The sequence below is a fragment of the Pseudomonas sp. B21-021 genome (genome assembly GCF_024749205.1).
In the GTDB taxonomy this organism is placed as follows: domain Bacteria; phylum Pseudomonadota; class Gammaproteobacteria; order Pseudomonadales; family Pseudomonadaceae; genus Aquipseudomonas; species Aquipseudomonas paraglycinae.
Genome location: NZ_CP087192.1, coordinates 1 through 56507 on the forward strand (window position 1 = coordinate 1; position 56507 = coordinate 56507).

At 60.8% G+C, this 56507-nt stretch carries 53 protein-coding genes (1 of these 53 running past the window's edge); 32 read left to right on the forward strand and 21 right to left on the reverse strand.

Annotation, left to right across the window (positions count from 1 at the left end):
- From dnaA to LOY31_RS00030, 6 genes are all read left to right on the forward strand, one after another.
- A complete protein-coding gene (gene dnaA / locus LOY31_RS00005) occupies positions 1–1524 on the forward strand; it encodes a chromosomal replication initiator protein DnaA (protein WP_007954132.1) in 1524 nt (507 codons plus the stop codon).
- A gap of 39 nt (positions 1525–1563) precedes the next feature.
- Positions 1564–2667: a DNA polymerase III subunit beta gene (dnaN, locus tag LOY31_RS00010; protein WP_007954131.1), complete on the forward strand. Its 1104-nt coding sequence runs from the start codon at positions 1564–1566 to the stop codon at positions 2665–2667.
- A gap of 14 nt (positions 2668–2681) precedes the next feature.
- Complete coding sequence (gene recF / locus LOY31_RS00015) at positions 2682–3785, forward strand: DNA replication/repair protein RecF (RefSeq protein ID WP_003220208.1); 1104 nt, start codon at positions 2682–2684, stop codon at positions 3783–3785.
- Between the two features lie 5 nt (positions 3786–3790).
- Complete coding sequence (gyrB, locus tag LOY31_RS00020; protein WP_011331734.1) at positions 3791–6208, forward strand: DNA topoisomerase (ATP-hydrolyzing) subunit B; 2418 nt, start codon at positions 3791–3793, stop codon at positions 6206–6208.
- A 191-nt stretch (positions 6209–6399) separates the two neighbouring features.
- Positions 6400–6801, forward strand: a complete 402-nt coding sequence (locus tag LOY31_RS00025; protein ID WP_258712677.1) for a BRO family protein — start codon at positions 6400–6402, stop codon at positions 6799–6801.
- Between the two features lie 3 nt (positions 6802–6804).
- A complete protein-coding gene (locus LOY31_RS00030) occupies positions 6805–7200 on the forward strand; it encodes a hypothetical protein (protein WP_258712678.1) in 396 nt (131 codons plus the stop codon).
- A 39-nt stretch (positions 7201–7239) separates the two neighbouring features.
- Here LOY31_RS00030 and LOY31_RS00035 read toward each other — a convergent pair whose 3' ends face one another.
- Positions 7240–7959: a response regulator transcription factor gene (locus tag LOY31_RS00035; protein WP_258712679.1), complete on the reverse strand. Its 720-nt coding sequence runs from the start codon at positions 7957–7959 to the stop codon at positions 7240–7242.
- Positions 7960–8125: 166 nt separating this feature from the next.
- Here LOY31_RS00035 and LOY31_RS00040 point away from each other — a divergent pair, with 166 nt between their 5' ends.
- The gene (locus LOY31_RS00040; RefSeq protein WP_258712681.1) at positions 8126–9667 is read left to right on the forward strand and encodes an ATP-binding protein; all 1542 of its coding nucleotides are present in this window, start codon (positions 8126–8128) and stop codon (positions 9665–9667) included.
- 157 nt (positions 9668–9824) lie between these two features.
- Here the strand turns inward: LOY31_RS00040 and LOY31_RS00045 are convergent, their stop codons facing one another.
- The 4 genes from LOY31_RS00045 to glyQ all read right to left on the reverse strand — a co-directional run bounded on the left by LOY31_RS00045 (position 9825) and on the right by glyQ (position 14235).
- Positions 9825–10604 (reverse strand): 1-acyl-sn-glycerol-3-phosphate acyltransferase, encoded by a 780-nt coding sequence (locus LOY31_RS00045; protein ID WP_258712682.1) that lies wholly within the window; start codon positions 10602–10604, stop codon positions 9825–9827.
- 82 nt (positions 10605–10686) lie between these two features.
- Complete coding sequence (gene gmhB / locus LOY31_RS00050) at positions 10687–11226, reverse strand: D-glycero-beta-D-manno-heptose 1,7-bisphosphate 7-phosphatase (RefSeq protein ID WP_164872121.1); 540 nt, start codon at positions 11224–11226, stop codon at positions 10687–10689.
- Between the two features lie 4 nt (positions 11227–11230).
- Positions 11231–13285 (reverse strand): glycine--tRNA ligase subunit beta, encoded by a 2055-nt coding sequence (gene glyS, locus LOY31_RS00055; protein ID WP_007954113.1) that lies wholly within the window; start codon positions 13283–13285, stop codon positions 11231–11233.
- A complete protein-coding gene (gene glyQ / locus LOY31_RS00060; RefSeq protein WP_003187265.1) occupies positions 13282–14235 on the reverse strand; it encodes a glycine--tRNA ligase subunit alpha in 954 nt (317 codons plus the stop codon). Before glyQ ends, glyS begins: the two co-directional genes overlap by 4 nt.
- 81 nt (positions 14236–14316) lie before the next feature.
- Between glyQ and tag the strand changes: the two genes are divergently transcribed.
- The gene (tag, locus tag LOY31_RS00065; protein WP_085606328.1) at positions 14317–14874 is read left to right on the forward strand and encodes a DNA-3-methyladenine glycosylase I; all 558 of its coding nucleotides are present in this window, start codon (positions 14317–14319) and stop codon (positions 14872–14874) included.
- Positions 14875–14914: 40 nt separating this feature from the next.
- The gene (locus LOY31_RS00070) at positions 14915–15802 is read left to right on the forward strand and encodes a lysophospholipid acyltransferase (protein WP_085606330.1); all 888 of its coding nucleotides are present in this window, start codon (positions 14915–14917) and stop codon (positions 15800–15802) included.
- 51 nt (positions 15803–15853) lie between these two features.
- On the opposite strand, the gene LOY31_RS00075 is transcribed toward LOY31_RS00070, so the two are convergent.
- Genes LOY31_RS00075 through def form a run of 5 tightly spaced genes read right to left on the reverse strand, consistent with a single transcriptional unit; the run spans position 15854 to position 20417 of the window.
- On the reverse strand, positions 15854–16168 hold the full coding sequence (locus LOY31_RS00075) for a tetratricopeptide repeat protein (protein ID WP_085606332.1): 315 nt from the start codon (positions 16166–16168) through the stop codon (positions 15854–15856).
- 20 nt (positions 16169–16188) lie between these two features.
- On the reverse strand, positions 16189–17565 hold the full coding sequence (gene trkA / locus LOY31_RS00080; protein ID WP_085606334.1) for a Trk system potassium transporter TrkA: 1377 nt from the start codon (positions 17563–17565) through the stop codon (positions 16189–16191).
- A 22-nt stretch (positions 17566–17587) separates the two neighbouring features.
- The gene (rsmB, locus tag LOY31_RS00085) at positions 17588–18898 is read right to left on the reverse strand and encodes a 16S rRNA (cytosine(967)-C(5))-methyltransferase RsmB (RefSeq protein WP_085606336.1); all 1311 of its coding nucleotides are present in this window, start codon (positions 18896–18898) and stop codon (positions 17588–17590) included.
- Positions 18895–19854, reverse strand: coding sequence for a methionyl-tRNA formyltransferase (gene fmt / locus LOY31_RS00090; protein ID WP_221534989.1), 960 nt, complete (start codon positions 19852–19854; stop codon positions 18895–18897). Before fmt ends, rsmB begins: the two co-directional genes overlap by 4 nt.
- Positions 19855–19910: 56 nt before the next feature.
- On the reverse strand, positions 19911–20417 hold the full coding sequence (def, locus tag LOY31_RS00095) for a peptide deformylase (RefSeq protein ID WP_007954104.1): 507 nt from the start codon (positions 20415–20417) through the stop codon (positions 19911–19913).
- 169 nt (positions 20418–20586) lie between these two features.
- Between def and LOY31_RS00100 the strand changes: the two genes are divergently transcribed.
- The 8 genes from LOY31_RS00100 (at position 20587) to LOY31_RS00135 (ending at position 28740) form a co-directional block, all read left to right on the forward strand.
- Positions 20587–21612, forward strand: coding sequence for a LysM peptidoglycan-binding domain-containing protein (locus tag LOY31_RS00100; protein ID WP_007954103.1), 1026 nt, complete (start codon positions 20587–20589; stop codon positions 21610–21612).
- A gap of 79 nt (positions 21613–21691) precedes the next feature.
- Positions 21692–22792: a DNA-processing protein DprA gene (dprA, locus tag LOY31_RS00105; RefSeq protein ID WP_258712683.1), complete on the forward strand. Its 1101-nt coding sequence runs from the start codon at positions 21692–21694 to the stop codon at positions 22790–22792.
- Between the two features lie 54 nt (positions 22793–22846).
- Positions 22847–23404 carry an L-threonylcarbamoyladenylate synthase gene (locus LOY31_RS00110; protein ID WP_007954101.1) on the forward strand — a complete coding sequence of 186 codons (558 nt, stop codon included), beginning with the start codon at positions 22847–22849 and terminating at the stop codon, positions 23402–23404.
- Positions 23405–23675: 271 nt separating this feature from the next.
- Entirely contained in the window at positions 23676–24347 is a 672-nt protein-coding gene (locus LOY31_RS00115; RefSeq protein WP_221534986.1) for a hypothetical protein, read from the forward strand.
- The gene (locus tag LOY31_RS00120; protein ID WP_221534985.1) at positions 24325–25059 is read left to right on the forward strand and encodes an iron-containing redox enzyme family protein; all 735 of its coding nucleotides are present in this window, start codon (positions 24325–24327) and stop codon (positions 25057–25059) included. The genes LOY31_RS00115 and LOY31_RS00120 overlap by 23 nt, the downstream gene beginning before the upstream one ends.
- A 42-nt stretch (positions 25060–25101) precedes the next feature.
- Positions 25102–26196, forward strand: coding sequence for a DUF3419 family protein (locus tag LOY31_RS00125; RefSeq protein WP_258712684.1), 1095 nt, complete (start codon positions 25102–25104; stop codon positions 26194–26196).
- On the forward strand, positions 26193–27461 hold the full coding sequence (locus tag LOY31_RS00130; RefSeq protein WP_221534983.1) for an aminotransferase class I/II-fold pyridoxal phosphate-dependent enzyme: 1269 nt from the start codon (positions 26193–26195) through the stop codon (positions 27459–27461). The genes LOY31_RS00125 and LOY31_RS00130 overlap by 4 nt, the downstream gene beginning before the upstream one ends.
- A complete protein-coding gene (locus tag LOY31_RS00135) occupies positions 27451–28740 on the forward strand; it encodes a phenylacetate--CoA ligase family protein (protein WP_221534982.1) in 1290 nt (429 codons plus the stop codon). The genes LOY31_RS00130 and LOY31_RS00135 overlap by 11 nt, the downstream gene beginning before the upstream one ends.
- Positions 28741–28763: 23 nt before the next feature.
- Here LOY31_RS00135 and LOY31_RS00140 read toward each other — a convergent pair whose 3' ends face one another.
- A complete protein-coding gene (locus LOY31_RS00140) occupies positions 28764–29741 on the reverse strand; it encodes an NADPH:quinone reductase (RefSeq protein ID WP_011331749.1) in 978 nt (325 codons plus the stop codon).
- A gap of 147 nt (positions 29742–29888) precedes the next feature.
- Here LOY31_RS00140 and hemF point away from each other — a divergent pair, with 147 nt between their 5' ends.
- Positions 29889–30803, forward strand: coding sequence for an oxygen-dependent coproporphyrinogen oxidase (hemF, locus tag LOY31_RS00145; RefSeq protein WP_007954079.1), 915 nt, complete (start codon positions 29889–29891; stop codon positions 30801–30803).
- Between the two features lie 9 nt (positions 30804–30812).
- The gene (gene aroE / locus LOY31_RS00150; RefSeq protein WP_221534981.1) at positions 30813–31634 is read left to right on the forward strand and encodes a shikimate dehydrogenase; all 822 of its coding nucleotides are present in this window, start codon (positions 30813–30815) and stop codon (positions 31632–31634) included.
- A 7-nt stretch (positions 31635–31641) separates the two neighbouring features.
- Here aroE and LOY31_RS00155 read toward each other — a convergent pair whose 3' ends face one another.
- From LOY31_RS00155 to betC, 3 genes are all read right to left on the reverse strand, one after another.
- The gene (locus LOY31_RS00155) at positions 31642–33210 is read right to left on the reverse strand and encodes a SulP family inorganic anion transporter (RefSeq protein WP_221534980.1); all 1569 of its coding nucleotides are present in this window, start codon (positions 33208–33210) and stop codon (positions 31642–31644) included.
- A gap of 101 nt (positions 33211–33311) precedes the next feature.
- Positions 33312–34229 (reverse strand): choline ABC transporter substrate-binding protein, encoded by a 918-nt coding sequence (gene choX / locus LOY31_RS00160; RefSeq protein ID WP_102718827.1) that lies wholly within the window; start codon positions 34227–34229, stop codon positions 33312–33314.
- 16 nt (positions 34230–34245) lie between these two features.
- A complete protein-coding gene (betC, locus tag LOY31_RS00165) occupies positions 34246–35760 on the reverse strand; it encodes a choline-sulfatase (RefSeq protein WP_179693154.1) in 1515 nt (504 codons plus the stop codon).
- Between the two features lie 114 nt (positions 35761–35874).
- On the opposite strand from betC, the gene LOY31_RS00170 reads away from it, so the two are divergent.
- Positions 35875–36825: a choline sulfate utilization transcriptional regulator gene (locus tag LOY31_RS00170; protein WP_129973334.1), complete on the forward strand. Its 951-nt coding sequence runs from the start codon at positions 35875–35877 to the stop codon at positions 36823–36825.
- A gap of 4 nt (positions 36826–36829) precedes the next feature.
- Here LOY31_RS00170 and LOY31_RS00175 read toward each other — a convergent pair whose 3' ends face one another.
- Positions 36830–37489 carry an NAD(P)-dependent oxidoreductase gene (locus tag LOY31_RS00175; protein ID WP_085606363.1) on the reverse strand — a complete coding sequence of 220 codons (660 nt, stop codon included), beginning with the start codon at positions 37487–37489 and terminating at the stop codon, positions 36830–36832.
- An 84-nt stretch (positions 37490–37573) separates the two neighbouring features.
- Between LOY31_RS00175 and LOY31_RS00180 the strand changes: the two genes are divergently transcribed.
- Positions 37574–37900, forward strand: a complete 327-nt coding sequence (locus tag LOY31_RS00180) for a DOPA 4,5-dioxygenase family protein (protein WP_085606365.1) — start codon at positions 37574–37576, stop codon at positions 37898–37900.
- Here the strand turns inward: LOY31_RS00180 and LOY31_RS00185 are convergent, their stop codons facing one another.
- Positions 37901–38302 (reverse strand): GFA family protein, encoded by a 402-nt coding sequence (locus LOY31_RS00185; RefSeq protein WP_258712687.1) that lies wholly within the window; start codon positions 38300–38302, stop codon positions 37901–37903.
- 323 nt (positions 38303–38625) lie between these two features.
- On the opposite strand from LOY31_RS00185, the gene LOY31_RS00190 reads away from it, so the two are divergent.
- From LOY31_RS00190 to LOY31_RS00230, 9 genes are all read left to right on the forward strand, one after another.
- Positions 38626–39933: a CitMHS family transporter gene (locus tag LOY31_RS00190; protein ID WP_007954069.1), complete on the forward strand. Its 1308-nt coding sequence runs from the start codon at positions 38626–38628 to the stop codon at positions 39931–39933.
- Positions 39934–40004: 71 nt separating this feature from the next.
- On the forward strand, positions 40005–40772 hold the full coding sequence (locus LOY31_RS00195; RefSeq protein ID WP_007954068.1) for a TerC family protein: 768 nt from the start codon (positions 40005–40007) through the stop codon (positions 40770–40772).
- A gap of 214 nt (positions 40773–40986) precedes the next feature.
- The gene (locus tag LOY31_RS00200; protein WP_221534975.1) at positions 40987–42645 is read left to right on the forward strand and encodes a Na/Pi cotransporter family protein; all 1659 of its coding nucleotides are present in this window, start codon (positions 40987–40989) and stop codon (positions 42643–42645) included.
- A gap of 169 nt (positions 42646–42814) precedes the next feature.
- Entirely contained in the window at positions 42815–44206 is a 1392-nt protein-coding gene (locus tag LOY31_RS00205) for a pitrilysin family protein (RefSeq protein WP_085606377.1), read from the forward strand.
- Between the two features lie 75 nt (positions 44207–44281).
- Positions 44282–45310: a DUF5924 family protein gene (locus LOY31_RS00210; protein WP_007954065.1), complete on the forward strand. Its 1029-nt coding sequence runs from the start codon at positions 44282–44284 to the stop codon at positions 45308–45310.
- A 55-nt stretch (positions 45311–45365) separates the two neighbouring features.
- Positions 45366–46514, forward strand: coding sequence for an ABC transporter permease (locus LOY31_RS00215; RefSeq protein ID WP_258712689.1), 1149 nt, complete (start codon positions 45366–45368; stop codon positions 46512–46514).
- Complete coding sequence (locus tag LOY31_RS00220; protein WP_007954063.1) at positions 46511–47314, forward strand: ABC transporter ATP-binding protein; 804 nt, start codon at positions 46511–46513, stop codon at positions 47312–47314. The genes LOY31_RS00215 and LOY31_RS00220 overlap by 4 nt, the downstream gene beginning before the upstream one ends.
- 1 nt (position 47315) lies before the next feature.
- Positions 47316–48254, forward strand: a complete 939-nt coding sequence (locus LOY31_RS00225) for an MlaD family protein (protein ID WP_127796495.1) — start codon at positions 47316–47318, stop codon at positions 48252–48254.
- Positions 48251–48877: an ABC-type transport auxiliary lipoprotein family protein gene (locus LOY31_RS00230; protein WP_221534972.1), complete on the forward strand. Its 627-nt coding sequence runs from the start codon at positions 48251–48253 to the stop codon at positions 48875–48877. Before LOY31_RS00225 ends, LOY31_RS00230 begins: the two co-directional genes overlap by 4 nt.
- 3 nt (positions 48878–48880) lie before the next feature.
- Here LOY31_RS00230 and LOY31_RS00235 read toward each other — a convergent pair whose 3' ends face one another.
- The 5 genes from LOY31_RS00235 to LOY31_RS00255 all read right to left on the reverse strand — a co-directional run bounded on the left by LOY31_RS00235 (position 48881) and on the right by LOY31_RS00255 (position 53225).
- Positions 48881–50110 (reverse strand): nucleoside recognition domain-containing protein, encoded by a 1230-nt coding sequence (locus tag LOY31_RS00235; protein WP_007954056.1) that lies wholly within the window; start codon positions 50108–50110, stop codon positions 48881–48883.
- A gap of 102 nt (positions 50111–50212) precedes the next feature.
- Positions 50213–51544 carry a glutamate/aspartate:proton symporter GltP gene (gene gltP / locus LOY31_RS00240; protein ID WP_007954055.1) on the reverse strand — a complete coding sequence of 444 codons (1332 nt, stop codon included), beginning with the start codon at positions 51542–51544 and terminating at the stop codon, positions 50213–50215.
- Positions 51545–52241: 697 nt separating this feature from the next.
- On the reverse strand, positions 52242–52706 hold the full coding sequence (locus tag LOY31_RS00245) for an inhibitor of vertebrate lysozyme family protein (RefSeq protein ID WP_007954053.1): 465 nt from the start codon (positions 52704–52706) through the stop codon (positions 52242–52244).
- Positions 52707–52708: 2 nt separating this feature from the next.
- The gene (locus LOY31_RS00250; RefSeq protein ID WP_003177151.1) at positions 52709–52873 is read right to left on the reverse strand and encodes a DUF1328 domain-containing protein; all 165 of its coding nucleotides are present in this window, start codon (positions 52871–52873) and stop codon (positions 52709–52711) included.
- A gap of 67 nt (positions 52874–52940) precedes the next feature.
- Positions 52941–53225 carry a hypothetical protein gene (locus LOY31_RS00255; protein ID WP_007954051.1) on the reverse strand — a complete coding sequence of 95 codons (285 nt, stop codon included), beginning with the start codon at positions 53223–53225 and terminating at the stop codon, positions 52941–52943.
- A 427-nt stretch (positions 53226–53652) separates the two neighbouring features.
- Here LOY31_RS00255 and algB point away from each other — a divergent pair, with 427 nt between their 5' ends.
- Positions 53653–54999 (forward strand): sigma-54-dependent response regulator transcription factor AlgB, encoded by a 1347-nt coding sequence (gene algB / locus LOY31_RS00260; protein WP_007954049.1) that lies wholly within the window; start codon positions 53653–53655, stop codon positions 54997–54999.
- Between the two features lie 10 nt (positions 55000–55009).
- Positions 55010–56507, forward strand: partial view of a KinB sensor domain-containing domain gene (locus LOY31_RS00265; protein WP_258712691.1) — the 5' portion only. The gene runs 293 nt beyond the window's last position; only the first 1498 of its 1791 coding nucleotides appear in the window; its start codon is at positions 55010–55012; its stop codon lies beyond the right edge, outside the window.

Consider the following 56507-nt stretch of genomic DNA (forward strand, 5'->3'; position numbering starts at 1 on the left):
GTGTCAGTGGAACTTTGGCAGCAGTGCGTGGAGCTTTTGCGCGAAGAGCTGCCTGCCCAACAATTCAACACCTGGATCCGTCCACTACAGGTCGAAGCCGAAGGCGACGAGTTGCGCGTCTACGCACCGAACCGTTTTGTTCTGGACTGGGTCAACGAAAAGTACCTGGGGCGCGTCCTTGAACTGCTGGATGAGCATGGCAACGGTCTCGCACCGTCGCTCTCCTTATTAATAGGCAGCAAACGCAGTTCGGCGCCGCGTGCGGCACCGAATGCGCCGTTGGCTGCTGCGCAAGTGTCCCAGGCTCAGGCCAATACCGCGCCGGCCAGTGCGCCAGCACCAGCTCCGACGCCTGCGCCGACCAAGCGCTCGACGCAGAAAACCGAAGAAATCAGTGAAGAGCCGTCCCGCGACAGCTTCGATCCGATGGCCGGTGCCGCTTCGCAACAGGCCCCGGTGCGCGCTGAACAGCGCACCGTGCAGGTCGAAGGCGCGCTCAAGCACACCAGCTACCTCAACCGCACCTTTACCTTCGAGAACTTCGTCGAAGGTAAATCCAACCAGCTCGCCCGTGCGGCGGCCTGGCAGGTGGCAGACAACCCGAAGCACGGCTACAACCCGCTCTTCCTTTATGGTGGCGTGGGCCTGGGTAAGACGCACTTGATGCACGCGGTGGGTAACCATCTATTAAAGAAGAACCCGAATGCCAAGGTCGTGTACCTGCATTCCGAGCGTTTCGTGGCCGACATGGTCAAGGCGCTGCAACTGAACGCGATCAACGAGTTCAAGCGTTTCTACCGTTCGGTGGACGCCCTGCTGATCGACGACATTCAGTTCTTCGCCCGCAAGGAACGTTCCCAGGAAGAGTTTTTCCACACCTTCAACGCCCTGCTTGAAGGTGGCCAGCAGGTCATTCTCACCAGTGACCGCTACCCGAAAGAAATCGAAGGCCTTGAAGAGCGCCTTAAATCCCGCTTCGGCTGGGGCCTGACGGTTGCCGTCGAGCCGCCGGAGCTGGAAACCCGCGTCGCCATCTTGATGAAGAAGGCCGACCAGGCCAAAGTCGAGTTGCCACACGATGCGGCGTTCTTCATTGCCCAGCGCATTCGCTCCAACGTCCGTGAGCTGGAAGGCGCGCTGAAACGCGTGATCGCCCACTCGCACTTCATGGGCCGCGACATCACCATCGAGTTGATTCGCGAATCCCTGAAAGACCTGTTGGCGCTGCAGGACAAACTGGTCTCTGTGGATAACATTCAGCGCACCGTCGCCGAGTACTACAAGATCAAGATCTCCGACTTGCTGTCCAAGCGCCGTTCGCGTTCGGTCGCTCGTCCGCGTCAGGTGGCCATGGCATTGTCCAAGGAACTGACCAACCACAGCCTGCCGGAAATCGGCGATGTGTTTGGCGGCCGCGACCACACGACCGTGCTGCACGCCTGCCGCAAGATCAACGAACTTAAGGAATCCGACGCGGACATCCGCGAGGACTACAAGAACCTGCTGCGTACACTGACCACTTGATGAACACCAGCGCAGCTTATTAAGGCAAGGGACTAGACCATGCATTTCACCATTCAACGCGAAGCCCTGTTGAAACCCCTGCAACTGGTCGCAGGCGTCGTCGAGCGCCGACAGACCTTGCCGGTACTGTCCAACGTGCTGCTGGTTGTCGATGGCCAGCAACTGTCGCTGACCGGTACCGACCTGGAAGTCGAGCTGGTCGGTCGCGTGCAACTCGAGGAGCCGGCTGAAACAGGTTCCATCACCGTGCCGGCGCGCAAGCTGATGGACATCTGCAAGAGCCTGCCGAACGATGCGCTGATCGACATCAAGGTCGACGAGCAGAAGCTGGTGGTGAAAGCCGGCCGTAGCCGTTTCACCCTGTCGACCCTGCCGGCCAACGACTTCCCGACTGTGGAAGAAGGCCCGGGTTCGCTGACCACCAGCCTGGAACAGAGCAAGCTGCGTCGCCTGATCGAACGTACCAGTTTCGCCATGGCCCAGCAGGACGTGCGTTACTACCTCAACGGTATGTTGCTGGAAGTGTCGACCGGTGTGATCCGTGCCGTGGCCACCGACGGTCACCGTCTGGCCATGTGCTCGATGCAGGCCGACATCGGTCAGCAGGAACGCCATCAGGTGATCGTGCCGCGTAAAGGCATTCTCGAACTGGCGCGTCTGCTCACCGAGCCGGACGGTAACGTCAGCATCGTCCTGGGTCAGCACCACATCCGTGCGACCACTGGCGAATTCACCTTCACCTCGAAACTGGTCGACGGCAAGTTCCCGGACTACGAGCGCGTTCTGCCGAAGGGCGGCGACAAGCTGGTACTGGGTGATCGTCAGGCGTTGCGCGAAGCGTTCAGCCGTACCGCGATTCTGTCCAACGAGAAATACCGCGGTATCCGTCTGCAACTGGCCAGCGGTCAGTTGAAGATCCAGGCCAACAACCCGGAGCAGGAGGAAGCGGAAGAAGAAGTAGGCGTGGAATACAACGGCGGCTCCCTGGAAATCGGCTTCAACGTCAGCTATCTGCTCGACGTGCTGGGCGTGATGACTACCGAGCAGGTTCGTCTGATCCTGTCCGACTCCAACAGCAGTGCGCTGGTGCAAGAGTCCGACAATGACGATTCGGCTTACGTTGTCATGCCGATGCGTCTGTAATCAGCTGACTCTGGATGTCGCTAAGTCGCGTCTCGGTCACCGCGGTGCGCAATTTGCACCCGGTGACCTTCTCCCCCTCCCCCCGAATCAACATTCTTTACGGCGCCAACGGCAGCGGCAAAACCAGTGTTCTGGAAGCCATTCACCTGCTGGGGCTTGCCCGTTCGTTTCGTAGCACGCGGCTGTTGCCGGTCATCCAGTACGAGCAACTCGCTTGCACCGTATTCGGTCAGGTCGAGCTCGCCGAGGGTGGCCACAGCGCATTGGGGATATCTCGCGACCGTCAGGGCGAGTTCCAGATCCGCATCGACGGTCAGAACGCTCGTAGCGCTGCGCAACTGGCGGAAATCCTGCCGCTGCAGTTGATCAACCCCGACAGCTTTCGCCTGCTGGAAGGCGCGCCGAAGATTCGCCGGCAGTTCCTCGATTGGGGGGTGTTCCACGTCGAGCCGCGGTTCATGGCCACCTGGCAGCGTTTGCAGAAGGCCTTGCGCCAGAGAAACTCCTGGCTGCGGCATGGTACACTTGACGCCGTTTCGCAAGCGGTTTGGGACAGGGAACTGTGCCAGGCCAGCGCTGAAATCGATGAATACCGCCGCGCTTACATCAAAGCCTTGAAACCAGTCTTTGAACAAACCTTGAGCGAACTGGTTGAGCTCGAAGGTTTGACGCTCAGCTATTACCGAGGCTGGGACAAGGACCGGGAATTGAGCGCCGTACTTGCCGGATCCGTGCAACGGGACCAGCAGATGGGTCATACCCAGGCAGGGCCACAACGGGCTGACTTGCGTCTTAGATTGGGCGCACACAACGCCGCGGACATCCTGTCCCGGGGTCAGCAGAAGTTGGTGGTCTGTGCGTTGCGGATTGCCCAGGGGCATCTGGTGAGCCAGGCCCGACGCGGCCAGTGTATTTATCTGGTGGATGACTTGCCGTCCGAGCTGGACGAGAGCCACCGTCGCGCGCTATGCCGCTTGCTGGAAGACTTACGCTGCCAGGTTTTTATCACCTGTGTAGATCACGAATTATTGAGGGAAGGCTGGCAGACGGAAACGCCAGTCGCTCTGTTCCACGTGGAACAGGGCCGTATCACCCAGACCCACGACCATCGGGAGTGAAGGCATTGAGCGAAGAAAATACGTACGACTCATCGAGCATTAAAGTGCTGAAAGGCCTGGATGCCGTGCGCAAACGTCCCGGTATGTACATTGGTGACACCGACGATGGCAGCGGTCTGCACCACATGGTGTTCGAGGTGGTCGACAACTCGATCGACGAAGCCCTCGCCGGCCACTGCGACGACATCAGCATCATCATCCACCCGGATGAGTCCATCACCGTTAAAGACAACGGCCGTGGCATCCCGGTAGACGTGCACAAAGAGGAAGGCGTTTCCGCCGCCGAGGTCATCATGACCGTCCTCCACGCCGGCGGTAAGTTCGACGACAACTCCTACAAGGTATCCGGCGGTCTGCACGGTGTAGGTGTTTCTGTTGTGAACGCGCTGTCCGAAGAGCTGGTCCTGACCGTTCGCCGCAGCGGCAAGATCTGGGAACAGACCTACGTCCACGGCGTACCTCAGGCACCGATGGCGATCGTTGGTGACAGCGAAACCACCGGTACCCAGATTCACTTCAAGGCTTCCAGCGAAACCTTCAAGAACATTCACTTCAGCTGGGACATCCTGGCCAAGCGCATTCGTGAACTGTCCTTCCTCAACTCCGGTGTCGGCATCGTCCTCAAGGATGAGCGCAGCGGCAAGGAAGAGTTGTTCAAGTACGAAGGCGGCCTGCGTGCGTTCGTTGAATACCTGAACACCAACAAGACTGCGGTCAACCAGGTGTTCCACTTCAACATCCAGCGTGAAGACGGCATCGGCGTGGAAATCGCCCTGCAGTGGAACGACAGCTTCAACGAGAACCTGTTGTGCTTCACCAACAACATTCCGCAGCGCGACGGCGGCACCCACCTGGTGGGCTTCCGTTCCGCACTGACGCGTAACCTGAACAACTACATCGAGCAGGAAGGTCTGGCGAAGAAGCACAAAGTCGCCACCACCGGTGACGATGCCCGTGAAGGCCTGACCGCGATCATCTCGGTGAAGGTGCCGGATCCGAAGTTCAGCTCCCAGACCAAAGACAAGCTGGTGTCTTCCGAAGTGAAGACCGCGGTCGAACAGGAAATGGGCAAGTACTTCTCGGACTTCCTGCTGGAAAACCCGAACGAAGCCAAACTGGTCGTCGGCAAGATGATCGACGCTGCCCGTGCCCGTGAAGCGGCGCGCAAGGCCCGTGAGATGACCCGCCGCAAAGGCGCGCTGGACATCGCCGGCCTGCCAGGCAAGCTCGCTGACTGCCAGGAAAAAGACCCGGCGCTGTCCGAACTGTACCTCGTGGAAGGTGACTCCGCGGGCGGCTCTGCCAAGCAGGGACGAAACCGCAAGACCCAGGCCATCCTGCCGCTGAAGGGCAAGATCCTCAACGTCGAGAAAGCCCGTTTCGACAAGATGATTTCGTCCCAGGAAGTGGGCACCCTGATCACCGCGCTGGGCTGCGGTATCGGTCGCGAAGAGTACAACATCGACAAGCTGCGCTATCACAACATCATCATCATGACCGATGCTGACGTCGACGGTTCGCACATCCGTACCCTGCTGCTGACCTTCTTCTTCCGTCAGTTGCCTGAGCTGATCGAGCGCGGCTACATCTACATCGCCCAGCCGCCGCTGTACAAGGTCAAGAAAGGCAAGCAAGAGCAATACATCAAAGACGACGACGCCATGGAAGAGTACATGACGCAGTCGGCCCTGGAAGATGCGAGCCTGCACCTGAACGAAGACGCCCCGGGCATTTCCGGCGAAGCGCTGGAACGTCTGGTGAACGACTTCCGCATGGTAATGAAGACCCTCAAGCGTCTGTCCCGCCTGTACCCGCAGGAGCTGACCGAGCACTTCATCTACCTGCCGGCCGTGAGTCTGGAAATGCTCGGCGACCACGCCAAGATGCAAGACTGGCTGGCCCAGTACGAAGTCCGTCTGCGCACCGTCGAGAAGTCGGGCCTGGTCTACAAGGCCAGCCTGCGTGAAGACCGTGAACGTGGCGTGTGGCTGCCAGAGGTCGAACTGATCTCCCACGGCCTGTCGAACTACGTCACTTTCAACCGCGACTTCTTCGGCAGCAACGACTACAAGACCGTCGTCACCCTCGGCGCTCAACTGAGCACCCTGCTCGACGAAGGCGCGTACATCCAGCGTGGCGAGCGCAAGAAAGCGGTCACCGAGTTCAAGGAGGCCCTGGACTGGTTGATGGCTGAAAGCACCAAGCGCCACACCATTCAGCGATACAAAGGTCTGGGCGAAATGAACCCGGATCAGCTGTGGGAAACCACCATGGACCCAAGTGTGCGCCGCATGCTGAAAGTCACCATCGAAGACGCCATCGGCGCAGACCAGATCTTCAACACCCTGATGGGTGATGCGGTCGAACCTCGCCGTGACTTCATCGAGAGCAATGCTCTGGCGGTGTCCAACCTGGATTTCTGATCCCTTTCAGATTTCGGATGGAACTGAAGCCCCTGCTGACAGAGCGTCAACAGGGGCTTTTTGTTAGCAGATAAGTCCCTGCTGGCTGTGCAAAAGCAAAACGGTAACTATTGGAGTTGCACTCAGTACTTAAAGGCCAGCTGGGAGATTTTGAGATGAATGAGCGACACGAGTCATTTGAAGAGCTGAAAATGACTGATAACCAAGGTGCGGAATATTGGTCTGCACGACGCTTGGCCAAGCTGCTTGAGTACTCGGAATATCGGCATTTTTTACCGGTTCTGGCTCGAGCTAAAGAAGCTTGTCAAAACAGTGGTCAGGAAGCCGAAAACCATTTCGAGGATTCGCTCGGAATGGTTTCTATTGGTTCTGGTGCTCAAAGGGAGTTACAGGATGTAAAGCTTTCGCGCTATGCCTGCTATCTGGTGGTCCAGAACGGAGATCCCTCCAAACCGGTAATCGCTGCAGGGCAAGCGTACTTCGCCGTTCAAACTCGTCGCCAGGAATTAGCTAACGATGGTTCGTTCCAGCAGTTGCGGGAAGACCAGAAACGGATTTTTCTACGTAATGAGCTGAGAGAACACAATAAATAGCTCGTGGAGGTCGCGCAGCAAGCAGGTGTCGAGTCGGGTCTGGATTTCGCCATCTTCCAGAACCACGGTTATAAAGGCCTTTATGGTGGACTCGATCAGAAAGCGATCCACCAGCGCAAGGGTTTGAAGAAAACACAGAAAATTCTTGATCACATGGGATCTACGGAGCTCGCCGCCAATCTATTCCGAGCAACACAAGCTGAAGATAAATTGGTTCGTGACAACGTTCAGGGAAAAGGAAATGCCAACCAAGTTCACTTTGAGGTTGGCAGGAAAGTCAGGGAAACCATCGTTGAGCTGGGGGGCACCATGCCTGAGGACCTCCCAGTCCCAGAAAGCAGCATCAAACAAATTGAATCAGCAGCGAAGAGGCCTAGAGATCCATCTTTGGATGAATGATTTAAAAATGAGAAGGTAAGGGTCCCGGCGCCTCCCTACTTATTCGGAGACTGCCGCCACACTCTCCAACCGATACCCATACCCATAAATCGTCAGCAACTGCCAACCCCGATCCGTTGTCAGCCCGAGCTTGTTGCGCAGGCGATAGATATGGGTGTCCAGCGGTCGCGATGTCGACATCTCTTCATGGGGCCAGAATCGTTCGTACAGATAGTCCCGTGACAGCGGTCGTCCAAGGTTGCTGAACAGGCAATGGGCGAGACGATATTCACGTTCAGTCATGACGATCGGTTTGCCGTCGCGGGTGACGGTGAGTTCGGCGTCGTCGAACACCAGGTCGTTGAAACGCAGGACTTCGGCCGGGGCGCTTCGTTGCAGGCTGTGCCGGCGCAATACCGCCGCCACGCGGGCCTTCAGTTCATTGGGCCGAAACGGCTTGCTGACATAGTCGTCGGCCCCGGCATTCAGGGCCTGGACGATGTCGCTTTCACCGTCGCGGCTGGTGAGCATGATGGCCGCCGGCGGGGCTTCCATGTGTTCGCGTGTCCAGCGCAGCAGCGCCAGGCCAGTGAGGTCGGGCAGCTGCCAGTCGAGGATCAGCAGGTCGAAGGTTTCCCGGCGCAACTGTCGCAGCAGGTCTTCACCGCTTTCGAAGCTGTGCAGTGACCAGGGCTGTCCTCCGGCCTCGGCCATTTGTTGCAGGGTCTGCTCGACCCGGCGCAGTTCGGCGGGTTCATCGTCCAGTATCGCAACGCGCATACGCGGTGGTTCCTTGTCGCTCGGGCAATGGGTGCCGACCGGATCGGCTGACTCCATGCAGTGAAAGTAAGCGGCACGCCGTGGGGTGAGCCGCTATGATTCTTCGGGTCTACGTCCTCAGACCGGCCGCCTATGAAACCATTCAACCCGCCCTGCCCTGTTTCCCATGAATAACCAGCGCCGACACGAAAGCCGCGTACCCAGCCAGGTTCAGCGTTTGTTCCGGCAACTGGTGCGCGAGTGGGTGTGGATAAGTCTAGTGCTGTTGCCGCTGACTGCACTGCTTTCCTGGCGCGCGCAGATCAATTTGCATGATCCGGCGCCGTTGATGGGCGCGGGACTCTCGGTAGCCATGGTCGCGTGCGTACTTGGGTTGCTGCTGTGGCGTCCGCGTCTGGCGCTCTGGCTGACATTGGGCGGAATTGCCTGCGTGCTGTTGACCAGTGCAGGCCTGGCTGAAATGCGGCGTTGGTGGTCGCCGACGCCTGCGGCGCTCGGCATGCTGTTCGGCTATCTGATCTGGAACTGGCGGCGCCTGAGCGTGGTGCTCACCTACTTCGGCTGGGAGCTGGCGCGGCTGGACAGTGAACCGAAAGTCTTTCCCGAACGACGTCGGGCGCAGTTTCCCAGCGCCGACCGCTTGCAGGGGCAGATCATGGCGCTTGAGCAAGCCATGAGCCGTACTCGCGATACCCGCCGATTCATTGCCGATGGGCTGGAGTATCTGCCGGTCGCGACCTTGATCAGCGATCCACGGGGGCAAGTCTTGTTGGGCAACCGCAAGGCCCGAAGCCTGTTCGATCACAATCTGGTGGGCGAGGATGTGCTCGAGCAACTGGCGAGCCTGGGCTATCCGGAGTTGTCCACAGAGCCGCGCCCGTCGCTATCCGAGCTGCCTCTGTTGGAGTTTCGGGACCACAAGGAACGTAGCCTGCGCCTGGAGCGCGCCGCGCTGTTGCCAGTCGATGGCGACCTGCCGATCGGCTGGCTCCTGAGTCTCACTGACTTGAGCGCCGAACGCGCCGCCGAGGAACAGCGCGGTGTGCTGTTGCGCTTTCTGTCCCACGACCTGCGTGCCCCTCATTCGGCGATTCTTGCCCTGCTCGAGGTACACCGGCATCAAACGGGAACGGATTCGCCGCTGTTCGAACAGATTGAGCGCCAGGTACGCCGGGCGCTGGAACTCACCGACGGCTTCGTTCTGCTGGCCCGGGCCGAATCCGAGGCGTATCAGTTTCAACCGAGCCTGTTCGGGATGCTGGTCATGGACGTGCTGGATCAGGCACTGCCCATCGCCCAGCAAAAACGCATCGAGCTCTCGAGTGACATGGACGAACAATCCCAGGAGCGCTTGATCCTGGCGGATCAGGGCTTGCTGACCCGTGCACTGTTCAACCTGCTGGAAAATGCAATCAAGTACAGCCCTGCCGGATCCAGGGTCGACATGCGTGTCAGCTGCCACGATGACTGGCTGAGTTGTGAACTGACCGATCAAGGCAAAGGCATCGCTGCAGAGGAACTGCCCGATCTGTTCAGCCAGTACCGGCGCTTTTCTTCTGCACAGGGCATCGACGGTGTGGGCCTGGGATTGTCGATGGTCAAAGCCGTGGTGGATCACCATGGCGGCCGGATCGAATGCCTGAGCGTTGTCGATCAAGGCACGACGTTCCGTCTGGAGCTGCCGCTGATCGCCGAAGAGCAGGCATAAAAAAACCGGCTATATCAGCCGGTTTCCTTACTTCCGAAAAAAACTTATGCACCTTTTACGGCGTTTTATCAGTTTCGGAAATATATAAGTAAATCAGTCACTTAATTTGATAATTCGGGACTTTGCGAACAAACCGTACACAGGTTATCCACAAATCTCAGACAGCGATCTGATCGTTCGCAGCCGGTGCCTCAGGGGCTGGAGGCAGCGAGCCCATTTCCCGTTGGGTCTTCTCGTTCCACGCCTGCACCCGGTCATTCAGATCGGCGATGGCGCGGGGGCCGCTGCCCTCGGCGTACATCGGCTCCCCGATCACCACAGTGATCACGCCGGACTTTTTACCCCAACCGATTTTCGGCCAGAACTTGCCGGCATTGTGCGCAATCGGCAGCACCGGAAGCGCCGCATTCACCGCCAACGCGCTGCCACTGCGGGAGAACTTGCCGATGGTTCCGTGGGGAACGCGAGTGCCTTCGGGGAAGATCAGCACCCAGACATTGTCCTTGAGCAGCTCGTCACCCTTCGCCGCGACCTGCTTGAGGGCGGCTTTCGGGTTGTCGCGGTCAATCGCGATCGGCCGCAGCATGGCCATCGCCCAGCCGAAGAACGGCACATAAAGCAATTCGCGCTTGAGCACCTGGCTCAAGGGCGAGAAATAAGCGGAGAGAAAGAACGTCTCCCAGGTGCTCTGGTGGTTCGACTGAATCACGCAGGGCCGGTCAGGCACGTTTTCCGCGCCTTTGACTTCGTAACGGATACCGAGGAACACCTTGGTCAACCACAAGGCGCAACGGCACCAGTACACATTGATGAAGCGATAGCGCGCCTTGAACGGCAGAAAGGGCGCGATAAAAAAGCTCAGGCTGCACCACAGCAGAGCGGTGGTGCCCAGCAGCAGGTAAAAGAGGAAGATTCTGATGGCCTGCAGTATCGACATGGCGACGTTTACCGTTACGGGCAATGCCCGACTGTTCAAGCGCACTCCCGATCAATCCCTGGTCAGGAACTTCAGAAGCACTCTAGTTGTGGATAAGTTCTGCGGCAATCGCCGCGAGATCGTCAAAAATCAGGGTGCCCACCGGCAAGGTCTTGGCCTGAGTCTTTTCGCCTTTCCCGGTCTTTACCAAAACGGGCTGTGAATCGACGGCTTTGGCGGCCTCCAGGTCACCAAGGCTGTCGCCGACGAACCAGACATTCGTCAGCGCGACGTTGTAATGCTGCGCAATGGTTTTCAACATCCCCGGTTTCGGCTTGCGGCAGTCGCAACCTTCGTCCGGCCCATGCGGGCAATACACAATCAGCCCGACTTCACCGCCCTGCTCTGCCACCAGTTCGCGCAGGCGCGCATGCATGGCATCGAGGGTGGCGAGGTCGTAGTAGCCGCGAGCAATGCCCGACTGGTTGGTGGCGACCGCCACCGTCCAGCCGGCCTTGCTCAACTGCGCAATCGCTTCGATCGAGCCGGGAAGCGGGATCCACTCCTCCACCGACTTGATGTAAGCGTCGGAGTCGTAATTGATCACTCCGTCCCGATCGAGAATCAGCAGTTTCAACAGCAATCCCTCAACCCAGCAGCGAAATGTCGGCAACGCCCAGGAACAGGCCACGCAGACGCGCCAGCAGCGCGTAACGGTTGGCCCGCACATTGGCGTCTTCGGCATTGACCATCACCGCGTCGAAGAACGCGTCCACCGGCTCGCGCAGTGCAGCCAGGCGTGCCAGCGATTCGTTGTACTGACGCGCCGCGGCCATTGGCTGTACAGCCTGGTCCGCTTGCTGGATCGCCGAGTACAGCGAGAACTCGTTGGCGTTGTCGAAGTACTTGGCCTGGACTTCGGTCGGCACCGAGCCTTCCACCTTGCTCAGCAGGTTCGACACACGCTTGTTCACCGCCGCCAGCGCTGCCGCTTCCGGCAGTTTGCGGAAGGCCTGAACCGCTTGTACACGCTGGTCGAAGTCCAGCGCCGAACCCGGCTTCAGGGCACGTACCGACAGGTAGGTGGCCACATCCACGCCTTCGTCTTCGTAACGCGCACGCAGACGATCGAAGATGAACTCCAGCACCGCGTCATTCAGGCCCGCAGCCTTGACCTTGGCACCGAACGCATTCACGGCGAACGCCACGGCGTCGTTCAGGTCCAGATCCAGTTGTTTCTCGATCAGGATCCGCAGCACGCCCAGTGCCGCACGGCGCAGGGCATACGGGTCTTTGCTGCCGGTCGGCAGCATGCCGATGCCGAAGATGCCGACCAGGGTGTCGAGCTTGTCGGCGATGGCCACGGCCGCACCGGTCAGGGTGGCTGGCAGTTCAGCGCCGGCACCGCGCGGCATGTACTGCTCGTTCAGCGCCAGGGCGACGTCTTCCGGCTCGCCGTCATTGAGGGCGTAGTAGTAGCCGGCGACACCTTGCATCTCCGGGAACTCGCCGACCATTTCGGTGGCCAGGTCGCACTTGGACAGCAGGCCTGCACGGGCAGCCCACGAAGCGTTGCCGCCGATGCGAGCGGCGATGTACGCGGCCAGTTTCGACACGCGTTCGGCCTTGTCGTAGACGCTGCCGAGTTTTTCCTGGAACACCACGTTCTGCAGGCGATCGTTGAACGCTTCGAGCTTCTGCTTCTTGTCCTGCTTGAAGAAGAACTCGGCGTCGGTCAGACGTGGGCGAACCACCTTCTCGTTACCGGCGATGATCTGCTGCGGGTCTTTGGATTCGATGTTGGCCACAGTGATGAAACGCGGCAGCAACTTGCCGTCGGCATCCAGCAGGCAGAAGTACTTCTGGTTGTCCTGCATGGTGGTGATCAGCGCTTCCTGCGGCACGTCGAGGAAACGTTCCTCGAACGAGCACACCAGCGGCACCGGCCACTCGACCAGCGCGGTCACTTCGTCGAGCAGCGCCGGCGGCACGATCGCGGTGCCTTCCTGACGGGTCGCCAGCTCTTCGGTGCGCTTGCTGATGATTTCACGACGCTCGTTGGCGTCGGCCAGTACGTAAGCGGCACGCAGGTCGGCCAAGTAGCTCGACGGCGAACCGATGCGCACGCTTTCCGGGTGGTGGAAGCGGTGGCCACGGGACTCACGGCCAGCCTTCTGCGCGAGGATCGTGCAGTCGATGACCTGGTCGCCGAGCAGCATTACCAGCCACTGGGTCGGACGCACGAACTCTTCCTTGCGCGCACCCCAACGCATGCGTTTCGGGATCGGCAGGTCGTTAAGCGAGTCTTCGACGATGGTCGGCAGCAGGCTGGCGGTCGGCTTGCCGGCGATGTTCTGGCTGTAGCGCAGTTTCGGACCGCTCTGGTCGATTTCGCTCAGCTCGACGCCGCACTTCTTGGCAAAACCCAGTGCCGCTTGAGTCGGGTTGCCTTCAGCATCGAACGCGGCCTGACGTGGCGGGCCGTCGAGGTTGATGCTGCGATCCGGCTGCTGGGTGGCCAGCGCGGTGATCAGCACAGCCAGACGACGCGGCGCGGCGTAGACGGTTTTGGTCTCGTAATTCAGACCGGCAGCTTGCAGGCCCTTGTCGATACCGGCCAGGAACGCTTCGGCCAGGGTGTTCAGGGCTTTGGGTGGCAGTTCTTCGGTGCCCAGTTCAACCAGAAAATCTTGAGCACTCATTGTGCAGCCTCCAGCTTGGCCAGTACTTCGTCACGCAGGTCCGGGGTTGCCATCGGGAAGCCCAGCTTGGCGCGGGCCAGCAGGTAGGCTTGGGCGACGGAACGCGCCAGGGTGCGAACGCGCAGAATGTATTGCTGACGCGCAGTTACCGAGATCGCCCGGCGCGCATCCAGCAGGTTGAAGGTGTGCGAGGCCTTCAGGACCATTTCGTAGCTTGGCAACGGCAGCGGCTGGTCGAGTTCGATCAGGCGCTTGGCTTCGCTTTCATAGAAATCGAACAGTTCGAACAGCTTGTCGACGTTGGCGTGTTCGAAGTTGTAGGTGGACTGCTCCACTTCGTTCTGGTGGAACACGTCGCCGTAGGTCACTTTGCCGAACGGACCGTCAGCCCAGACCAGGTCGTAGACCGAGTCCACGCCCTGCAGGTACATGGCCAGACGCTCCAGACCGTAGGTGATCTCGCCGGTCACCGGGTAGCACTCGATGCCGCCCGCCTGCTGGAAGTACGTGAACTGGGTCACTTCCATGCCGTTCAGCCAGACTTCCCAGCCCAGACCCCAGGCGCCGAGGGTCGGCGATTCCCAGTTGTCTTCGACGAAGCGGATGTCGTGGACCAGCGGGTCCAGGCCGACATGCTTGAGGGAGCCCAGGTACAGCTCCTGGAAGTTGTCCGGGTTCGGCTTCAGGACAACCTGGAACTGGTAGTAGTGCTGCAGACGGTTCGGGTTTTCGCCGTAACGGCCGTCAGTCGGACGGCGGCTTGGCTGCACGTAAGCGGCGTTCCAGGTTTCCGGGCCGATGGCGCGCAGGAATGTCGCGGTGTGGAAAGTGCCGGCGCCTACTTCCATATCGTAGGGCTGAAGTACCACACAACCTTGCTCGGCCCAGTATTGCTGGAGCGCGAGGATCAAGTCTTGGAAGGTACGCACGGCTGGCGTAGGCTGGCTCACGAAATTCACCTGTTTCTTGGGCTGCGATTTAAAGAGCGGGAGTATACCCGATTCAGTCGCACCTCCACCCCCTGGAGCCTTATGCCACGCTGCTTTTGGTGCAACGAAGATCCGCTGTACATGGCTTACCACGATCAGGAGTGGGGCACGCCGCTACGCGATGCGCAGGGTTTGTTCGAGTTGCTTTTGCTCGAAGGGTTCCAGGCCGGGCTTTCGTGGATCACCGTGCTGCGCAAGCGCGAGCGGTATCGCGAGGTGTTGTTCGGCTTCGACGTACAGCGCGTGGCGCAGATGAGCGACGCTGAAATCGACGAATTGATGCTCGATCCGGGGATCATCCGCAACCGCCTCAAGCTCAATGCCGCCCGGCGCAACGCCCAGGCCTGGCTGGCGCTGGAAGATCCGGTGACCTTCCTCTGGTCGTTTGTTGATAACCGCCCGGTGATCAATCATTTCAAGGATCGCAGCGAAGTCCCGGCCATCACCCCGCAAGCCGTGGCCATGAGCAAAGGCCTGAAAAAGGCCGGTTTCACCTTCGTCGGTCCGACCATCTGCTACGCGCTGATGCAGGCCTCTGGCATGGTCATGGACCACACTCAGGACTGCGACCGCTACGCGCAGCTCGTCAACGCCGGTTAGAATGGCCGCCTCGCGCACAGCACAAGATCAGGAGTGACCTGTGGAAAAGTTTAAAGGCGCCATGCTGGTTGGCGCTCTGCGGCTGTTTGCCATGCTTCCGTGGCGGGCCGTGCAGGCCGTGGGTTCGGCGATCGGCTGGATCATGTGGAAAACCCCCAACCGTTCCCGCGATGTGGTGCGGATCAACCTGGCCAAATGTTTTCCACAGATGGACCCGGCCGAACGTGAGCGTCTGGTCGGCCAGAGCCTGAAAGACATCGGCAAGTCCCTGACCGAAAGCGCCTGCGCCTGGATCTGGCCGGCCCAGCGTTCCATCGACCTGGTGCGCGAAGTCGAAGGCCTCGAAGTGCTGAAAGAAGCGCTGGCCTCGGGCAAGGGCGTGGTCGGCATCACCAGCCACCTGGGCAACTGGGAAGTGCTTAACCACTTCTATTGCAGCCAGTGCAAACCGATCATTTTCTACCGGCCGCCGAAGCTCAAGGCTGTGGATGAATTGCTGCGCAAACAACGCGTGCAACTGGGCAACAAAGTCGCCGCGTCGACCAAGGAAGGCATCCTCAGCGTCATCAAGGAAGTGCGCAAGGGCGGTCAGGTGGGGATTCCAGCGGACCCGGAACCGGCCGAATCCGCCGGGATCTTCGTGCCCTTCTTCGCGACTCAGGCCCTGACCAGCAAGTTCGTGCCGAACATGCTCGCTGGCGGCAAAGCCGTCGGGGTGTTCCTGCATGCCCTGCGTCTGCCGGACGGTTCCGGTTACAAGGTGATCCTCGAAGCGGCGCCGGAAGCCATGTACAGCACCGACACCGAAACCTCCTGCGCAGCGATGAGTAAAGTCGTCGAGCGTTATGTGGCGGCTTACCCGAGCCAGTACATGTGGAGCATGAAACGCTTCAAGAAGCGTCCGCCGGGCGAGGCGCGCTGGTACTGATCGGCGATGGGCGTTTGTGGATAACCTGACCAAACAGGTTATCCACAGCCGTCACGGCTTCTGCCGTTCGAGCTTCTTCAGAAACACCGTCATTTCCTTCTCGGCCTGCTTGTCGCCATGGACCCGGGCCGCTTCGAGCCCCTGCTCCCATGCCTGTCGTGCCGCTGGCAGATCCCCAAGCGCCAACTGCGCCTTTCCCAACAATTTCCACGCCGCCGAGTATTTCGGATCGAAGCCGACGCAACGCTGGAAATGCTCTGCCGCCTTCGCGTTCTCCCCCAGATCCAGATAACCCTTGCCGAGGCCGAAGCGCAGCAGCGAGTTATCCACACCCTTGGCGAGCATTTTTTCCAGGGATTCGATCATCGGTCTCGCCTCTTGGTCGGTCAGAAGAAACTCAGGCCCACGTGGAACAGCTTCTCCACATCGCGAATATGCTTTTTATCCACAAGGAACAGAATCACATGGTCGCCCGCTGCAATCACCGTGTCGTCGTGGGCAATGATCACTTCTTCATCGCGGATGATCGCGCCGATGGTGGTCCCCGGCGGCAGCGCGATGTTTTCGATGGCCTTGCCGATGACCTTGCTCGACTTCGAGTCGCCATGAGCAACTGCTTCGATGGCCTCCGCCGCGCCCCGACGCAATGAGTGCACGCTGACGATATCGCCGCGCCGCACGTGGGCCAGCAAGGTGCCGATGGTCGCCAGTTGCGGGCTGATGGCGATGTCGATGTCGCCGCCCTGGATCAGGTCGACGTAGGCCGGGTTGTTGATGATCGTCATCACCTTCTTCGCGCCCAGACGCTTGGCCAGCAGCGACGACATGATGTTGGCTTCGTCATCGTTGGTCAGGGCAAGGAAGATGTCTGCGTCGGCAATGTTCTCTTCCAGCAGCAGGTCGCGATCCGACGCGCTGCCCTGCAGCACCACGGTGCTGTCGAGGGTATCGGAGAGATAACGGCAGCGCGCCGGGTTCATCTCGATGATCTTTACCTGATAACGGCTTTCGATGGCCTCGGCCAGCCGCTCGCCAATCTGCCCGCCGCCGGCGATGACGATGCGTTTGTAGCTTTCATCGAGCCGGCGCATTTCGCTCATCACGGCTCGAATGTTCGCACGGGCGGCGATGAAGAAGACTTCGTCGTCCGCCTCGATCACCGTATCGCCCTGGGGAAGAATCGGTCGGTCACGACGGAAAATCGCGGCCACTCGCGTTTCCACGTTCGGCATGTGTTCGCGCAGCTGGCGCAGTTGCTGCCCCACCAGCGGTCCGCCGTAATAAGCGCGCACCGCGACGAGTTGCGCCTGGCCTTCGGCGAAGTCGATCACCTGCAAGGCGCCGGGATGCTGGATCAGTCGCTTGATGTAGTTGGTGACGACCTGCTCGGGACTGATCAGCACGTCTACCGGAATCGCCTCGTTCTGGAACAGTTGCTCCTCGCGGGTCAGGTACGACGCTTCGCGCACCCGGGCAATCTTGGTCGGGGTGTGGAACAGGGTGTGGGCGACCTGGCAGGCGACCATGTTGGTTTCGTCGCTGTTGGTCACCGCGACCAGCATGTCGGCGTCGTCGGCACCGGCCTGACGCAGAATGTTCGGCAACGAGCCACGGCCCTGCACGGTGCGGATGTCGAGGCGATCGCCAAGATCGCGCAGACGGTCGCCGTCAGTGTCGACCACCGTGATGTCGTTGGCCTCGCTGGCCAGATGTTCAGCCAGCGAACCGCCGACCTGTCCCGCACCGAGGATGATGATTTTCATCCAGTCACTCCATTGAATCCGTTTAGCCGCGCGCGGCAGCGATCTTGATCAGCTTGGCGTAGTAGAACCCGTCATGCCCGCCCTGCCGGGCCAGCAATTGGCGACCATGGGGCTGCTTGATCCCGGCGGCGGTGGCCAGATCCAGCTCCCGTGCGCCCGGCGTACGCTCAAGGAACGCGGCGATCACTTCGGTGTTCTCGGTCGGCAAGGTCGAGCAGGTGGCGTACAGCAGGATGCCGCCCACTTCGAGGGTTTTCCACATCGCGTCGAGCAGTTCGCCTTGCAGTTGCGCGAGGGCGGCGATGTCGTCGGCCTGACGGGTCAGCTTGATGTCCGGGTGACGGCGGATCACCCCGGTGGCCGAGCACGGCGCGTCAAGCAGGATGCGCTGGAACGGCTTGCCGTCCCACCAGGCTGCCGTGTCGCGACCGTCGGCGGCGATCAGTTCAGCATTCAGACCGAGGCGTTCGAGGTTTTCTTTCACCCGCACCAGACGCTTGGCTTCCAGATCCACCGCCACCACGCCGGCCAGTGCCGGTTCGGCTTCGAGGATGTGGCACGTCTTGCCGCCAGGCGCGCAGCAGGCGTCCAGCACTCGCTGGCCCGGCGCGAGGTCGAGCAGGTCGGCGGCCAGTTGCGCGGCTTCGTCCTGCACGCTGATCCAGCCTTCGGCGAAACCCGGCAGGCTGCGCACATCGGCAGCAGCATCCAGCACGATGCCGTCGCGGCTGAAAGTGCACGGCTGCGCGGCGATCCCGGCTTCAGTCAGCAGACCCAGGTACGCGTCACGGCTGTGATGACGGCGGTTGACCCGCAGAATCATCGGCGGATGCGCGTTGTTGGCTTCGCAGATGGCTTCCCATTGCTCAGGCCAGAAGGCCTTCAGGGATTTTTGCAGCCAGCGCGGGTGGGCGGTGCGCACCACCGGATCGCGTTCCAGTTCGGCGAAGATCGCCTCATGTTCGCGCTGGGCATTGCGCAGTACGGCGTTGAGCAAGCCCTTGGCCCACGGCTTTTTCAGCTTGTCGGCGCAACCGACGGTTTCGCCAATGGCGGCGTGCGGCGGGACGCGGGTGTAGAGCAGTTGATAGAGGCCGACCAGCAGCAATGCCTCGACATCGGCGTCGGCAGCCTTGAACGGCTTCTGCAGCAGTTTTTCCGCCAGCGCCGACAAGCGTGGCTGCCAACGGGCGGTGCCGAACGCCAGGTCCTGGGTGAAACCGCGATCGCGATCTTCGACCTTGTCCAGTTGCGTCGGCAGGGAGCTGTTGAGCGAAGCCTTGCCGCTCAGGACAGCGGCGAGTGCCTTGGCGGCGGCCAGACGCGGGTTCATTGCGCGTCCACCGCTGCGCCCAGCACGATGCCTGTGGCGAATTTCTCACGACGGCTGTTGAACAGATCGCTGAAGTTCAGCGCCTTGCCGCCGGGCAATTGCAGGCGGGTCAGGCACAGCGCCTGTTCGCCACAGGCGACAAGCAGACCGTCCTTGCTGGCGCCGAGAATCGTGCCCGGTGCGCCTTTACCCTCGGCGAGTGTCGCCGCCAGCACTTTCAGCGCTTCTCCGTTGAGCGTGCTGTGGGTGATCGGCCATGGATTGAAGGCACGGACCAGACGTTCCAGCTCAACGGCCGGGCGGCTCCAGTCGATGCGCGCTTCGTCCTTGTTCAGTTTGTGCGCGTAGGTGGCGAGTTCATCATTCTGCACTTCGCCTTCCAGGGTGCCGGCGGCCAGACCGGCAATCGCCTGCACCACGGCGGGCGGGCCCATTTCGGCTAGGCGATCATGGAGGCTGCCGCCGGTGTCTTCGGCGCTGATCGGGGTCACGACCTTGAGCAGCATCGGCCCGGTATCGAGGCCGGCCTCCATGCGCATCACGGTCACGCCGCTTTCGGCGTCGCCCGCTTCCACGGCGCGCTGGATCGGCGCCGCACCGCGCCAGCGTGGCAGCAGCGAGGCGTGGCTGTTGATGCAACCCAGGCGCGGAATATCCAGCACCGCTTGCGGCAGGATCAGGCCGTAGGCGACCACCACCATCAAGTCAGGCTTCAGTGCAGCGAGCTCGGCCTGAGCGTCGGCGTTGCGCAGGGTCGGCGGCTGCAACACCTGGATATTGTTTTCCAACGCTAACTGTTTGACCGGGCTCGGCATCAGTTTTTGCCCACGACCGGCCGGGCGATCCGGTTGGGTGTAGACCGCAACGATCTCGTAAAGGCTGTCCAGCAGGGCCTTGAGGTGTTCGGCGGCGAATTCCGGGGTGCCGGCAAAAACGATGCGCAGTGGCTCAGTCATGGGGGAGTCTCATAAAAAGAAAAAGGCTTGCCGCAGCAAGCCTTTGGAGAGGGGCATCAAGCGTTCTGGCGGTGCTGCTTTTCCAGTTTCTTCTTGATCCGGTCGCGTTTGAGCGTGGACAGGTAATCGACGAACAACTTGCCGTTGAGGTGGTCGCATTCGTGCTGGATGCACACCGCGAGCAGGCCTTCGGCGATCAGTTCATAAGGCTTGCCGTCACGGTCCAGAGCCTTGATCTTGACCTTCTGCGGGCGGTCGACGTTTTCGTAGAAACCCGGCACCGAGAGGCAGCCTTCCTGGTATTGCTCCATTTCGTCGGTCAGCGATTCGAACTCGGGGTTGATGAACACCCGCGGTTCGGTGCGGTCTTCGGAAAGGTCCATCACGACGATACGTTTGTGCACGTTGACCTGGGTCGCGGCAAGGCCGATGCCCGGCGCTTCATACATTGTTTCAAACATGTCATCGACCAGCTGACGCACTTCGTCGTCCACTACAGCCACAGGTTTGGCGATAGTGCGCAGACGCGGGTCCGGAAATTCGAGGATGTTCAAAATGGCCATAAGCTTGATTGCTGCACGTGTGAGGTAAAGTCGGGCGATGGCCTGGCGGGTCCGAAGATGCAGGCTACCGTTGTGAAACGTAGCTCCTTGATTTTCAGCATAGAGCAGGGAGCGAGCCACGGGGGCTCTGGCGTTTCACGCGAACGCACATAATAAAGGGATTCACCGCATGAGGAAATCACTACTCGCCCTGCTGTTTCTGGCCTCGGCCGGCGCCGCGCACGGGCAAGTGCAACTCAAGGAAGGTTTTCCACAGCAATACACGGTGGTTTCGGGGGATACGCTCTGGGACATCTCCGGTAAATATTTGCGCGAACCCTGGCAGTGGCCGCAGCTGTGGCGGGCCAATCCGCAGATCGAAAACCCTAACCTGATCTATCCGGGCGACACGCTGACGCTCAGTTACGTCAACGGTCAGCCGCGCCTGACCGTCAATCGCGGCGAGTCGCGCGGCACCATCAAGCTGTCGCCGCGCATCCGCACCAGTCCGGTAGCCGAGGCGATTCCGAGCATTCCGCTCAAATCCATTAACAGCTTTCTGCTGAGCAACCGCATCGTCGACAAGGTCGAGGACTTCGACAAGGCGCCGTACATCGTCGCCGGCGATGCCGAACGGGTGCTCAGCGGCACCGGCGACCGGATCTTCGCCCGTGGCCATTTCGACCCGAACCAGCCGGTCTACGGCATCTTCCGCCAGGGCAAGGTCTACACCGATCCGCAGAGCAAGGAGTTTCTGGGGATCAACGCCGACGACATCGGCGGCGGTGAGATTGTCGCCACTGAAGGTGACGTCGCCACCCTCGCCCTGCAACGCACGACTCAGGAAGTGCGCCTGGGCGACCGCTTGTTCAGCGGCGAAGAGCGTTCGATAAACTCGACCTTCATGCCCAGCGCTCCCACCACCGACATCAACGGCCTGATCATCGATGTGCCGCGCGGCGTCACACAGATCGGCGCGATGGACGTGGTGACCCTGAACAAGGGCAAACGCGACGGCCTGGCCGAGGGCAACGTGCTGGTGGTGATGAAAACCGGCGAAACCGTGCGTGACCGGATCACTGGCCAGCCGCTGAAAATCCCCGATGAACGTGCCGGATTGCTGATGGTGTTCCGCACCTACGACAAACTCAGTTACGGCCTCGTGCTGAACGCATCGCGCTCGCTCGCGGTGCTGGACAAGGTGCGAAATCCTTAGCTGGCTTCACAAGTTACCAACAGAGTTATCCACAGCTTGTTCCGAAAGGTTCGGGCCTTATAACGATCAAGGATGATCCATGATGATGCCTGTCTCTCCATCGGTTTCGCCTGCGGAACTGGAAGCGCGCCTGCGCCTGCACCGCTTGCCGGAAATCGGTCCCAAGCGTTTCACCAAACTGCTCGAAGCCTTCGGCTCTGCCTCAAAGGCTATCAGCGCTCCCGCCAGTGCCTGGCGCTCGCTGGGTTTGCCGGCGGCCAGCGCCGAGGCCCGACGCTGCCCTGAAGTTCGCGACGGCGCCAGCCACGAATTGCGCTGGCTAGAGCGTCCGGATCAACATTTGCTGATGTGGGATCACCCGGATTATCCGGCTTTGTTGGCGCAGATTCCCGACCCACCGCCCCTGCTGTTTGTCGCTGGCGACCCACGAATTCTGGAAAAACCGCAACTGGCGATGGTCGGCAGTCGCCGCGCCTCCCGCCCGGGCATGGACACTGCCGCTGCGTTTTCCCGCAGTCTCGCGGGGGCCGGATTCGTCATCACCAGCGGTCTGGCGCTGGGCATCGATGCCGCGGCGCATCAAGCCGCTGTCGACATCGGCGGGCAAACGGTCGGCGTGCTCGGTACCGGTCTGGAAAACTTTTATCCACAGCGCAACCGGCGGCTGGCGGACGTGATGATTGCGTCCGGCAGCGCAGTGCTTTCGGAATTCCCTCTGGACACCGGGCCGACGGCGAGCAACTTCCCGAGACGCAACCGGATCATCAGCGGTTTGTCCCTCGGCGTGCTGGTGGTCGAGGCCAGTGTCGCCAGTGGTTCGTTGATCACCGCACGGCTGGCGGCGGAACAGGGGCGCGAGGTGTACGCCATTCCCGGTTCGATTCATCACCCCGGCGCCCGGGGCTGTCATCAACTGATCCGTGACGGCGCCGTGCTGGTGGAAACCATCGAGCACATTCTCGAAGCCCTGCGCGGCTGGCAGCATCTGCCGGTATCCACCGCCGCAGCGAATCCGGAGAACCGGTTGTTGAGCTTGCTGCACGCGGCGCCGCACACCAGCGAGGGCCTGGCCGACAGCAGTGGCTGGGCGCTGCCCAAAGTGCTGGCGGCGCTGACCGAACTGGAGATGGATGGCCGCGCGGTGTGTGAAAACGGCCGCTGGTTTGCGCGCGTGAGCTAGGTTTTGCATTGAAGATCGGTAAACTGCGCGAAACCTGTTTGCGGAGAGTTTTTCATGGTCAACAGTTGGCGTGTGCAACAAGCCGCACGAGAGATTCGCGCCGGGGCGGTGATTGCCTATCCAACCGAAGCCGTCTGGGGGCTGGGGTGCGATCCTTGGAATGAAGAAGCGGTGGATCGTCTGTTGGCGATCAAGAACCGTTCGGTGGACAAGGGGCTGATCCTGGTTGCCGACAACATTCGTCAGTTCGATTTTCTGTTCGAGGATTTCCCCCAGGACTGGATCGACCGCATGGCCAGCACCTGGCCGGGCCCGAACACTTGGCTGGTGCCGCACCAGAACCTGCTGCCGGAGTGGGTGACCGGGGTGCATGACACCGTGGCACTGCGGGTCAGCGATCATCCGCAGGTGCGGGATCTGTGCTCGCTGGTAGGGCCGTTGATTTCGACGTCGGCCAATCCGCAGGGGCGGCCGGCGGCGAAGAGTCGCTTGCGGGTCGAGCAATATTTCCGAGGTCAGGTCGATCTGGTGCTCGGCGGAGCGCTTGGCGGTCGCAAGAACCCGAGCCTGATTCGGGATCTGGCCACCGGCAATATCGTGCGCCCGGCCTGATACCACCCGTGGTTAATTTCGTGAGTACTCCTCGGCTTTCATGGCGAGGAGTACTACGCGTGCCTGCGATTTTTCCTTCATTTAGCTGAAGTTATAGCCCCGCGTTTTGTTTGAATTTTTCCTTTCTACGTCAGATGAATCTTTAAGTATTCAATTGTTGTAATTTTTCCGACGTTATTCTCAGAAGCCACACAGTGGCGATTTTTCTAAAACCATTCATTATTTCAATGCGCTCAGAAAACTTCGAAAAGTTAACGGCTGCGGAGAAGAAATGGATATCAGGGATTCGCAATTAACGGATTATCTGCAGGAGATTCAGACGACCTTTAAAAGGCGTCATGAAAACTATCGCATCGTTATTCTTGAAGTAGGATCAGATACACGAGAGTTTGAACGGTTTGTTTCCCGTCATTTTCGATTGCGATTGCAACACTACATGTTGACACCCAGAGCCAGGTCACTTGAAACACGCCTGGCGATTATTTCGCGCAGTACCCACTTTCTGTTGTATCAGCACGACAGGCCCACGGCCGTATTGAGAGTGACCCCTGCGCCGTTCGAATGGGCCTCACTGGCGCAGCAGCAACTGTCTCCCGCCACGACGCTGTCGCGCCATGTCGAGTTCAGTCGCTTGATCAGTCACTCGCAAACTCAGTTCCCCATGTCGATCAACGGCCTGCTGGCCGCTGCCACGGAATGGGCGGTCACGCGGGGTTATGAGGGCGTTACCGCGCTCTGCCGATCACCGCAGCGGCGACTGTTCCAGCGCTTCGGCCTGACGCCCATCACCACCGACGCCCTGCGTATCGAACAACGCCAACGCGGCGATTACTGGCTGCTCTCGGCTCAATGGCAGCAAATCCTCACAGCACTTCAACAGTCCGCCCACCTGCTCGCTAACCCATTGGAGACCCCCGTTGATGAATACGCCTCTCAGTTTTGAACAGCAATTAAGCCTGCTCGATGAGCGAATCGAAAAGTCATGGGCCGATATTCTGGAAAGTTCGCGGTTGGTGAATGCCATCCGCGAAGGTAGCGTTTCAAGAGCCTTATATGCGATCTATATGATCCAGACTTTTCACTACACGGCGCACAATGCGCGAAATCAAGGACTGGTGGGTGTTAGACATGCGGATAATCCGGTGTATGCCAAGTTCTGCTTTGAACATGCGGCACAGGAAGTCGGTCATGAAAAAATGGCACTGCATGATGTCATGAGCCTTGGTTTGAAGAATGAAGTGTTTGATATTCCGCCTGCACTACCGGCCACTGATGTGCTGATCGCTTATTTATATTGGATTTCCTTTACCGGTAACCCGCTACAACGGCTTGGTTATAGTTATTGGGCAGAAAACGCCTACCAGTTCATCACTCCCCTCATTGATAGCCTGAGTGAAACGCTGGCGCTCAAACCCGCGCAACTGACCTTCTTCATTGCGCATTCCGACATTGATATCGAGCACTTCAACGAAATCAAATTGATGCTGCAGCGCACCTGCAAGCGTCAGGAAGACTGGGATGCGATAGCCACTGTGATGGAAACCAGCCTGCGCCTGACCGGCAACATGCTCGAGGCGGTTTATCAGCAGTTCGAGGCCTGGCAAAACGGGCTGGCGCCCCGCTATGACTTCCTCCATGCGCTGGACAACCAATGAAGGCCGCCTGCCCATGTTCAGATCAGATGGCTGGAGGCAGACATGGCTGATTATTTCGACCGGCTCAACTACACGCTCGGGGATGAGGACACCGCGCTTGAGTACGCGATCCTGCCCAGACGTGCCGGACACGTGCTGGGTATCGCCGGATGCGGCGGCCGGCTGTTGCCTTTATTGGCCGCCGCCCCGGCACGCATGACCTGTACCGATATCAGCGCGCCGCAACTGGCGTTCACCCGATTGCGTTTTGCCCTGCTGGAACAGACCGATCACGAGTCGTTCATGGCGTTCATGGGCTATCGAATGGAAAGTATGCGGGCGCGACGCCGCTCCATTTTCCAGCAACTGGTTTTACCGTCGGCGGATCGTCAGTGGCTGTCGGCGTTCTTCCAGTCCCGACATTGGGAAGCGCCGATTTACATGGGCGCATTCGAGCAGACCCTGAAGCGGTTGGCCAAGATCACCGGACTGTTTACCGGCAAGGCTGGCCGGGGCATTTTTCAGTTCAGCCAGCTCGAGGAGCAAACGGAGTATTACCGAAACCGATTTCCGCTCAAGCGCTGGAAAGCCGTGATCGCTTTGCTGGGAAACGCAGCAGTCCTCAATTCGCTGCTGTACAAAGGCGCGTTTCCACCTAACAACCTGGGGATCAGCTCCCGTGCGGCGTATCTGGAAATTTTCCATACGTTGTTCACCACTCAGGTGGTCCGCGAGAGCTTTTTCCTGCAAATGCTGTTTTTCGGTGAGCTGCGTTATCCACAAGGCTTTCCGCTGGAGTGCGATCCGGCAATTTTCCAGCGGGCCCGTGAGGGGCTTCAGCAGTGCGAGTTACGCGTGGTGCAGAACGACATCCTCGACTGTGTTGCCGGGGAAACAGCCATCGATTTCGTATCGCTGTCGGACGTGCCTTCCTTTATGCCCGAAGCGGCCGGAAAAAATGTCCTGCAGCGCCTGGCTCCAGCTCTGTCGGAAAACGCACAAGTGGTCATGCGGGGGCATTTGCATGTGGTGCGGCCCGATTGCGCAGGTTTCTGCGACATCACCCAACAGTACCAGGCAGACATTGCGCGAGAAAAAACCCAGCTCTGGCATGTCCAGGTCTATCGCCGCACACCCTCTTTGCAGGTATCCCGATGAACACTTTTCAACCGACCGTCAATTGGGTCAAAAACCGTGTCCGGCAAGCGCGTGACGATCAGCAACAGCTATTCGATGCGGGGCTGAATGGCCTGAAGCTGGCTAAACGTGAAGGCAAAGAGATCAAGCTCGAAAGCGGTGAACGGCTGACCGAGTTTCTCTCGTGTTCTTATCTGGGGCTTGAGTGTGATCCTCGCTTGATCCAAGGAGCGGTGAGCGCCGTGGAGTCTTTCGGCGTGCAGTTCGCCGCCGCACGAACCCGGGCCCTGTTGCCACCCATGCGTGAGCTGGATGAACTGCTCAACCGGATATTTCAGGGGCATACGGTCACCTTCAACTCGGTGGGCAGTGCGCATCTTGGTTGTCTGCCGCTGCTCGGCTCCGGTGAGATGCCTTCGTATCCCATGCGTCGTGGCCCGTGCTGGATTGTCGACCGTGGCGCTCATGCTTCGATGCAAGTGCTGCAAGGCATTCTCTGGCAATTCGGGCCGATACAGCGCCGCGATTGCAGCGATGTAGAGCAGGTGGAAGAAGCGTGCTCGACGGCAGTCGCGGCGGGTAATACGCCCATCATCCTGACCGATAGCATTGGCTCGATGCGCGGTGTGTACCCGATCAATCGCCTGCTGCAACTGGCGGAGCGTTTCGACGGTTATCTCTATGCGGATGACGCCCACGGTACCTCGATCCATGGCGTGGCCGGAGGTGGTTACGCGCTGGACGCGGCGGATGAACGACAGCGTGGCCGGCTGATCCTGCTGTCGTCGTTGTCCAAGGCCTTCGGCGCAACCGGTGGGGCGATTACTGTGCGCACCGAAGCCGATGCGGAGATGATTCGGCGCCATGCATCGACCTATACGTTTGGCGGACCATTGTCCGTTGGCGGGGTGGGCGCGGCAGTCGCTTCGGGGAAAATTCATTTGTCGCCGGAACTGGGTCAGTTGCAGGTGGCGTTGTGGAGAAATATCGCCACGATCGACCGTTTGCTGGGGCCAGTGCTGGGCAATCATCACGTCGCGTCCCCCATTCGTTTTATCCGCGTCGGGGCCGAGAGAGATGCGATCAGCCTGGCGCAGCATTTGCGCCGGCAAGGTATGGCGGTCACTACCGCGTTGTTTCCGGTGGTGGCCAAGGGCGAGGCGATTTTGCGTCTGGCCATCAGCGCGAGCCACAGTCAGCACCAGTTGGAGTCTCTGGCGAACGCCGTCCGTAGCGGATTCGATGAGCTGGGCATTCGTCAGGGAGGGCGCGGCCATGAGCAATGAACTCGTCACGGATGTATCGGCCGAGGCCTTCGCGCGTAAATTGGCTCACGCGCGTTCACTGCCATGGTTCCATGCGCTGTATCCGCGAATCCTTGAAGTACAGGGATTGGCCGATTTGCATCGATTGCCGGTTCTGGCGGTGGAAGACGAGTCCGGCGGCGGGCTGTTTTCCGCGCTCGGTGAAGCTTCACATCGAGCACCGGGTGGCGGGCTGACCCTGACCTCGGGAGGCAGCACCGGCAATCGCAAACAGATCAGCCATTCCTGGGCGTTCAACGCTGCAATCGTGCCCTTGGGAGCACGGATGTTCGGGGTGACGGACGAACGACCTGAATCGGTCATCAACTGCCTGACGGCCGGGGAAATGCAGGGTGCTTTTCAATACGCGTCAGCCATCGTCCAGCACATTGGCGCACGCTTGTTGCCTGCCGGTTCACAGATGGGCGTGCAGCGCGTCGCCGAGCTGATTCAGACACACAAGGCCGATGCGTTGATATGCACACCCTCCTTCGCCGCTGCTTTGTTCAATCATGAAACAGCCGGATTGGGCAGCCTGAAGTGGCTCTACTACATTGGAGAACCTTCTAGTAAAACGCTGCGCGACCAATTGGCCCGGGACTGGCCGGCGCTGAAGATCCGCTCGTTGGGCTACAGCTCGACGGAGACCGGCCCCATCGGTTTTCAGTGCGCCCATCTGGAGCACGGTTTTTATCACCTGCATGCCGACGCCATGCTGCTCGAAGTGGTTGATCCGCTGACCCTCCAAGCTGTGGCTGAAGAGCAAACCGGTGAGTTTCTGCTGACGCCACTGCTGCCCGATCACGTGCCGCTGTTGCGCTACCGGATCGGGGATCGTGGGCGAGTCCTGCGCACAGTAAAGAAGTGTGCCTGTGGCAGTTCCATGCCGGTTCTGGCCCTTGAGGGGCGGGTCGAGTCATCGATCAAGCTGGGTGGCGCGCTCATCACTCAGTCACAGGTATTGCACGTACTCCGGCAGCTTTTGCCTGGATTGAACGCTACAGACGTCCAGGTGCAGATTGATCGACAGCCCGAGGGAGCACGTATGCATCTGGTCCTCGCTGAGGACACACTGACAGCCGACACACGAAGCGTCATTGAAGATGCGTTGCAGGTCGAAGGGCAGGCCAGCGCATTGCTCAGGTTGCCCGGTGTGCTGGGGCTGGAGGTGAAGCGTCTTGCTCGTCAGGAGTTCGAAACCACCCTGGCCGGCAAGACGCCGTTTTTTGTGACGTTTGAACAGACCCCGGCACCGTCATGAAGATGGGACGAGGTCATCGGTGGTCAGGGCAGCAGGACAGTGGAGCCCGTGGTTCGCCGCGCCGACAGCTCGGTCTGCGCTTTGGCCGCGTCAGCCAGTGGATAACGCTGGCTGATATCCACTTTCAGCTTGCCGCTGGTGATCATCCCGAACAGCTCGTCGGCCATGCGCTGCAGGTTTTCGGCGTTGTTGGCGTAGGTCGCCAGGGTCGGCCGGGTGACGTACAGCGAACCCTTCGCCGCCAGAATCCCCAGGTTCACGCCGTCCACCGCGCCCGACGCGTTGCCGAAGCTCACCAGCAGGCCACGGGGCGCCACGCTGTCCAGCGAAGCCGGCCAGGTGTCCTTGCCGACGCCGTCGTAGACCACCGGGACTTTTTTCCCGTCGGTCAATTCCAGCACCCGTTGGGCGACGTTTTCGTGGCTGTAGTCGATGGTTTCCCAGGCGCCATGGGCCTTGGCCAGATCGGCTTTCGCTTTCGAGCTGACGGTGCCGATCAGCTTCACGCCCAGGGCTTTGGCCCATTGGCAGGCGAGCAAGCCGACACCGCCGGCCGCTGCGTGGAACAGAATAGTTTCGCCACCCTTGAGTTCGTAGGTCTGGCGCAGCAGGTATTGCACGGTCAGGCCCTTGAGCATCACGCCGGCGGCGGTTTCAAAGCTGATGGCGTCCGGCAGGTGCACCAGATTCGCTTCCGGCAGGACGTGGACGTCGCTGTATGCACCCAGCGGACCGCTGCCATAAGCTACGCGGTCACCGACCTTGAACCGAGTGACCTCGCTGCCAACGGCCTCGACAATACCGGCGCCTTCCGCACCCACGCCCGACGGCAACGCCGGTGGTGCGTACAGACCGCTGCGATAGTAGGTGTCGATGAAGTTCAGGCCGATGGCCTTGTTGCTCACGCGAACCTGCTGCGGACCGGGTTCGGCGGGTTGATAGTCAACGTACTCGAGCACTTCGGGGCCGCCGTGGGCGCGGAACTGGATTCGCTTGGCCATCTGCCTACTCCTTGGGTCATTTGGGAAGGTCCCTATCGAACGCTCATGCTTGATCTTCGTCAACTGCGGCGTGCCGGTTTGCGATGGTATGCTACGCGCCCATTTGCGCGGGGCGCCGCGCAGTTCCGCCCGATCCAAGGTGAAGCCATGACGACCCGCACCGACGCCGTAAAGGCCTATCTGCTCGACCTGCAAGACCGCATCTGCGCCGCGCTGGAAACTGAAGACGGCGGCACGCGCTTCGTCGAAGACGCCTGGACCCGTCCGGCCGGCGGTGGTGGTCGGACCCGGGTAATCGAGAACGGCACGGTGATCGAAAAGGGCGGCGTCAACTTTTCCCACGTCTTCGGCAGTGGCCTGCCACCGTCCGCCAGTGCCCATCGGCCGGAGCTGGCCGGGCGTGGTTTCGAAGCCCTTGGCGTGTCGTTGGTGATCCACCCGCACAACCCGCATGTGCCGACGTCCCACGCCAACGTGCGTTTTTTCATCGCCGAGAAGGAAGGTGAAGAGCCGGTCTGGTGGTTCGGCGGTGGCTTCGACCTGACTCCGTACTACGGCAACGAAGAAGACTGCATCCACTGGCACCGCGTAGCCGAACAGGCCTGCGCGCCGTTCGGCCCGGACGTCTACCCGCGCTACAAGGCCTGGTGCGACACCTATTTCCACATCAAGCATCGCCACGAGCCGCGCGGCATCGGTGGCCTGTTCTTCGATGACCTGAACGAGTGGGACTTCGACACCAGTTTCGCCTTCATGCGCGCCATCGGCGATGCGTACATCGACGCTTACCTGCCGATCGTGCAGCGCCGCAAGAACGACGCCTTCACCGCCAAGCAGCGCGAGTTCCAGGAATTCCGTCGCGGCCGCTATGTCGAGTTCAACCTGGTTTACGACCGTGGCACCCTGTTCGGCCTGCAATCGGGCGGGCGTACCGAGTCAATCCTGATGTCGCTGCCGCCGCAAGTGCGCTGGGCCTACGACTGGAAAGCCGAGCCGGGTAGCGAAGAAGCACGCCTGACCGAGTACTTCCTGCAAGACCGCGACTGGCTGGCCCAGGCCTGAGGACTTCTGATGGATCGTTACGTCGTTTTCGGTAACCCGATCGGCCACAGCAAGTCGCCGATGATTCACAAACTGTTCGCCGAACAGACCGGGCAGAGTCTCGACTACAGCACCCTGCTGGCGCCGCTCGAGGACTTTTCCGGCTGCGCCACGGCGTTTTTCCAGGAAGGTCGCGGCGCCAACGTGACCGTGCCGTTCAAGGAAGATGCTTATCGTCTGGCCAACAACCTGACCGCCCGCGCCGAACGCGCGGGTGCGGTGAACACCCTGAGCAAACTGGCCGATGGCAGTCTCCTCGGCGATAACACCGACGGCGCCGGTCTGGTGCGGGATTTGACGGTCAACGCCGGGTTCAGCCTCACCGGCAAACGCATTCTGCTGCTCGGTGCCGGTGGCGCGGTACGCGGTGCGCTGGAGCCGTTGCTGGCGGAAAAACCAGCCTCGGTGATCATCGCCAACCGCACGGTGGACAAGGCCGAGCTGCTGGCCGAACTGTTTTGTGATCTGGGGCCGGTGTCGGCCAGTGGTTACGACTGGTTGCGCGAACCGGTGGACGTGATCATCAACGCCACCTCCGCCAGCCTCACCGGCGACGTGCCGCCGATTGCCCCAAGCCTGATCGAGCCGGGCAAGACCCTGTGCTACGACATGATGTACGGCAAGGAACCGACCGCGTTCTGCCGGTGGGCCAGCGAGCACGGCGCGGGTGTGGTGATGGACGGCTTGGGCATGCTGGCCGAGCAGGCTGCCGAAGCCTTCTTCCTGTGGCGCGGCGTGCGCCCGGACACTGCGCCGGTTCTGGCGGAATTGCGTCGGCAGTTGGCACTGTAAGGCGCCCTCAGTCCTCGAAGCGGATCGGACATTTCTCCGGCCCTTCGAGCTTGCGCAATTCCTCCACCACCTGCGGACGCGCCTGACGCAAGGTCAGGCTGCGATCCTGGCGCAGCAGGCGCCGCGCTTCCTGATGGAGCATTTCCACGCCTGAATAGTCGATGAAGTTGATCTGTTGCGCCTCGATCACCACCCGCGCGCCATGCATCCGTTGCAAGCGCACTTGCAGATAGTGGCTGGCGCCGAAAAAGATCGACCCGCCGACCCGCAACACATCGTCTTCGCCATCGCGCCAATGCTGCACTCTCGGCTGCGAAGTACGCTTGAGGTAGAAAAACAGCGAGGCCAGTACGCCTGCGTAAATCGCCGTCTGCAATTCCAGCAGCAACGTGGCGACGCAGGTCAGGCTCATCACCACGAATTCCGCCCGGCTGACCCGCAACAGCGCACGAATGCCGCGATGATCCACCAGTCCCCAGGCGATCAACAGAATGCTGCCGGCCATGGCCGGAATCGGAATGTGCGCGATCAGCCCGGCACCGAAAATCGCGAACAACGCCACCCACAACGCCGAAAACACCCCGGCCAGCGGCGAACAGGCCCCGGCCTCATAGCTCAGCCCGGAGCGGGTGAACGAGCCGGCGGACAAGGATCCTGAAAAGAACGCCCCGACAATGTTCGAAAGACCCTGCGCGCGGACTTCCTGGTTGGCGTCGAGCAGCTGTTGCGAGCGTGCGGAAATCGAACGGGCAATCGACAGGCTGGTGACCAGCCCGAGCATGCCCACCGCCACGGCGCTGGGCAGCAGGCGCAGGATCAGATCCATATCCAGCGGCAATCCACTGAACGGCGGCAAGCGGCCGACAAATGCGCTGACCAATTGAACATGGCCGAACATCGCCGGCCACAGCCACACCACCACACTGCCGAGCACCAAGGTCATCAACAGTGTCGGCCAACGTGGCAGCCATTGTTTGAGCAACGCGCCAACCACCACCGTCGCCACACCGAGGACCAGCGACGGTTTATCCACAGCCCCGAGATGGCGCAGCAGATCCATCAGGCTGGCCAGCGCCGTGGCCTTGGCCGGCAGATCCAGTCCCAGCAGGTTCGGCAATTGACCGATGGCAATCACCACCGCCGCGCCGAGGGTGAAACCCAGCACCACGGAATGCGAGACGAAATTTACCAGCGCGCCGAAGCGCAACAGCCCGAGCAGCCACTGGAAAATCCCGGCGAGGAAGGTCAGCAGCAGGATCAGGGTGATGTAGTCCTGTGACGCAGGCACGGCCAGCGGACTGACACTGGCGAACAGCACAATCGAAATCGCCGCGGTCGGGCCGCAGATCAGATGCCACGACGAGCCCCACAGGCAGGCGATCAACACCGGGACGATGGCAGCGTAGAGCCCGTATTCCGGTGGGAGACCGGCGATCAGCGCGTAGGCAATCGACTGGGGCAACGCGAGAATCGCCCCGCTGAGGCCGACGACCAGGTCCCGCCCGACGCTGGCGCGGGTCTGCCGGGGCAGCCAGGTCAGGAAGGGGAAAAGTGAGCGACGGCTGGGGAGGGCCATGGATCCTCTCGGGTGAAATTTTGCGCATTGTACGCAGCCCGGGACGCGGAGCGTCCAATGCGGCATTCCCACGCAGAGCGTGGGAACGATCGGCCGCGCAGTTACAGTTTGGCTTTAACCGCCGCCAACGCATCTTTGCCGTCCACGGTCTTCACACCATCAAGCCACTTGTCCAGCACCGCCGGATTCGCCTTGATCCAGGCCTTCACCGCCTCCGCATTGCTGACCTTCTTGTTCACCACCTCGGCCATGATGCTGTTCTCCATCTCCTGAGTGAACGCAAGATTGGTCAGCAACTTACCCACATTCGGACAGGCCTCGGCGTAGCCCTTGCGGGTCAGGGTGTAGACGCTACCCGTGTCGCCGAAGTACTTCTCGCCACCCTTGAGGTAATGCATTTTCAGCTGCACGTTCATCGGGTGCGGGGTCCAGCCGAGGAAGGTGACGAACTTCTGCTTCTTCACCGCCCGCGAGACTTCGGCCAGCATCGCCTGTTCGCTGGACTCGATCAGCTTCCATTGGCCCAGGTCGAAGTCGTTTTTCTTGATGATCTCTTGCAGTGAGATGTTCGCTGGCGCGCCGGAGCCGATGCCGTAAATCTTCTTCTCGAATTTATCGGCGTACTTATTCAGGTCGGCAAAGTTATGCACACCCGCGTCCCACACGTAATCCGGTACGGCCAGGGTGAACTCGGTGCCGTCGAGGTTCTTCGCCAGTTGGGTGACGTCGCCCGTGGCGACGAACTTGTCGTAGAAGCCCTGCTGCGCCGGCATCCAGTTGCCGAGGAACACGTCGACCTGCCCGTCCTTCAAGCCGCCGAAGGTGATCGGCACCGCGAGGGTGTCGACCTTCGCCTTGTAGCCCATGCCCTCCAGCAGAAACCCGGTGATGGCGTTGGTCGCGGCGATGTCGCTCCAGCCGGGGTCGGCCATTTTCACCGTGTCGCAGCTCTCGGCGAACGCGGATGCGCTGCCCAGTGCCAGCAGACTCACCGTCACGACTGTGGATAACTTGACCATGGACTTCCCCTTAACGTTATTGGTTTTGGCAGGGTTGTGGATAACGGGCCTTGCGCTCCAGGTCATCGAGGTCGATGTGGTTGCGCATGTACTGCTGACTGGCGTCCACCAGCGGCTGGTGATCCCAGCTCTTCAGCTTGCCGATCGTCAGCGCCTCGGCGACGAAACGCCGACGGCGCTGGCTTTCGAGAACTTCGCGGTGGATCGCCGGGATGTCCCACTTGGCCCGCGCTTCAGCGAGAAAATCGTCGAACAGCTGGCGATGTTGCGGTGATTGGCTGAGTTCTTCCTGCTCGCGTGGGTCGTTATCCACATCGAAGAGTAGGCAAGGGTCGGTTTCGCTGTAGATAAATTTGAAGGCGCCACGGCGGATCATCATCAGCGGGCTGACAGTGCCCTCGGCCATGTATTCGCCGAACACTTCGTCGTGACCGCCCTGCCCTTGCAGATGCGGCACCAACGAACGGCCATCCAGCGGCAGATTCGGTTCCAGATTGCCCCCGGCCAGTTCGACGAATGTCGGCAACAGGTCGGCGGTGGAGACGGCAGAGCTGACACGGCCCGATTTGAACTGACCGGGTGCACTTATCAACAGGGGCACTCGCGCGGCCATTTCGTACCAGTGCATTTTGTACCAGAGGCCCTTCTCGCCGAGCATGTCGCCATGGTCACCGGAGAAAACGATGACGGTGTCGTCCATCAGCCCACAATCTTCGAGGGTTTGCAGGAGTTTGCCGACGTTGGCGTCGATATAACTGCATGCACCGAAGTACGCGCGGCGTGCGTCGCGGATTTTATCCACAGGCAGCGGCTTGTCCCACAGGTCGTAGACCTTGAGCAAACGCTGGGAGTGCGGATCGAGTGAATGCTGATCCGGCGTCGTCGGAAGCGGGATATCCGCATCGTCATACAAATCCCAGAACGCCTTGGGAATCGTGTACGGGTCGTGAGGGTGAGTCATCGACACGGTCAGGCAGAACGGCTGGTCGCCGTCCTCGCGAATATGGTCGAACAGGTATTGCTGAGCCTTGAACACCACTTCTTCGTCGAAGTCGAGCTGGTTGGTGCGCACACACGGCCCGGCCTGCAACACCGAAGACATGTTGTGATACCAGCTCGGTCGCACGTCGGGTTCGTCCCAGTTCACCGCCCAGCCGTAGTCGGCCGGATAGATGTCGCTGGTCAGGCGCTCTTCGTAACCGTGCAGTTGATCGGGGCCGCAAAAATGCATCTTGCCCGACAGCGCAGTGCGGTAACCGAGGCGGCGCAGGTAATGGGCGTAAGTTGGAATGTCGGCGGGGAAATCAGCGGCGTTGTCGTAGGCGCCAATTTTGCTCGGCAACTGGCCGCTGACCAGGGTGAAACGCGAGGGTGCGCACAGCGGGCTGTTGCAGTAGGCGGCATCGAACACCACGCCTTGTTCGGCGAGGCGGCTGAGGTTCGGCAGTTTGATCGGCGACGGGCCGTAGAACGGCAACATTGGCGCGGCCATTTGATCGGCCATGATGAAAAGAATGTTCTTGCGCTTCATGTGATCGCGGCATTCCATAGTGAATATTTATGCGACATTGCTGCGATCGAGCATGGATTCCACGCAATATCCGGTAAAGCCCGCGCCGGACAATGACTAGGATAAGCACAGCTTATGTATGAAGCCCTCGGTGATCTGTCGCTGGACCTGCTGCGCGCCTTCGAGGCGGCGGCCCGTCATCGCAGTTTTACCGCTGCGGCGGTTGAGCTCGGCACGACGCAACCGGCGATCAGTCAGCAGATCAAACGCCTGGAAGAGCAACTCGGCACGCGGCTGTTCGACCGGATCTACCGGGGCATCGAACTGACCGAGGTCGGCTCGATCCTGTTCGAGCAGGTTACCCTCGGTTTGCAGAATATCGACGCAGGATTGAGCGCGATCAGCACGCAGCAGCAACATGAAGTGCTGCAGGTTGCCACTGATTTCGCCTTCGCCGCGTATTGGCTGATGCCGCGTCTGCACCGCTTTCATGAAGCTTATCCACAGGTGGACGTGAGCCTGGTCACCAGCGAGCGCAATCACAACATGCTGCGCCCGGATATCGACGTTGCCGTGCTGTTCGGCGACGGTCGCTTCAAACAGGGCGAAAGTCACTGGTTGTTCAGCGAAGAAGTGTTTCCGGTGTGTAGCCCGCAATTGCTCAAGGATCGCCCCCTGCCCTTGCCGGCCCAGGCACTTATGGAATTTCCGCTGCTGCACCTGCGCGGGGAAAACAGCAGTAACTGGTTCGACTGGAGCGGTCTGTTCCGCGCGCTGAACATCAGTACGCCGCCGGCCCCGGGCCAGTTGCGCTTCGACAATTACACTTTGTTGATTCAAGCGGCGATTGGCGGTCAGGGCGTGGCAATTGGCTGGCGGCACCTTGTGGATAACTTGCTCACCCAGGGGCTGTTGTGCCGGCCGATCGCTGAGACCACCCTGTCGCGCCTCGGTTATTACGTGGTGCTGCCGCAGCGCAAACGCCGGGGCGCGCTGATCCAGACGTTCGTGGATTGGCTGATGGCCGAACAAGCCAGCAGCGCCGAGTCCTTGGCTGGATTGCCGTTGCCTTCGATTGCTGTGTAATGGATCAAGAGGCGGCGACAAAATCCACGTGCTGACGCAGATGCAGATTCAGCCGCAGCTCGTCGGCAATCCCCACCGCCACCCGGTTCAGGCGTTCCAGCGGTTCGGCCAGACCCGGTTCCAGCGTGCGGCCGACCTGACTGAAATGTTCGATCGTCAGCCCGGCGACGCTGCGCGGTGCATTCACCAGCGTCCAGTGCAACGGGCTGCTTTGCAGGGCTTCGCGCACTTCCTCGGCGGCGTGGCGTTGCAGCGGGTCGGCGTTTTCCGGATCGTCCAGTGCTTCGAATTCGCCGATGACAAACAGCCGCGAGACGTTCGCCGCTTGCAATCCATCGATCAACGCATCCACCGCCAGCACCTGTTCCACTGGCCCCAGCACCACGGATTTTTCGACATGATCACTACTCAGCGGCAAGCCCGGCGCATTCAGCAGGCAGATCACCGCCGTGCTGCCGGCCACGCTCTGATTGACCCGCTCGGCATCGAGCAGGTCGCCGCTTTTGGTACGCAGTCCCGGCCGTGGCGCGAGCGCCGTCAGATCGTCGAGGATCGCGATGACTTCGTGCTGGCGACGCAGCAGTTCAGCCATCAACGCACTGCCCAGGCTACTCATGGCACCATAGAGCACCACTTTTACCGCCGGGGTTTCGGCATTTTTCATGGCTGAAGTCCCTTTTGTTTTCCCTTGTATGGCGTGTGACATACGGGCAACGCCGAGGGTTCGAACCGATTCAGAGGGTTTGCGATGCAGACGATCAAGGGTTATCACGCCCACGTTTATTACGACGCCAGCACGATCGAACAGGCGCGGGCGCTGTGTGAGCAGGCCGCGCAATTATTCCCATTGAAGATGGGCCGCGTGCATGAACGTCCGGTCGGCCCGCACCCGGACTGGAGCTGCCAGCTGGCCTTCGGCCCGGAGCTGATCGGCGAGGTGTTGCCGTGGCTGGCGCTCAATCGCAAAGGTTTGGTGGTGTTCCTGCACCCGGACACCGGCGATGACTTGCTCGATCACACCGAGCACGCGATCTGGATGGGCGCGATGCGGCCGCTGGATCTGTCTATTTTTTAATCAGATGCTTTCTTCGGGTTCGCCCGGCAAATGCTCGTCCAGGTGCAGCCACGGCAACTGGCTGTCGGTCCAGATATGCCGCTCGGCGGCGGCCAGCTCGGGATGATCCAGTGTGGCAATCGTCAGATCGATGCTCTCGGGACTGAGCAACGTCACCAGCGCCAGTTGTGCGCCGCAGTTCGGACAGAAGAACCGGGCACAACTGGTCGACGAGTCATAACGCGAAGGCGTCCCGGCCAGCCACTGGAAGTTCGCCGCCGGCAGCGTGATCCAGGTGGTGACGATGCCGCCGCTGACCTTTCGACAGATCGAACAATGACAGTGGGCGATGTCGTGCAATGCTCCGCTGAACTGATAGCGGATATGTCCGCAGTGACAGCCACCGCCGTGCAACTCAGTCATCGCCCTGTCCTCCGCTTCCCGTGTTCATTGACTCTAGCCCGCATCCGACGGCCGGTTGGCCGTTCGCCCAAAGCTTTCTTGCGCGAAAGGTAGCTGAAAGGTTCCCCGATTAGGATCGCCCCCACTGCCGGCAACAGACCGGTTGGCCAACGCGTGTGATTGCTCGCACGACAGGCCCAATTAACAACAACAATGGTGATTCTGATGTCCTCTGCAACCCGCCTCCTCGCTCCAACTCCGCCCGTACGCCTCGTGCTTCCCGTTCTGCGCTGATCCACCCGATCCGCTCACTTACCTAGCCGCGCTACGCCTGGAGTATTCCCATGCTGACTTTCCTTGGCTTCGCCATGGTCATCACGTTCATGTTCCTGATCATGACCAAGCGCCTGTCTGCGCTGATCGCTCTGATCATCATCCCGATCCTGTTCGCCCTGTTCGGTGGTTTCGCCCCGAAGATCGGCCCGATGATGCTCGAAGGTATTACCAAGCTTGCGCCGACCGGCGTGATGCTGATGTTCGCGATTCTGTATTTCGCCCTGATGATCGACTCCGGCCTGTTCGACCCGGCCGTGCGCAAGATCCTCAAACTGGTCAAGGGCGACCCGCTGAAGGTTTCGGTCGGCACCGCCGTACTGGCGCTCGTCGTTTCCCTCGATGGTGACGGCGCGACCACTTACATGATCTGCGTGGCCGCCATGCTGCCGCTTTACAGTCGCATCGGCATGAGCCCGCGGATCATGGCCGGTCTGATCATCCTCGCCGGCGGCGTGATGAACATGACCCCGTGGGGTGGCCCGACCGCCCGTGCCGCGAGTGCGCTGCACGTGGACCCGTCGGACATTTTCGTACCGATGATCCCGGCGATGGCTGCCGGTGTGGTGGCGATCCTGATCATTGCCTACTTCTACGGCAAACGTGAGCGTGCGCGTCTGGGTGAGCTGCACCTGATCGGCGACGAAATCGATCACAGCGAAATCAGCGTCTCGCAATTCCCGGATGCCCGCCGTCCGAAACTGATCTGGTTCAACGGCCTGCTGACCCTGGCCCTGATGTGCACCCTGATCGCCGGCCTGCTGCCGCTGCCGGTGCTGTTCATGGTGGCGTTCAGTATTGCCATGATCGTCAACTACCCTTGCCTGCAAATGCAGAAGGATCGTGTCGCCGCCCACGCCGGCAGCGTGCTGTCGGTGGTCAGTCTGATCTTCGCGGCGGGCATTTTCACCGGTATCCTGTCGGGCACCGGCATGGTCGATGCCATGTCGAAAAGCCTGCTGGCAGTGATCCCTGATTTCCTCGGCCCGTACCTGGCGGTGATCACGGCGCTGGTGAGCATGCCGTTCACGTTCTTCATGTCGAACGACGCGTTCTACTACGGTGTGTTGCCGGTGTTGTCCGAAGCGGCCAGCCATTACGGCATCACCGCGGTGGAAATGGCCCGTGCCTCGATCGTCGGTCAGCCGGTTCACCTGCTGAGCCCACTGGTGCCGTCGACGTACCTGCTGGTGGCACTGGCGGGGATCGAGTTCGGCGATCACCAGCGTTTCACCCTGAAGTGGGCAGTGCTGGTCTGCCTGTGCATACTGGTCGCAGCCTTGCTGTTGGGGACTTTCCCGCTGTTCAGCACGTTGTAACCGCACCAAACTCACCAGGACGCCAGCTGATTGCTGGCGTCCTGGTTTAACACTCGCTCAAAGGAATACACATGGAATGGCTGACCAACCCTGAGATCTGGGTTGCCTTCTTCACCCTGACCGCCCTGGAAATCGTTCTGGGCATCGATAACATCATCATGATTTCGATCCTGGTCAGCCGCATGCCCAAACACATGCAGCAGCGCACCCGGATCTTCGGTCTTGGCCTGGCCATGATCACGCGGATCCTGTTGCTGCTGTCGATCACCTGGGTCATGCGCCTCACCGCCGACCTGTTCGAAGTGTTCGGCCAGGGCATTTCCGGTCGCGACCTGATCCTGTTCTTCGGTGGCCTTTTCCTGCTGTGGAAAAGCTCCCAGGAGATGTACCACGCGCTGGAAGGTGAAGACGAAAGCGACGAAACGCCTGGCGGCAAGGGCGGCAATTTCCTCTACACCATCATCCAGATCGCGATCATCGACATCGTGTTCTCGCTGGACTCGGTGATCACCGCCGTCGGCATGGTGTCCCACGTTCCGGTCATGGTCGCGGCGATCATCGTGGCCGTGCTGGTGATGATGCTGGCCTCGGGCAAGATCAGCGAGTTCATCGACAAGCACCCGTCGCTGAAAATGCTCGCGCTTTCGTTCCTGCTGGTGGTCGGCACCGTGCTGATTGCCGAATCGTTCGACGTACACGTACCGAAAGGCTACGTCTACTTCGCCATGGCGTTCTCGCTGGCGGTCGAAGCGATCAACATCAAGATGCGCACCGCCATCGCGAAAAAACGCAAACAGCAGGATCCGGTGAAACTGCGCAAGGATATTCCGGGTCAGTAACCCGAACGCTGCGCAACAGATCAAAGGGCCTTCGGGCCCTTTTTTCATGGCTGCATGAACCTGTTTTCATGACACTTTTGTTTCAATCCCCGCTTTAGCTGTGCAATGCTGGCGCCCAGACCGTTAGCCAACTACAGCTTAAGTATCAGAACGTAGAAGTTGCGCGGTACCGTCAACTTGCCCCTCTGGGGCGCTGCTATTACAGGGGGTCTGCATGCTCACCCTGCTCAATCTGCTCTCTGCCGTGGCCCTGCTGATCTGGGGCACGCACATCGTTCGAACCGGCATCCTGCGGGTGTACGGCACCAATCTGCGCCACGTGATCGGCCAGAACATGTCCAAACGCTGGCTGGCCTTTGTCGCCGGCATCCTCGTCACCGCGATGGTGCAGAGCAGCAACGCCACCGCCATGCTCGTGACGTCCTTTGTCGGTCAGGGCCTGATGGCGTTGACCCCGGCCCTGGCGACCATGCTTGGCGCCGACGTCGGTACGGCGCTGATGGCGCGGGTGCTGACGTTCGACCTGTCGTGGCTGTCGCCGCTGCTGATTTTCCTCGGGGTGATTTTCTTTCTGTCGCGCAAACAGACCCGACTCGGGCAGATGGGCCGTGTGGCCATCGGGTTGGGGCTGATCATCCTGGCGCTGCAACTGATCGTCGAGGCCGCTGCGCCGATCACCCATGCCCAAGGGGTGAAGGTGATTTTCGCGTCGCTGACCGGCGATATCTTGCTCGACGCCCTGGTCGGCGCGCTGTTCGCGATGATTTCCTACTCCAGTCTGGCGGCCGTGCTGCTGACCGCCACGCTCGCCGGCGCTGCGGTGATCAGTCTGCCGGTGGCGATCGGTCTGGTGATCGGTGCCAACATCGGCAGCGGCGTGCTGGCGTTCATGAGCACCAGCATGCAGAACGCCGCCGGCCGGCAGGTGGCGCTGGGCAGCCTGCTGTACAAACTGATCGGGCTGCTGCTGATCATTCCGGTACTCGACCCGCTGGTGCACTGGATCGACAGCCTGGATTTCAGCCCGCAGGAAATGGTCATCGGTTTCCACCTGCTCTACAACACCGCCCGCTGCCTGATCCTGCTGCCGAGCGTCGGGCCGATGGCGCGGCTGTGCGCCTGGCTGCTGCCGGAGCGTCCGGAGGTCAACGGCACCGCCAAGCCGCGTCACCTCGACGCCACCGCCCTGGTCACGCCGAGCCTGGCACTGGCCAACGCCGCCCGGGAAACCCTGCGCATGGGCGATCTGATCGACAACATGCTCGACGCGACCCTCGACGTGCTGCGCGGCAAACAGACCGCCGTCACCCAGGAAATGCGCAAGCTGACCGATGACGTCGAAGCGCTGTACAGCGCGATCAAGCTGTACCTGGCGCAGATGCCCCGCGAAGATCTTGGCGAACAGGATAGTCGGCGCTGGGCGGAAATCATCGAGCTGGCGATCAACCTCAAACTCGCCAGCGACCTGATCGAACGCATGTTGCGCAAAGTGCAGCAGCAGAAGACTTCGCAACGCCGGTCGTTTTCCGAAGACGGGCTGGAAGAGCTGGCCGGCCTGCACCAGCAATTGATCGCCAACCTGCGGCTGGGGCTGTCGGTGTTCCTCAGCGGCGACAAGGAAAGCGCCCGCCAGTTGCTGCGTGAGAAACGTCGCTTTCGCGCACAGGAACGGCGTCTGGCCCACGCCCATGTCAGCCGGTTGCAACGTAAGATCGTACAGAGTATCGAGACCAGTTCGTTGCACCTGGAGTTGATTGCCGACATGAAACGCCTGAACTCGCTGTTCTGCAGCAGCGCCTATGTGGTGCTGGAAACTTCCGATACCGGCGCGCTGGCGGCAGACGATATGGCGGACATCACGCATTCGCCTTGAACGTCTGGGGTTGTGGTCAGTCAGTAACTCAGAGTTCAGTCTCCAGGGCGCCTTCGCGAGCAAGCTCGCTCCCACATTTGAAATGCATTCCTTTGTGGGAGCGAGCTTGCTCGCGAAAGCGATCTGACTGACGACACGGATCTCCAATTCAGCCGTATGGAAGCTCGTTATGCGTTGCCTGTTGTTCGCCTGTCTGTTGCTCGGTTCCCTGCCCGCTTTCGCCCTGGATCGTTTTCAGGTCGAAGGCTATGCGCTGCCCAACGGCCTGCAATTGCTGCTCAAGCCCGGCACCGAGCGTGGGCACGTGGCGATCCGCTTGGTGATCGGCGTCGGTCTGGACGATTTCGACTGCAATGAAAAAGAGCTGCCGCACCTGCTCGAACACTTGCTGTTCAGCGGCATCGATGCCACCGGCGAAGGTGGCCTCGAAGAACGCATGCAAGCCCTCGGCGGCGACTGGAACGCCTTCACCAGCAACGCCGACACCACGTTCGTCATCGAAGCCCCGGCGAAAAACCAGCGCAAGGTCCTCGACCTGCTGCTGGACCTGCTGACCCAGACCCGCTTCGACGACAACGCGATCAACGCCGCCAAGCGAGTGGTCGAGCGTGAGGACGGCGGTCATTACACCCGTCTGCAACGCTTTCTCGATCGGCAGGATCTGGGCCACACCGCGAGCAACCAACTGGCGGTCGAACTGGGCCTCAAATGCCCGCAGCGGGCCGAGGTCGATGGCCTGACCCGCGAACAGCTGGAGAAGGTGCGCAAGGCCTGGTACGCACCGAACAACATGACCCTGATTGTCGTTGGTGACCTCGACAAGTTGCTGCCCGCCTATCTGGAACGGGCGTGGGGCGCGCTGGAAGCGGTCGACCCGAGCGAACACCGTCCGTTGCCGGACATCCGCGCCAGCGCCGCTCACGAACGCACGATCACTCGCGGTTTCATCGGTAACAGCGCCAAGCTGCACTGGCTGGTGCCGGAGCCGGTGCTGGACGATCAGTACGACGAAACCTTCGACCTGCTCAAGGAATACCTGGAGTGGGCGTTGTACCGCCAATTGCGCCTGAACCACGGTTTGTCCTACGGGCCGTGGGCCGAGCGCGAGGTGTTCGGCGGCGTCGGCTTCATGAGCCTCAACGCCGATCTGGATCGCGGTGATATCGCCGAAGCCGAACAGGTACTGGAAGACCTCAAGGCCGACCTGCTGAAAAACGGCCTCGATGCCGACACCTTCAATCGCTTGAAACAAGCCGCCATCGCCCACCAGGCCTGGGCCGTGCAGGGCACCAGCGCCATGGCCGACTATTACTGGAGCGCCCTGGGCGACTACGAGGATGGCCGTTTTGCCGATCCTGCGCGGGAGCTGCAAGGCGTGACGTTGGAGGCGGCGAACAAGGCCATGCGCGAGTTGCTGCTGCAACCGGGCTATCTGCGGATCGAGAAACCGCTGCTCAGTGACGATCAGGTGTTGTGGCTGCTGGCGGGCGGATTGGGCGTGGTGGTGCTGATGCTGCTCGGCTGGCGCCTGCATCGGCGCAAATCCGTGCATCCAGACTGACCGGCAGCCTCGCCACACGGCCCGGCGGGCGGTACTCTGTCGGGGTTTTTTCCTCGACTGTCGTGAACCGCCCAAATGTCTAAATTGACCCTTCTGATCCAGCGCATTCTCGAACTGATGAAGCGCTACCCCGGGGTCATTGCGCTCGGCGGTTTCATCTCCGGGGTCGGCAGCTTCATTCTGGTCGACCGGCAACAGGGGCTGGCGAGCTGGATCACCACGATCATGCTGCTGAGCTGGATCTGGCTGATGCTGGAAAACAGCCTGACCAGGCTGTTCACGCGGATTTTCAAACGGGAAATCCCCCAGCCGCTGCTGCGTTACGCGACGCAGATGATCCACCAGGAAAGCCTGTTTTTCGTCCTGCCGTTCTTCTTCATCACCACCACCTGGAACAGCGGCCAGCTGTTTTTCACCGGGCTGCTGTGCATCGCGGCGCTGATCTCGATCGTCGACCCGCTCTACTACAAATGGCTGGCGCCACGGCGCTGGGCGTTCCTCGCGCTGCACACCCTGACCCTGTTCGCCGCCCTGCTCACGGCGCTGCCGGTGATCATGCACCTGACCACCTCGCAAAGCTTCAAATGGGCGCTGGGGATTGCGGTGGTGTTGTCGTTCCCGAGCCTGGCGTCGATCTTCCCGATCCGCACCGTGCGCAATGCCTTGGCGATCCTGTGTATCACGGTCGGCATCGGTGGCGTGGGCTGGGTCCTGCGTTCGTGGGTGCCGCCGGCGACGCTGTGGATGACTGACGTGGCAATCAGCACTCAGGTGCAGGACCGGGTGCCGGGCGCCAGCCTCAAGGAAGTCAGCGCCGAACAGATCCGTGGCGGCGGGCTCTATGCCTACACCGCGATCAACGCGCCGCGCGGGCTCGATGAGCGGATTTATCACGTCTGGCAATTCAACGGCAAAGAGGTCGACCGCATCGCCCTCGACATCCACGGCGGGCGCAAGGAAGGCTACCGGGCCTGGACCCACAAGCAGAACTTCCCCGGCAACCCGGCAGGCAAATGGCAGGTGCGGGTGTTGACCGAAGACGGTCAGGTGATTGGCGTGCTGCGCTTCGAGGTCACGGACAGCACACCGACCAAAGAAAAGTAACCGTGTTCGTGCTATTACGTATGCCAGCGTATTTAGCCGAACAAGCACGGAGCTTATGACCAGCAGCCCAATGACCGGCAGTGCCCGCCTGGACACCTCGATCACCCCTGCCCGCCTGCGGGTGACCGGGGACTGGACGCTTGCCCACTACGCTGATCTCAAGCAACTGAGCGAAACGCTCCACGGCCAGTACGACGCCGACACCCCCATCGATCTCAACGGCCTCGGCGCCCTCGACACCGCCGGTGCGTCGCTGCTGGTGGAGCTGCTCGGCTCGGAGCGGCTGGGCAAATCCGCCGAACACCCCGACTGCACGATTTCCAGCGCCGACCGCGCCTTGCTGCAAACCGTGTATCGCTCGCTGACCGACTTCTGCGTGCCGATCAAGGAGCCGGAAATCAGCGTCAGCGTGCAACTGCTGACGCGCATCGGTCGGGCCGTCGACACGGTCTGGCAGGACACCCTGCAATTGCTCGGCTTCGTCGGCCTGATCCTCGAAACCATCGCCCGCAGCCTGTTCCGGCCCAAGCGCTGGCGTATCACGCCGATGATTGCGCACATCGAACAGACTGGCCTCGACGCCGCGCCCATCGTCGCGTTGCTGACCTTTCTGGTGGGCGCAGTGGTGGCGTTCCTCGGGGCGACGGTGCTGGCCAGTTTCGGCGCCAGCGTGTTCACCGTGGATCTGGTCGGCTTCGCCTTCCTGCGCGAGTTCGGTGTGTTGCTCACGGCGATCCTGATGGCCGGCCGCACCGCCAGTGCCTTTACCGCGCAGATCGGCTCGATGAAGGCCAACGAGGAAATCGACGCCATCCGCACCCTCGGCCTCGATCCCATGGAGTTGCTGGTGGTGCCGCGGGTGCTGGCGTTGTTGGTGGCGCTGCCGATGCTGACGTTTCTGGCGATGATCTGCGGGATCGTCGGCGGTGCTGTGGTTTGTGCGGTGTCGCTGGATATCTCGCCGGCGATGTTCCTGTCGCTGCTGCAAAGCGACATAGGGATTCAACATTTCCTGGTGGGCCTGGTCAAAGCCCCGATCTTCGCGTTTCTGATCGCCGCCATCGGCTGTCTGGAAGGCTTCAAGGTCAGCGGCAGCGCCGAATCCGTTGGCGCCCACACCACCTCAAGCGTGGTGCAATCGATTTTCGTGGTGATCGTGCTCGATGCGGTCGCCGCGCTGTTTTTCATGGAGATGGGCTGGTGAGTCGTCTACCCCGCGCGCCCTCCGAGGCGGTGATCGAAGTCCGTGGCCTGTGCAATCGCTTCGGCAGCCAGAGCGTGCACGAGAACCTCGACCTCGACTTGTACAAAGGCGAGATCCTGGCCGTGGTCGGCGGCTCCGGCAGCGGCAAATCGGTGTTGCTGCGCAGCATCGTCGGCTTGCGCCGGCCCAGTGAAGGCATGGTCAAGGTGTTCGGCCAGAACCTGCCGAGCCTGCCGGAGCATGAGCGTTCGCTGATCGAGCGGCGTTTCGGTGTGCTGTTCCAGAAAGGCGCGCTGTTCTCGTCGCTGACCGTCACCGAGAATGTCGCCCTGCCCCTCATCGAACACGCCGGTCTGAGCCGCGACGACGCCGAGCATCTGGCGGCGGTGAAGTTGGCGCTGGCCGGGCTGCCGCTGTCGGCGGCGGACAAGTACCCGGCTTCGCTGTCCGGCGGCATGATCAAGCGCGCGGCACTGGCCCGGGCGCTGGCGCTGGACCCGGACATCCTGTTTCTCGACGAACCCACCGCCGGCCTCGATCCGATTGGCGCGGCGCAGTTCGACCAATTGATCCTGACCCTGCGCGACGCGCTGGGCCTGAGCGTGTTTCTGGTGACCCACGACCTCGACACGCTCTACACCATCACCGACCGCGTCGCGGTATTGGCGCAGAAGAAAGTGCTGGTGGCCGGTCCCATCGACGTGGTCTCGGAAACCGATGACGCGTGGATTCACGAATACTTCCACGGCCCTCGCGGCCGCTCGGCGCTGGACGCCGCCAAACAGCTCAACGAGGTCTGACATGGAAACCCGAGCCCATCATGTATTGATCGGCCTGTTCACGGTGATTGTGGTGGCGGGCGCCCTGCTCTTCGGTCTGTGGCTGGCCAAGTCCAGCGTCGACACCGAGTTCAAGGATTACGAAATCGTCTTCAACGAAGCGGTCAGCGGCCTGTCCCGGGGCAGCCCGGTGCAGTACAGCGGGATCAAGGTCGGCGATGTGGTCAGCCTGCGCCTCGACCCGCAGGACCCGCGTCGGGTGCTGGCGCGGATTCGTCTGGCGGGTGACACGCCGGTCAAGGAAGACACCCAGGCCAAACTGGCCCTGGCCGGGATCACCGGCACGTCGATCATCCAGCTCAGCGGCGGCACGCCAGAGAGTCCGAAACTCAAGGGCCATGACGGAAATCTGCCGACCATCGTCGCCTCGCCCTCGCCGATCTCGCGACTGCTCAATGACAGCAACGACCTGATGAGCGGAGTCAGCACGCTGCTGAGCAATGCCAATCAGATGTTCTCCGCCGACAACATCGAGCGCGTGAGCAAAACCCTCCAGCATCTGGAACAGACTACCGGTTCGATCAACGATCAGCGCGGCGACCTGCGTCAGGCCATGCAGCAACTGGCGACGGTCGGCAAGCAGGCCGGCAACATGCTCGAACAGACGTCGGCGCTGATGCGCAACGCCAACGGCTTGCTCAACGATCAGGGCAAGCAGGCCTTGGGCAGCGCCGAGCAGGCGATGAAATCCCTGGAGCAGAGCAGCGCCACCATCAACGGCCTGTTGAGCAAGAACCAGAACTCCCTCGACAGCGGCATGCAGGGCCTCAACGGTCTGGCCCCGGCGATCCGCGAACTGCGTGAAACCCTGAACTCGCTGCGCGCCATTTCCCAACGCCTGGAGGCCAACCCCAGCGGTTACCTGCTGGGCAGTGACAAGAACAAGGAGTTCACGCCATGAAGCTGACTCGCCTCGCCCTCCTCGCCGGCTTCACGCTGATCAGCGCGTGCTCGATCCTGCCCAAGTCCGAGCCGCTGGATGTCTATCGCTTGCCAGCCGCAGAGGCGCCCGCTTCGGCCGGTTCGGCGGCGGCTCAGCACTGGTCGCTGCGTCTGAACAAACTGCAGGCCAGCGAAGCGCTGAACCGGCCGGGCATCGCGGTGATTCCCCAGGGTGACGTGATCAGCACTTATAAGGCCTCGCGCTGGAGCGATCCGGCGCCGGTGCTGGTGCGCAATCGGCTGCTGGATGGCTTCCAGCGGGACGGGCGTATATCGCTGTTGAGCACCGACGACAGCAATTTCCAGGCGGACCTGGAACTGGGCGGCAGCCTGCAGGCATTTCAGACCGAGTATCAGGGCACGCAGGCCAGCGTCGTGGTGCGGGTCGATGCGTTGCTGGTGCGTGGCTATGACCAGCGGATTCTCGCCAGTCGCCGCTTCGAAGAACGTCAGCCGCTCAATGATGTGAAGGTCCCGGCGGTGGTGGCCGGATTCGGTCAGGCCAGTGATCGCCTCACCGCGAAGGTGGTGGCGTGGGCGGTGGAGCAAGGGCAGAAAGTTGCCCCACCTGCCCGGCCTTGAGCCTTAACCGAAGAACCAGTAGCAGACGCCGATAGCGCCGAGCACGCCCGCGAGTTCGGCCAGCAGCGCGCAACCGACGGCATGCCGGGCGCGCTGGATGCCCACCGCGCCGAAGTACACCGCCAGCACGTAGAACGTGGTTTCGGTGCTGCCCTGAATCGTTGCGGCCACCAGCGCCGGGAAGCTGTCCACGCCCGAGGTCTTCATCGTTTCGATCAGCATCGCCCGGGCGGCGCTGCCGGAGAACGGTTTGACCATGGCGGTCGGCAGCGCATCGACGAAGCGCGTGTCCCACCCTGCCCACTCCACCAGATGGCGGATACCGTCGAGGCCGAAGTCCAGCGCGCCGGACGCGCGCAATACGCCGATCGCGCAGAGCATCGCCACCAGATACGGCAGCAGGTTCTTGGCCACGTCGAAACCTTCCTTCGCACCTTCGACAAAGGCCTCGTAGACCTTCACCTTGCGCAAGGCGCCGATCACCAGGAACAGCATGATCAGGCCGAACAGCGTCAGGTTGCCGAGGATCGACGACAGGCCCGCCAGCGCAGTGGCCGACATCGTCGCGAGCAACGCCATGAAGCCGCCGAGGATCAGCGCGCCGGGAATCAGGTAAGCCAGCACCACCGGGTCCCAGACCCGCAGGCGCTGCATGAACGCCACCGACAGGAAGCCGACGATGGTCGAGCAACTGGTGGCCAGCAGGATCGGCAGGAACACCAGCGTCGGGTCCGGCGCACCTTGTTGGGCGCGGTACATGAAGATCGTCACCGGCAGCAGGGTCAGGGACGATGCATTGAGTACCAGGAACAGGATCTGCGCGTTGCTGGCGATGGTCGAGCTGGGGTTGAGCTCTTGCAGCGCCTTCATCGCTTTAAGGCCGATCGGCGTGGCGGCGTTGTCCAGGCCCAGGCCGTTGGCGGCGAAGTTCAGGGTGATCAGGCCGATGGCCGGGTGCCCCGCTGGCACTTCCGGCATCAGCCGCAGGAACAGCGGGCCCAGCGCTTTGGCCAGCCATTCGACGATCCCGGCTTTCTCGGCGATCCGCAGGAAGCCCAGCCACAGGGTCAGCGTGCCGAACAGCAGCACCATGACTTCGACCGACAGCTTGGCCATGGCAAAAATGCTTTCCACCATCGCCGCGAAGATCCCGGCGTTGCCGCCGATCAGCCATTGCCCCAGCGCCGAAACGGCTGCCACGATGAAGAAGCCAAGCCACAGGCCATTAAGCATCAGTCAAATCCCCCGGAAGATGCGGCGAATGATAGCGGGGTCGCCAGAAACGACAAACCCCGGATTTCTCCGGGGTTTGTCAGGGTGCCTTACGAGCGGGGATCAGTTGTTGGAAACGTCACCGGCCGGCAGTTTTTCCTTGCTGCGCCAGTGCGGCAGCGAGTTCCAGTAGCGCTGGCCCTTGGCGTCGTCGTACATGCCTTCCCAACGGGCGATGACCAGTACCGCCAGGGCGTTGCCGATCACGTTCAGGGCGGTACGCGCCATGTCCATCACACGGTCGACACCGGCGATGAAGGCCAGACCTTCCAGCGGAATACCCACACTGCCCAGAGTGGCCAGCAGTACCACGAAGGACACGCCCGGTACGCCGGCGATACCTTTGGAAGTGACCATCAGGGTCAGGACCAGCAGCAGTTGCTGGCTGATCGACAGGTCGATGCCATACAGCTGAGCGATGAAGATGGCCGCGATGGACTGGTACAGGGTCGAACCGTCGAGGTTGAACGAGTAGCCGGTCGGTACCACGAAGCTGCAGATGGCTTTTGGTGCGCCGTAGGCTTCCATCTTCTCGATTACGCGTGGCAGCACGGTTTCCGAGGAAGCGGTGGAGTAAGCCAGCACCAGCTCATCCTTGAAGATGCGCATCAGCTTGATCACCGAGAAGCCGAACATCTTGGCGATCAGGCCCAGAATGACGAAGGCGAAGAAGGCGATGGCGACGTAAACCAGGATCACCAGCTTGGCCAGCGGCAGCAGCGAAGCGAAACCGAAGTTGGCCACGGTCACCGCGATCAGTGCGAACACGCCGATCGGGGCGTAGTTCATGATCATGTGGGTGACTTTGAACATGCTTTCCGAGACGCCCTGGAACATCTTCACCAGTGGCTCGCGCAGGTCCGACTGCAGGCTCGACAGACCGAGACCGAACAGCACGGAGAAGAAGATGATCGGCAGCATCTCGCCGCGAGCCATGGCCGCGAAGATGTTCGACGGAATCAGGTTGAGGATGGTCTCGATGAACGCGTGTTCATGCTGCACTTCGGCGGCGGTCGCCTGGTACTTGGAGATGTCCACAGTGCCCAGGGTGCTCATGTCGATGCCGGCACCCGGATGGAACAGGTTGGCCAGCAGCAGGCCGACGACGATGGCGATGGTGGTGACGATTTCGAAGTAGATGATGGTCTTCAGGCCGATGCGCCCGAGCTTCTTGGCGTCGCCCACGCCGGCGATGCCGACGATCAGGGAAGAGATGACGATCGGGATCACGATCATCTTGATCAGACGGATAAAGATATCGCCTGCCGGTTGCAGGACGTTGCTGATCCACCAGGCCTTCTCGGCACTGAAATGGTTGAGCAACGCACCGATTGCAATCCCCAACACCAGACCGATGAGGATCTGCCAGGCGAGGCTAAGCTTTGCCTTCTTCATTATCTTTACCCTTACTTGCGTTTGACTCAGGCACATGCAGGAACTGGAACGCTCTTTAGCGGAAAAGTCTGTGCATCTGCCTCCGTATAAGGTGCCCCGAAGCGCGTGTTTACGGCTCTCCGGCAGGCGAAAAAAGGCGCAACTATTCCGATGCAAGGTTGCGCCGTCTAATGCCGTAAACGCCTACCCTATGCCGAATCGGCATGAGCTTTTTTAAATGAAACTGGCGTCCCAACCGGTTCGAATACGACATTTCGGCAGGCATAAGTGCCGTGAACCGGCCATTACAGCGTAGGTTGGTTATTTTTTGAACGAGTGATTTCAACGAAAAATTTAGGAAAAAGCCTACGTTCGGAATCTAAAAGTCCGACTTACTCGATCGACTCTTTCTCGATATACGGTCGCGAGGAAACACCGCGAAATGCTTTCGCACGCAGTGTGAGCGATAAAAAAGACGAGCAGAACGCTCTGGATCAACGTTTTGTCACGTTGAAAGCTCAGCGCAAGTCCGTCGAACCGCTCCGGTTGGCGAACTTGCGTCGCAGCTTTTACCCTGACCCGGCCCTCATCGCAGGCACTCCCTGTACCCGTAGGTCACTCCGACCCTGCAACAGTCAGAACGTCCCGGCCCCCTGGTCATGCACCGGCCTTCCTCGGGCGGGTGCAATGGAGGACAGCCTTTCAGGTGTCCTCATGTTCAATACCAGTTCGGATCTTTCTTCAGCGTTTCCATCAACAGATCCTGCATGCCCTGGTCGGGCTTGCCGAGGAAGCGGTAGGTGGCATGTCGCGTTGGCGACTTGTCCGCCGGCAGCCCTTCGGGCACATCGACCAGCATGGCGTAAGCGTGTTTCTTGTCGAAGCTGAAGGCGACGATCAGGCGGTGGTTGAGGCATTTGTCCTGCGATTCGCAGAGCGGCCCCACCAGATACTGATCGCCATCTTCAGTCACGGCATTCATCTGTTGGTCCGGCGCGCCGGAGAGGTTCATCACCCATTCCGGCAGGCGTTCTTCCTTCTTCACCACGCCTTCCCATGTTTCCCTGTATTGCGGGTCGGAACTCAACAGTTCGTTGACCCGCGCCTGGCCGTCATTGGCCGCCATCGCCATGGCACTACCGCCCAGGAGCAGGGCGGCTGCCAGTGTCTTTAAACCCTTCATGTTCAACCTCGACCGCGACGGCCAAAGAAGAAGGAAGCGATGAACATCACCAGGAACACGACAAAGAGAATCTTGGCGATACCCGTGGCGGTGCCCGCGATACCACCGAAGCCCAGTACTGCAGCGATGATGGCAATGATCAGGAATGTGATTGCCCAGCTCAACATGGTGATTCTCCTTGCTTCTATTTAGGGGTGTTGCCGGTCTCGGCGCGGGGGCGCCCAGATTCGTTGATCAGAAAACCCAGCGTTCTTCACGGGGCATGTCGCCCAGTGGCTGTGGCTGGTCGACGTCCATCATGCGCATCGCGCCGTTGTCGGCCTGGCTGCTGCTGACGGCGCTGAAGTGCGTCTGCGTCGCGTGTTGCATGGAAATCAGGGGCTCAGGTTGCTGACTCTGCTCCCAGCGCAGGTATTGCTGGCAGGCGATCAGCGTGATCAACAGCGCAAGTGCGCCAAACAGGGCCTGCTGCAAGTGCAGTGGCGAGATACGCATTTGGGCGGCACGTGGGCGAGTCATCCTGGGTTCCTCACTCTTATTCGGTTGGGGCAGTGCATTTCTGCCCGGGCTGAGAGAGGTATTGCAGCCTGCATGCCAGCTTTTTTGTTTAAAAAAAACCAATAAAATCAGATAGTTATAGATGGCGCGAAAATTCCTGACGACGCATCCTGCACGATGGCCCGCGCAGGGTCGTGCGTAATGCACGATTATTTCGTAGGAGAAATCATTATTTTTGAATTGAGGGCAGGGTGCGGATGTCAGAAAAGGAGGCAGGAAACCGCCTTGAAACTGTGCGATGTTTAAAAAATCAACAAAATCAGCGGATTAGCCGTGAGGGCAGGAGAGAGCTACCCTGCTATGACCGGAATCGATCAGAATCAACCATGCAACTTGCCCGATTTTTCCGGGACTAACCCAAGACATTCACTTATGGAGCGTAGGAAAAATGGAATCAGCCACTGAGCACCAAGGCCGCATTCTGCTGGTGGACGATGAATCCGCCATCCTGCGAACCTTTCGTTATTGCCTCGAAGACGAAGGTTATACCGTCGCCACCGCCAACAGCGCGGCTCAGGCTGACGCGCTGCTGCAACGTCAGGTGTTCGATCTGTGCTTCCTCGATTTGCGTCTGGGCGAAGACAACGGTCTCGATGTATTGGCGCAGATGCGCATTCAAGCGCCGTGGATGCGGGTCGTGATCGTCACCGCCCATTCGGCTGTCGACACCGCGGTGGACGCAATTCAGGCCGGCGCTGCCGATTATCTGGTCAAGCCGTGCAGCCCGGATCAACTGCGTCTGGCGACCGCCAAGCAGCTTGAAGTACGTCAGCTCTCGGCGCGTCTGGAAGCCCTCGAAGGCGAGATCCGCAAACCCAAGGACGGTCTCGATTCTCACAGCCCGGCGATGAAAGTCGTACTGGAAACCGCGCGGCAAGTGGCGGGCACCGACGCCAACATTCTGATCCTCGGCGAGTCCGGCACCGGTAAGGGTGAACTGGCCCGAGCGATTCATGGGTGGAGCAAGCGCGAGAAGAAATCCTGCGTGACCATCAATTGCCCGTCGCTGACCGCCGAACTGATGGAGAGCGAGCTGTTCGGTCACAGTCGTGGCGCGTTCACCGGGGCCAGCGAAAGCACGCTGGGGCGAGTCAATCAAGCCGATGGCGGCACGCTTTTTCTCGACGAGATCGGCGATTTTCCCCTGACTTTGCAACCCAAGTTGCTGCGCTTCATTCAGGACAAGGAATACGAGCGGGTAGGGGATCCGGTTACCCGCCGCGCCGATGTGCGGATCCTTGCCGCCACAAACCTCAATCTCGAAGACATGGTGCGCGACGGGCGTTTCCGTGAGGACCTGCTCTATCGCCTGAACGTCATCACCCTGCATCTGCCGCCGCTGCGCGAGCGGGCCGAAGACATCCTGACCCTGGCCGACCGTTTCCTCGCTCGCTTTGTGAAGGAATACGCGCGCCCGGCCCGGGGTTTCAGCGACGAGGCTCGCGAAGCACTGTTGGGTTATCGCTGGCCCGGCAACATCCGTGAGCTGCGCAACGTGGTCGAGCGGGCCAGCATCATCTGCCCGCAGGAGCGTGTGGAAATCAGCCACCTCGGCATGGCCGAACAACCGGCGAACAACGCGCCACGGGTTGGCGCCGCGCTGAGTCTCGACGAACTGGAGAAGGCCCACATCGGCGCAGTACTGGCGACTGCCGGCACTCTCGATCAGGCCGCCAAGACTCTGGGGATCGACGCCTCGACCCTGTATCGCAAGCGCAAGCAGTACAACCTGTGAGCGCCCGCCGATGAAACTGGCGATGAAGTTGCGGACCCGCTTGTTCCTGAGCATTTCCGCGCTGATCACCGTGGCCTTGCTCGGGCTGATGCTCGGGCTGGTCAGCGTGATGCAGATGGCCGGCACCCAGGAGGCGCTGATCCGCAACAACTTCGTCACCCTCGATCTGGGGCTCAAGCTGCGGCAGACGCTTGGCGATCAACTGATCATGATGCTTGCCGAGAAACCCGATCCCGTGGCGTTCGAAGCATCCAAACAACGCTATTTCGAATTGCTCGACGAGGGTATCGCCCAAGAGCAGAAAAACGACAATCGCCAATATGGCTTCAGTCAGGCGAAGAGCGATTACCTGACCTTCCTTGAGGCGTTCGATATCTCCCGCGATCCGGGCGCCGCCCTGAGTGGTAGTGGCGACTTGCGCGAACGATTCAACACCCTGCGTAACGGTTTGATCACCGAGCACAAGCACGCGCTGGATAACATCAACGCTGTCCAGCACGCTGCCCGTGACCGGGCGCTGCTGATTTCCGGCCTGCTCGGGCTGGTGGGGCTGGCAGTGCTGATCATTGGTTTCGTTACCGCCCAGGGCATTGCGCGGCGTTTTGGTGCGCCGATCGAAGCGTTGGCTAAAGCCGCAGACAATATCGGCCAGGGCAATTTCGAAGTGACCCTGCCGGTGTCCTCGGCGATGGAAATCAATCTGCTGACCCGCCGCTTCGGGCTGATGGCCGAAGCCCTGCGCGAACACCAGGCGACGAACGTCGACGAACTGCTCGCTGGCCAGCAGCGCCTGCAAGCGGTACTCGACAGCATCGATGATGGTTTGCTGATGATCGACCGTCAGGGTCGTCTGGAACACTTGAACCCGGTGGCCCAGCGACAATTGGGCTGGGACAGCGACCGTTTCGGCGAGGGCCTGGGCACAGCGCTTCAGCGTCCGGAGCTGGATGCACAACTGCAACTGGTGTTGCGCGGCGGCACCCTCGAGCGCGCGCCGGAAGACTTGAGCATCGAGGTCGATGGTGAATCGCGCCTGCTGACCTACAGCCTAACGCCGGTCAGCCATACCCAGGGGCATATCCTCGGCGCCGTGATGGTCTTGCATGACGTCACCGAACAGCGCGCCTTCGAGCGGGTGCGCAGCGAGTTCGTGCTGCGCGCCTCCCACGAATTGCGCACACCGGTCACGGGCATGCACATGGCGTTCGGGCTGTTCCGCGAGCGGGCGAAGTTTCCTCAGGAGTCGCGCGAGTCCGATCTGCTCGACACGGTTAATGAAGAAATGCAGCGCCTGATGCAGCTGATCAACGATCTGCTGAACTTCTCGCGCTATCAGAGCGGTTTGCAGAAGCTCACGCTGGCGCCGTGTTCCATCGAGGATCTGCTGGAACAGGCGCGTTTGCGTTTCGCCGATTCGGCGGCGCAGAAGGGCGTTACCCTGCAGGTCGAAGCGCAGGGCCCGCTGCCACGCTTGCAGGCGGATCAGGCGCAGCTTGATCGAGTCCTCG

Excerpts from the sequence above, each read along its gene's own strand:
- dnaN (WP_007954131.1), top strand. The coding sequence starts at position 1,564 with ATGCATTTCACCATTCAACGCGAAGCCCTGTTGAAACCCCTGCAACTG.
- recF (WP_003220208.1), top strand. The coding sequence starts at position 2,682 with ATGTCGCTAAGTCGCGTCTCGGTCACCGCGGTGCGCAATTTGCACCCG.
- LOY31_RS00025 (WP_258712677.1), top strand. The coding sequence starts at position 6,400 with ATGACTGATAACCAAGGTGCGGAATATTGGTCTGCACGACGCTTGGCC.
- LOY31_RS00035 (WP_258712679.1), bottom strand. The coding sequence starts at position 7,959 with ATGCGCGTTGCGATACTGGACGATGAACCCGCCGAACTGCGCCGGGTC.
- LOY31_RS00040 (WP_258712681.1), top strand. The coding sequence starts at position 8,126 with ATGAATAACCAGCGCCGACACGAAAGCCGCGTACCCAGCCAGGTTCAG.
- LOY31_RS00045 (WP_258712682.1), bottom strand. The coding sequence starts at position 10,604 with ATGTCGATACTGCAGGCCATCAGAATCTTCCTCTTTTACCTGCTGCTG.
- glyS (WP_007954113.1), bottom strand. The coding sequence starts at position 13,285 with ATGAGTGCTCAAGATTTTCTGGTTGAACTGGGCACCGAAGAACTGCCA.
- tag (WP_085606328.1), top strand. The coding sequence starts at position 14,317 with ATGCCACGCTGCTTTTGGTGCAACGAAGATCCGCTGTACATGGCTTAC.
- LOY31_RS00075 (WP_085606332.1), bottom strand. The coding sequence starts at position 16,168 with ATGATCGAATCCCTGGAAAAAATGCTCGCCAAGGGTGTGGATAACTCG.
- trkA (WP_085606334.1), bottom strand. The coding sequence starts at position 17,565 with ATGAAAATCATCATCCTCGGTGCGGGACAGGTCGGCGGTTCGCTGGCT.
- rsmB (WP_085606336.1), bottom strand. The coding sequence starts at position 18,898 with ATGAACCCGCGTCTGGCCGCCGCCAAGGCACTCGCCGCTGTCCTGAGC.
- fmt (WP_221534989.1), bottom strand. The coding sequence starts at position 19,854 with ATGACTGAGCCACTGCGCATCGTTTTTGCCGGCACCCCGGAATTCGCC.
- def (WP_007954104.1), bottom strand. The coding sequence starts at position 20,417 with ATGGCCATTTTGAACATCCTCGAATTTCCGGACCCGCGTCTGCGCACT.
- LOY31_RS00100 (WP_007954103.1), top strand. The coding sequence starts at position 20,587 with ATGAGGAAATCACTACTCGCCCTGCTGTTTCTGGCCTCGGCCGGCGCC.
- dprA (WP_258712683.1), top strand. The coding sequence starts at position 21,692 with ATGATGATGCCTGTCTCTCCATCGGTTTCGCCTGCGGAACTGGAAGCG.
- LOY31_RS00110 (WP_007954101.1), top strand. The coding sequence starts at position 22,847 with ATGGTCAACAGTTGGCGTGTGCAACAAGCCGCACGAGAGATTCGCGCC.
- LOY31_RS00115 (WP_221534986.1), top strand. The coding sequence starts at position 23,676 with ATGGATATCAGGGATTCGCAATTAACGGATTATCTGCAGGAGATTCAG.
- LOY31_RS00120 (WP_221534985.1), top strand. The coding sequence starts at position 24,325 with ATGAATACGCCTCTCAGTTTTGAACAGCAATTAAGCCTGCTCGATGAG.
- LOY31_RS00125 (WP_258712684.1), top strand. The coding sequence starts at position 25,102 with ATGGCTGATTATTTCGACCGGCTCAACTACACGCTCGGGGATGAGGAC.
- LOY31_RS00130 (WP_221534983.1), top strand. The coding sequence starts at position 26,193 with ATGAACACTTTTCAACCGACCGTCAATTGGGTCAAAAACCGTGTCCGG.
- LOY31_RS00135 (WP_221534982.1), top strand. The coding sequence starts at position 27,451 with ATGAGCAATGAACTCGTCACGGATGTATCGGCCGAGGCCTTCGCGCGT.
- LOY31_RS00140 (WP_011331749.1), bottom strand. The coding sequence starts at position 29,741 with ATGGCCAAGCGAATCCAGTTCCGCGCCCACGGCGGCCCCGAAGTGCTC.
- hemF (WP_007954079.1), top strand. The coding sequence starts at position 29,889 with ATGACGACCCGCACCGACGCCGTAAAGGCCTATCTGCTCGACCTGCAA.
- aroE (WP_221534981.1), top strand. The coding sequence starts at position 30,813 with ATGGATCGTTACGTCGTTTTCGGTAACCCGATCGGCCACAGCAAGTCG.
- LOY31_RS00155 (WP_221534980.1), bottom strand. The coding sequence starts at position 33,210 with ATGGCCCTCCCCAGCCGTCGCTCACTTTTCCCCTTCCTGACCTGGCTG.
- choX (WP_102718827.1), bottom strand. The coding sequence starts at position 34,229 with ATGGTCAAGTTATCCACAGTCGTGACGGTGAGTCTGCTGGCACTGGGC.
- betC (WP_179693154.1), bottom strand. The coding sequence starts at position 35,760 with ATGAAGCGCAAGAACATTCTTTTCATCATGGCCGATCAAATGGCCGCG.
- LOY31_RS00170 (WP_129973334.1), top strand. The coding sequence starts at position 35,875 with ATGTATGAAGCCCTCGGTGATCTGTCGCTGGACCTGCTGCGCGCCTTC.
- LOY31_RS00175 (WP_085606363.1), bottom strand. The coding sequence starts at position 37,489 with ATGAAAAATGCCGAAACCCCGGCGGTAAAAGTGGTGCTCTATGGTGCC.
- LOY31_RS00180 (WP_085606365.1), top strand. The coding sequence starts at position 37,574 with ATGCAGACGATCAAGGGTTATCACGCCCACGTTTATTACGACGCCAGC.
- LOY31_RS00185 (WP_258712687.1), bottom strand. The coding sequence starts at position 38,302 with ATGACTGAGTTGCACGGCGGTGGCTGTCACTGCGGACATATCCGCTAT.
- LOY31_RS00190 (WP_007954069.1), top strand. The coding sequence starts at position 38,626 with ATGCTGACTTTCCTTGGCTTCGCCATGGTCATCACGTTCATGTTCCTG.
- LOY31_RS00195 (WP_007954068.1), top strand. The coding sequence starts at position 40,005 with ATGGAATGGCTGACCAACCCTGAGATCTGGGTTGCCTTCTTCACCCTG.
- LOY31_RS00200 (WP_221534975.1), top strand. The coding sequence starts at position 40,987 with ATGCTCACCCTGCTCAATCTGCTCTCTGCCGTGGCCCTGCTGATCTGG.
- LOY31_RS00205 (WP_085606377.1), top strand. The coding sequence starts at position 42,815 with ATGCGTTGCCTGTTGTTCGCCTGTCTGTTGCTCGGTTCCCTGCCCGCT.
- LOY31_RS00210 (WP_007954065.1), top strand. The coding sequence starts at position 44,282 with ATGTCTAAATTGACCCTTCTGATCCAGCGCATTCTCGAACTGATGAAG.
- LOY31_RS00215 (WP_258712689.1), top strand. The coding sequence starts at position 45,366 with ATGACCAGCAGCCCAATGACCGGCAGTGCCCGCCTGGACACCTCGATC.
- LOY31_RS00225 (WP_127796495.1), top strand. The coding sequence starts at position 47,316 with ATGGAAACCCGAGCCCATCATGTATTGATCGGCCTGTTCACGGTGATT.
- LOY31_RS00230 (WP_221534972.1), top strand. The coding sequence starts at position 48,251 with ATGAAGCTGACTCGCCTCGCCCTCCTCGCCGGCTTCACGCTGATCAGC.
- LOY31_RS00235 (WP_007954056.1), bottom strand. The coding sequence starts at position 50,110 with ATGCTTAATGGCCTGTGGCTTGGCTTCTTCATCGTGGCAGCCGTTTCG.
- gltP (WP_007954055.1), bottom strand. The coding sequence starts at position 51,544 with ATGAAGAAGGCAAAGCTTAGCCTCGCCTGGCAGATCCTCATCGGTCTG.
- LOY31_RS00245 (WP_007954053.1), bottom strand. The coding sequence starts at position 52,706 with ATGAAGGGTTTAAAGACACTGGCAGCCGCCCTGCTCCTGGGCGGTAGT.
- LOY31_RS00250 (WP_003177151.1), bottom strand. The coding sequence starts at position 52,873 with ATGTTGAGCTGGGCAATCACATTCCTGATCATTGCCATCATCGCTGCA.
- LOY31_RS00255 (WP_007954051.1), bottom strand. The coding sequence starts at position 53,225 with ATGACTCGCCCACGTGCCGCCCAAATGCGTATCTCGCCACTGCACTTG.
- algB (WP_007954049.1), top strand. The coding sequence starts at position 53,653 with ATGGAATCAGCCACTGAGCACCAAGGCCGCATTCTGCTGGTGGACGAT.